Origin of the sequence: Pedobacter sp. Leaf216 (genome assembly GCF_001421515.1) — a bacterium.
GTDB lineage: Bacteria > Bacteroidota > Bacteroidia > Sphingobacteriales > Sphingobacteriaceae > Pedobacter.
The window spans coordinates 1-57671 of the sequence record NZ_LMKM01000016.1 but is presented as its reverse complement, the minus strand read 5'-3'; the positions used below and the strand labels follow the sequence as shown (position 1 = coordinate 57671).

General features: G+C 37.9%; 44 protein-coding genes (1 of these 44 running past the window's edge). 19 read left to right on the top strand and 25 right to left on the bottom strand.

Annotation, left to right across the window (positions count from 1 at the left end; all coding sequences use genetic code 11):
• Both ASE74_RS14205 and ASE74_RS14200 read right to left on the bottom strand, forming a co-directional pair.
• Positions 1-487: the 5' portion of an ABC transporter ATP-binding protein gene (locus tag ASE74_RS14205; RefSeq protein WP_055910344.1), read on the bottom strand. It extends 473 nt beyond the left edge of the window; 487 of the gene's 960 nt are visible here — the first part of the coding sequence; the start codon lies at positions 485-487; its stop codon lies off the left edge, out of view.
• Between the two features lie 2 nt (positions 488-489).
• Entirely contained in the window at positions 490-1872 is a 1383-nt protein-coding gene (locus ASE74_RS14200) for a mercuric reductase (RefSeq protein ID WP_055910341.1), read from the bottom strand.
• Between the two features lie 205 nt (positions 1873-2077).
• On the opposite strand from ASE74_RS14200, the gene ASE74_RS24745 reads away from it, so the two are divergent.
• Positions 2078-2218 carry a hypothetical protein gene (locus ASE74_RS24745; protein ID WP_157255431.1) on the top strand — a complete coding sequence of 47 codons (141 nt, stop codon included), beginning with the start codon at positions 2078-2080 and terminating at the stop codon, positions 2216-2218.
• 242 nt (positions 2219-2460) lie between these two features.
• Here the strand turns inward: ASE74_RS24745 and ASE74_RS14195 are convergent, their stop codons facing one another.
• The 12 genes from ASE74_RS14195 to ASE74_RS14140 all read right to left on the bottom strand — a co-directional run bounded on the left by ASE74_RS14195 (position 2461) and on the right by ASE74_RS14140 (position 22578).
• A complete protein-coding gene (locus ASE74_RS14195; protein WP_055910339.1) occupies positions 2461-5022 on the bottom strand; it encodes a M1 family aminopeptidase in 2562 nt (853 codons plus the stop codon).
• A gap of 11 nt (positions 5023-5033) precedes the next feature.
• Positions 5034-6218, bottom strand: coding sequence for an NRAMP family divalent metal transporter (locus ASE74_RS14190; RefSeq protein ID WP_055910336.1), 1185 nt, complete (start codon positions 6216-6218; stop codon positions 5034-5036).
• On the bottom strand, positions 6215-6976 hold the full coding sequence (locus ASE74_RS14185; RefSeq protein ID WP_055910333.1) for a 5-oxoprolinase subunit PxpA: 762 nt from the start codon (positions 6974-6976) through the stop codon (positions 6215-6217). The genes ASE74_RS14190 and ASE74_RS14185 overlap by 4 nt, the downstream gene beginning before the upstream one ends.
• Positions 6973-7971, bottom strand: coding sequence for a biotin-dependent carboxyltransferase family protein (locus ASE74_RS14180; RefSeq protein ID WP_055910331.1), 999 nt, complete (start codon positions 7969-7971; stop codon positions 6973-6975). The genes ASE74_RS14185 and ASE74_RS14180 overlap by 4 nt, the downstream gene beginning before the upstream one ends.
• Positions 7972-7973: 2 nt before the next feature.
• Positions 7974-8714 carry a 5-oxoprolinase subunit PxpB gene (gene pxpB / locus ASE74_RS14175; protein ID WP_055910329.1) on the bottom strand — a complete coding sequence of 247 codons (741 nt, stop codon included), beginning with the start codon at positions 8712-8714 and terminating at the stop codon, positions 7974-7976.
• A 331-nt stretch (positions 8715-9045) separates the two neighbouring features.
• Positions 9046-9582, bottom strand: coding sequence for a DUF3347 domain-containing protein (locus tag ASE74_RS14170; RefSeq protein WP_055910324.1), 537 nt, complete (start codon positions 9580-9582; stop codon positions 9046-9048).
• Between the two features lies 1 nt (position 9583).
• Entirely contained in the window at positions 9584-12034 is a 2451-nt protein-coding gene (locus tag ASE74_RS14165) for a zinc-dependent metalloprotease (RefSeq protein WP_055910321.1), read from the bottom strand.
• Position 12035: 1 nt separating this feature from the next.
• Positions 12036-13463 carry a RagB/SusD family nutrient uptake outer membrane protein gene (locus ASE74_RS14160; RefSeq protein ID WP_055910318.1) on the bottom strand — a complete coding sequence of 476 codons (1428 nt, stop codon included), beginning with the start codon at positions 13461-13463 and terminating at the stop codon, positions 12036-12038.
• A gap of 4 nt (positions 13464-13467) precedes the next feature.
• Entirely contained in the window at positions 13468-17085 is a 3618-nt protein-coding gene (locus ASE74_RS14155) for a SusC/RagA family TonB-linked outer membrane protein (protein ID WP_082458785.1), read from the bottom strand.
• A 44-nt stretch (positions 17086-17129) separates the two neighbouring features.
• Positions 17130-18275, bottom strand: coding sequence for a FecR family protein (locus ASE74_RS14150; protein ID WP_055910312.1), 1146 nt, complete (start codon positions 18273-18275; stop codon positions 17130-17132).
• Between the two features lie 76 nt (positions 18276-18351).
• Positions 18352-18954 carry an RNA polymerase sigma factor gene (locus ASE74_RS14145; protein WP_055910309.1) on the bottom strand — a complete coding sequence of 201 codons (603 nt, stop codon included), beginning with the start codon at positions 18952-18954 and terminating at the stop codon, positions 18352-18354.
• A gap of 1470 nt (positions 18955-20424) precedes the next feature.
• Complete coding sequence (locus ASE74_RS14140) at positions 20425-22578, bottom strand: GH92 family glycosyl hydrolase (RefSeq protein WP_055910306.1); 2154 nt, start codon at positions 22576-22578, stop codon at positions 20425-20427.
• 219 nt (positions 22579-22797) lie between these two features.
• On the opposite strand from ASE74_RS14140, the gene ASE74_RS14135 reads away from it, so the two are divergent.
• Positions 22798-25056, top strand: a complete 2259-nt coding sequence (locus ASE74_RS14135; protein WP_055910303.1) for a glycoside hydrolase N-terminal domain-containing protein — start codon at positions 22798-22800, stop codon at positions 25054-25056.
• 238 nt (positions 25057-25294) lie between these two features.
• Here ASE74_RS14135 and ASE74_RS14125 read toward each other — a convergent pair whose 3' ends face one another.
• On the bottom strand, positions 25295-26482 hold the full coding sequence (locus ASE74_RS14125; protein ID WP_082458788.1) for a GAF domain-containing sensor histidine kinase: 1188 nt from the start codon (positions 26480-26482) through the stop codon (positions 25295-25297).
• A 400-nt stretch (positions 26483-26882) separates the two neighbouring features.
• On the opposite strand from ASE74_RS14125, the gene ASE74_RS14120 reads away from it, so the two are divergent.
• Positions 26883-27479 carry a GIN domain-containing protein gene (locus ASE74_RS14120; RefSeq protein WP_055910293.1) on the top strand — a complete coding sequence of 199 codons (597 nt, stop codon included), beginning with the start codon at positions 26883-26885 and terminating at the stop codon, positions 27477-27479.
• Between the two features lie 77 nt (positions 27480-27556).
• On the opposite strand, the gene ASE74_RS14115 is transcribed toward ASE74_RS14120, so the two are convergent.
• Positions 27557-28444 (bottom strand): LysR substrate-binding domain-containing protein, encoded by an 888-nt coding sequence (locus ASE74_RS14115; RefSeq protein WP_055910289.1) that lies wholly within the window; start codon positions 28442-28444, stop codon positions 27557-27559.
• Positions 28445-28516: 72 nt separating this feature from the next.
• On the opposite strand from ASE74_RS14115, the gene ASE74_RS14110 reads away from it, so the two are divergent.
• Positions 28517-29059, top strand: a complete 543-nt coding sequence (locus ASE74_RS14110; RefSeq protein ID WP_055910286.1) for a GNAT family N-acetyltransferase — start codon at positions 28517-28519, stop codon at positions 29057-29059.
• Complete coding sequence (locus tag ASE74_RS14105) at positions 29059-29934, top strand: DMT family transporter (protein WP_055910283.1); 876 nt, start codon at positions 29059-29061, stop codon at positions 29932-29934. Before ASE74_RS14110 ends, ASE74_RS14105 begins: the two co-directional genes overlap by 1 nt.
• A gap of 222 nt (positions 29935-30156) precedes the next feature.
• Here ASE74_RS14105 and ASE74_RS14100 read toward each other — a convergent pair whose 3' ends face one another.
• From ASE74_RS14100 to ASE74_RS14085, 4 genes are read right to left on the bottom strand one after another with little or no spacing between them, the layout of a single operon-like run.
• On the bottom strand, positions 30157-30786 hold the full coding sequence (locus tag ASE74_RS14100; protein ID WP_055910280.1) for a sulfate/molybdate ABC transporter ATP-binding protein: 630 nt from the start codon (positions 30784-30786) through the stop codon (positions 30157-30159).
• On the bottom strand, positions 30783-31448 hold the full coding sequence (modB, locus tag ASE74_RS14095) for a molybdate ABC transporter permease subunit (protein ID WP_235526096.1): 666 nt from the start codon (positions 31446-31448) through the stop codon (positions 30783-30785). The genes ASE74_RS14100 and modB overlap by 4 nt, the downstream gene beginning before the upstream one ends.
• 12 nt (positions 31449-31460) lie before the next feature.
• Positions 31461-32231 (bottom strand): molybdate ABC transporter substrate-binding protein, encoded by a 771-nt coding sequence (gene modA / locus ASE74_RS14090; RefSeq protein ID WP_055910274.1) that lies wholly within the window; start codon positions 32229-32231, stop codon positions 31461-31463.
• 29 nt (positions 32232-32260) lie between these two features.
• Positions 32261-32767 (bottom strand): molybdopterin-dependent oxidoreductase, encoded by a 507-nt coding sequence (locus ASE74_RS14085; protein ID WP_055910272.1) that lies wholly within the window; start codon positions 32765-32767, stop codon positions 32261-32263.
• 297 nt (positions 32768-33064) lie between these two features.
• Between ASE74_RS14085 and ASE74_RS14080 the strand changes: the two genes are divergently transcribed.
• The gene (locus tag ASE74_RS14080) at positions 33065-34270 is read left to right on the top strand and encodes a hypothetical protein (RefSeq protein WP_055910433.1); all 1206 of its coding nucleotides are present in this window, start codon (positions 33065-33067) and stop codon (positions 34268-34270) included.
• A gap of 83 nt (positions 34271-34353) precedes the next feature.
• Here the strand turns inward: ASE74_RS14080 and mnmE are convergent, their stop codons facing one another.
• Positions 34354-35712, bottom strand: coding sequence for a tRNA uridine-5-carboxymethylaminomethyl(34) synthesis GTPase MnmE (gene mnmE / locus ASE74_RS14075; protein ID WP_055910269.1), 1359 nt, complete (start codon positions 35710-35712; stop codon positions 34354-34356).
• Between the two features lie 289 nt (positions 35713-36001).
• On the opposite strand from mnmE, the gene ASE74_RS14070 reads away from it, so the two are divergent.
• Complete coding sequence (locus ASE74_RS14070; RefSeq protein WP_055910267.1) at positions 36002-37129, top strand: AI-2E family transporter; 1128 nt, start codon at positions 36002-36004, stop codon at positions 37127-37129.
• A gap of 228 nt (positions 37130-37357) precedes the next feature.
• Here the strand turns inward: ASE74_RS14070 and ASE74_RS14065 are convergent, their stop codons facing one another.
• Together ASE74_RS14065 and argS are read right to left on the bottom strand one after the other, a co-directional pair.
• Positions 37358-38128, bottom strand: coding sequence for a TSUP family transporter (locus ASE74_RS14065; protein ID WP_055910265.1), 771 nt, complete (start codon positions 38126-38128; stop codon positions 37358-37360).
• Between the two features lie 83 nt (positions 38129-38211).
• Positions 38212-39984: an arginine--tRNA ligase gene (gene argS, locus ASE74_RS14060; protein ID WP_055910263.1), complete on the bottom strand. Its 1773-nt coding sequence runs from the start codon at positions 39982-39984 to the stop codon at positions 38212-38214.
• Between the two features lie 284 nt (positions 39985-40268).
• Here argS and ASE74_RS14055 point away from each other — a divergent pair, with 284 nt between their 5' ends.
• The 7 genes from ASE74_RS14055 to ASE74_RS14025 all read left to right on the top strand — a co-directional run bounded on the left by ASE74_RS14055 (position 40269) and on the right by ASE74_RS14025 (position 47096).
• Positions 40269-41714: an arginine deiminase family protein gene (locus ASE74_RS14055; RefSeq protein ID WP_055910260.1), complete on the top strand. Its 1446-nt coding sequence runs from the start codon at positions 40269-40271 to the stop codon at positions 41712-41714.
• An 88-nt stretch (positions 41715-41802) separates the two neighbouring features.
• A complete protein-coding gene (ctlX, locus tag ASE74_RS14050; RefSeq protein ID WP_055910258.1) occupies positions 41803-42717 on the top strand; it encodes a citrulline utilization hydrolase CtlX in 915 nt (304 codons plus the stop codon).
• Between the two features lie 463 nt (positions 42718-43180).
• Positions 43181-43759, top strand: a complete 579-nt coding sequence (locus tag ASE74_RS14045; protein ID WP_055910256.1) for a PhnA domain-containing protein — start codon at positions 43181-43183, stop codon at positions 43757-43759.
• Between the two features lie 353 nt (positions 43760-44112).
• Complete coding sequence (locus ASE74_RS14040) at positions 44113-45501, top strand: arginine decarboxylase (RefSeq protein WP_025146786.1); 1389 nt, start codon at positions 44113-44115, stop codon at positions 45499-45501.
• Positions 45502-45605: 104 nt separating this feature from the next.
• Positions 45606-45842 (top strand): DUF433 domain-containing protein, encoded by a 237-nt coding sequence (locus tag ASE74_RS14035; RefSeq protein ID WP_082458783.1) that lies wholly within the window; start codon positions 45606-45608, stop codon positions 45840-45842.
• Complete coding sequence (locus tag ASE74_RS14030) at positions 45835-46188, top strand: DUF5615 family PIN-like protein (protein WP_055910253.1); 354 nt, start codon at positions 45835-45837, stop codon at positions 46186-46188. Before ASE74_RS14035 ends, ASE74_RS14030 begins: the two co-directional genes overlap by 8 nt.
• Positions 46189-46199: 11 nt before the next feature.
• The gene (locus ASE74_RS14025; protein WP_055910249.1) at positions 46200-47096 is read left to right on the top strand and encodes a DUF72 domain-containing protein; all 897 of its coding nucleotides are present in this window, start codon (positions 46200-46202) and stop codon (positions 47094-47096) included.
• Positions 47097-47213: 117 nt separating this feature from the next.
• Here the strand turns inward: ASE74_RS14025 and ASE74_RS14020 are convergent, their stop codons facing one another.
• Complete coding sequence (locus ASE74_RS14020; RefSeq protein ID WP_055910246.1) at positions 47214-47711, bottom strand: DUF1579 domain-containing protein; 498 nt, start codon at positions 47709-47711, stop codon at positions 47214-47216.
• Between the two features lie 98 nt (positions 47712-47809).
• On the opposite strand from ASE74_RS14020, the gene ASE74_RS14015 reads away from it, so the two are divergent.
• The 5 genes from ASE74_RS14015 (at position 47810) to ASE74_RS13995 (ending at position 54713) form a co-directional block, all read left to right on the top strand.
• Complete coding sequence (locus ASE74_RS14015; protein WP_055910244.1) at positions 47810-48523, top strand: 3'-5' exonuclease; 714 nt, start codon at positions 47810-47812, stop codon at positions 48521-48523.
• On the top strand, positions 48523-50226 hold the full coding sequence (locus ASE74_RS14010; RefSeq protein WP_055910234.1) for an ABC transporter ATP-binding protein: 1704 nt from the start codon (positions 48523-48525) through the stop codon (positions 50224-50226). The genes ASE74_RS14015 and ASE74_RS14010 overlap by 1 nt, the downstream gene beginning before the upstream one ends.
• 80 nt (positions 50227-50306) lie before the next feature.
• Entirely contained in the window at positions 50307-51284 is a 978-nt protein-coding gene (locus tag ASE74_RS14005; protein WP_235526095.1) for an exo-alpha-sialidase, read from the top strand.
• Positions 51285-51557: 273 nt separating this feature from the next.
• A complete protein-coding gene (gene rnr, locus ASE74_RS14000; RefSeq protein ID WP_055910228.1) occupies positions 51558-53690 on the top strand; it encodes a ribonuclease R in 2133 nt (710 codons plus the stop codon).
• 48 nt (positions 53691-53738) lie between these two features.
• Entirely contained in the window at positions 53739-54713 is a 975-nt protein-coding gene (locus ASE74_RS13995) for a polyprenyl synthetase family protein (RefSeq protein ID WP_055910224.1), read from the top strand.
• 171 nt (positions 54714-54884) lie between these two features.
• Here ASE74_RS13995 and ASE74_RS13990 read toward each other — a convergent pair whose 3' ends face one another.
• Positions 54885-55715, bottom strand: coding sequence for a hypothetical protein (locus ASE74_RS13990; RefSeq protein ID WP_055910222.1), 831 nt, complete (start codon positions 55713-55715; stop codon positions 54885-54887).
• Positions 55716-57671: the final 1956 nt, after the last annotated feature.

The window sequence follows — 57671 nt, the reverse complement described above, 5'->3', positions numbered from 1 at the left end:
CAAAGGGTTCATCCATTAACAATACAGCCGGGTTGGTAACCAAAGCACGTGCCAGGCCAACCCGTTGCTGCTGCCCGCCACTGAGTTGATGGGGAAACATTTTTAGTACATTTTCAGGAAGATGAAGTTTACCAATAAGTTCTTGTGTACGGCTCTTGATTTTCTCCTTTTCCCACCGCAACAGTTTCGGTACTACAGCAATATTTTCGGCAATGGTATAATGCGGAAAAAGCCCGATGTTTTGCATCACATAACCAATGCCTTTCCGCAATTCATCAGGGTTTTGATTGGTAATGTCGGCTCCATTGATGATAATCTGCCCGGTATCTGGCTCAATCAAACGGTTAATCATTTTTAAGGTAGTTGTTTTACCGCAACCACTTGTACCCAATAGTACGAGCGTTTCTTTTTCTTCTACTTTAAATGAAATGGTATTTACAGCCTGAGTATGGCCAAATTTCTTGCTTATCTCCTTGAGTTCGATCATATTTAATTGTCGAGTTTCATAAATAAGTTGTTCAACGATTCTGAATAGGTAGGATGCGCAAAAACACAATACCTGATCCTATCGTAAGTGATTCCGCCTTCCATGGCCATCTGCAAAACCGACATAATTTCTCCACCCTCTGAAGCTAATATGGCAGCACCCAATATCTCTTTTGTATCGGCATTTACCACGGCTTTCATCAGGCCAAGTGTTTCACCTGTTTCTATGCCCCTGGCCACGCTCGTCATCGGAAGGACTGCTACTTTATAATTCAGTTTCTTTTCTTTTGCTTCTTTTTCCGAGATGCCAATTCGTCCAAGTTGTGGATCAGTAAACATACAATAAGGCACCGGGCGATCGTGAATAGAATAATCGGTGCCCTCAATCAGGTTGCGGTAAACTATGGTATAATCGTTATAGGCAATATGGGTAAACGCCGGACCTCCCTTTACATCACCAAGCGCATAAATTCCTTCTATGTTGGTTTCCAGTTTTTCATTAACCAGAATATGTCCATGGTCATCGAGCTTTACGCCACAGTTTTCAAGTCCTAAATCTGCTGTTTGAGGCGTTCGGCCTACGGCAACCAACAAATGCGTTGCACTGATTTTTTTCTTGCGCTTACCGGAAAGGAGCTCAATGTGAATCTGATTTTTGTCTTTTTCAATTTTATCGATTTCAACCCCGGTAATGAGTTCAATCTTTTCATCAGTTAAGATTTCGGTTAACGCTGATGAGATATCCTGATCTTCTTTAGCCAATATTCCGGTTGATTTTTCGAGAATGGTTACTTTACTTCCAAAACGGTTAAACATTTGTCCAAATTCGAGGCCGATGTAATTTCCACCAATAACCACCAAATGCGCTGGAACGGATTCGAGATCTAAAATTGTTGTTGAGGTGAGGAAATCAATTTCATTTAATCCTTCAATATCCGGTATGGAGGTTTTTGCTCCTGTATTGATAAAAATTAAATCGGCAGTCAGTTTTTCTTCACCGCCGTTGTTGAGTGATATGGTAAGTTCTTTCTTTCCGCTAAACCTGGCTGTACCGAAGATAAGGTCAAGTCCTTTAGTGCCTTTAATGCCTTTTTCTGATGAAGACCTAAATTGTGTTACTATATCATCTTTACGCTGTTTAATTTTTTTAAAATCAATTTTTACAGTACCTACCTCAACACCTAGATCAATAGCTTTTTTTGCCTGGTATACGGCTCTTGCAGAGGCTACCATAGCTTTGGTTGGTGTACAACCATCGTTTATACAGGTACCGCCAACAAGCCTTTTTTCGATAATGGCTGTTTTTTTACCCGCTTCGGCCAGTTTTTTAGCCAATGGAGTGCCAGCCTGCCCTGCTCCAATAATTATTGCATCATAATGTTTCATTGATTCTTAGGTTAAAAGGATTTGTTTTGTTCTGACACTTATAACCTCAATAGCCAGCTCAATGTTTGATCATGGCTAGTTATTATCTGATTAATCGAAAGAAAGTGCTCACCCTAAGTTCGAATAAAAAAGTTACAAACTATATTTAAAAAGCTACGTTAAATAAATGTAGACAATTAATTGACAAACATAAATTACCGAAGCCATGTATACTCAATCGACAGAAAACACGAACCTAACCGTTTATATCCAGGATGATCATTCGATCGAAGACAAAAGAGAAATTTTATTAAATGGTTTATTAGATAACCTGAACAGCGAAACTGAATCATTAATTAGAGAGTAATTGATAGGTTTTATTTTGTGAAATTTAGGGCGCAACAAGCTTTTAGGTTTAACAAATACTTGAATCATTATTTTGATTTTAGCAAGTCGATTTTTCATTAGGTAGCTGAACGGAGAAATCTAATTTAAAAGATTTCTCGGTTTCATTGCACTCCGCTCGAAATGACTTGCAGCAATTGAATAAATTTAACTTATCAACCTGAATTTATTTCAGAACGTTTGAATAATTTAATTACAGCATACTTAGTTTACGATAAACTGTGCTCGCCTTAAATTATCCGTAGCCTGCAAAATTTTATCCTTTAATTTGGGGTTGTAATTTGGGTGCGCGTTTAAAAAATCTTTCACTATTCTATTTGCCTGCTTGGTATTGTAATTCGAAAATATGGAAGCCAGCCATGATTGAGGGAAAAATATATCCCCGGTTTTTTGTATCTCTTCCAATAAATTTAAACTTTCGGCAAGGTAATTCACTGAACTAGCCTGCCTGATTGGATGGTGAAGGTAAAATAACGCCGTTGTAACCCATGCTTCTTTGTTACGGTTTTTCCGCTCCTTCAAACTATTAAAAAAACCATCTCTTACTTTAATATCGGTTGATAGTGCTGGCATTAAATAAAGTAGGCGGTTTTTACGGTCATCATTTTTAGTCCTTGCCAACTGTTCTTTTAAAATGCTGTTCGCTGTATCCGTTTTGAGGGCTAAAGTTAAAGCCAAGGCACTATAATCATCTTCCAAAAGTTTAATTCCTTCAGGTGCAGATTGTTTTAGCCAGAAATTATACATTTTTTTACCTGCTTCGGCACTCAAGTAAACATTTTGGTAAGCATTAAATAAAATCTTTTTATTGTTTTGCATTTGCTGCTTCTCCATGGCGGTCCATATTGTTTTCTCCACACCAACATGTAAGGCATTTCTTTTAGCTGGGGTGAGAAATGTCCAGTAAATATTTGTTAAATACCCTGAAAGCAACCTCAGGTTCATTTCATTTTGTTCTACATTGAGTCCTTTAAGCAAAACATTTAAAAGTGCATCAGGTTTATTGCCGCGGCCCGAAAGCATATTCTCATATGCATTGATATAGGCTGATGCTCTTTCTAAAGGATCTACCAAACTATAAAGATTAGCGGTTAAGGGCTGGTCGATTGGGAAAAGACCATAACCGGCACCATTCGCATTAAACAAAATGTATTGAGGCTTCGAAAGTCCCTTTGCCTCATTTATAAACGTTTTTGCATTCATCGAATTAACCATTAATACCCTACTGCTATCGGCATATACCAGTTTCACTGTGAAAGATTGAGGCCATATTCTTTGCGCGCCCACTTCGCTTTTCTGACTGATGGTTAAATCGTTTATTTTGTCGCCATCAAACTTAATATCATAACTAAAAATTGGTCTGCCAGGTTCATTTACCCAAACCTTATTCCAACTGTACAGGTCGCTTTTACTATATTTACTTAAAATCGCTATCAGATCGTTCCAGGTAGCGTTGCCATAACTGTATTTTTTTAAGTATTCCCGTATTCCTTTCTGAAAACTCTCCTTTCCCATTAATAACTCCAACTGGCGCATCATAATCGGGGCTTTATGGTAAATGATATTTCCGTACATTGAACCTGCTTCCTGCAGATTATCCAATTGCTGGCGGATGGGATTTGCACCCAATGTTCGATCTACGCCATATGCTGCGGGGTAATGGTCTTGCAAAAACTTTAAGTCAAAAGTACTTTTACCCATCAGTTTTTCTGTCACCTTATCAGCCATAAAATTTGCAAAAACCTCTTTCATCCAAACATCGTTAAACCATTTCATGGTAACCAGATCGCCAAACCACATGTGTGCCGTTTCGTGCGAGATGAGGTTGGAACGCGAAATAAACTGATCTTTGGTTGCTCCCTGATCCAGAAACAGGGCCGATGCTTTATACTGTACTTCTCCGGGATGTTCCATACCGCCAAACTGGAAATCAGGAATTGCTACAAAACCCACTTTCTGAAAAGGATATTTAATGCCCGTCCATTCCTCCAAAAAGTCAATTGCATCACGGTGTGCCACAAAAACAGAATCTACACTGAGTTTAATTTTAGCAGAATCGGTTTCGCGGTGCAGAAATTCCATGTCGCGGTTATTCATCTTATTTTTAATAAAAGCATATTTTCCTGCTGTAAAAGAAAACAGGTAAGTAGGCAGTTTATCTGAATTTTTAAAATGATACGTAACGGCATTTCCATTTACCAGTGAATCCTTTTTAATTGCATTGGCCATTACTTTCCAATCAATTGGTACCGTTAATGAAAGTAAAAAATTAGCTTTCAAGTCAGGTTGATCAAAACAGGGAAACACGGTTCGGGCATGATCGGGAACAAAGAGTGCATAAAGAAAATCCTTATTTCTGTTTAATGATTCATTGCCTGCAACAAATTCGATTTTAATAGTATTATTTCCGGCTTTTAGGTATTGCTGATCGATCAGAATATGTTCTTCCTTAAAATTAAGCGTTATCTCTTTGCCATTAACTAAAACCTGCTTTAAATGATCGGCATTTTGCTTAAAGTCTATTTGCAGTTGAGCCAGCTTATTTAACTTAAAAACAATACTTTCTGTAGCGTTTATTATTGCTGTTTGTTCTGCAGGAATGTTAAAATGAAGTTTATACTGAATATTGCTGATGGAAGCACTTCTTGATGTTGCCAGCGCAAGTGAAACCCCTGGTGTTACAGGGATAGCTGGTGTGTTATTTTGCGCAAAGCAGGAAGCACTCAATAATAAAAAAAGGCAGGTATATTTTGTAATCGTATTCATCGTATAAATTTTTATTCTCCGTTAACCATTTGTAAAATGGTGCCATAACTCATCCAAACCATGGTAAGTACCACAGCCAAACCAGTAAGCGTAAGCCAGAGCGGTTGTTTATAATTGGCAATAATTTTGGTTTTATAAGCAGCGATAAGCATAATGCCCAAGGCAATTGGCAGTATAAAACCGTTTATGGCCCCTACTGTAAGTAATATTTTAACAGGTTTGCCAATAAGGATAAAAATAACACAGGAGATGGATATAAAAGCAATAATAATTTCCCTGTTGTATTTTAAGATTATGGGATGGAAACTTTTGATAAAAGATATGGAGGTATAGGCCGAACCGACAACAGATGAAATACCTGCCGCCCAGATGACCACACCAAAAATTTTATAACCAATTTCACCACTGGCCAGTTTAAAAACCGAAGCAGCCGGATTGGCAGGATCTAAGGCTAAACCTTTACTCACCACCCCCAAAGCGGCAATAAACAACAATAAACGCATAATTGACGCAAGGCCGATTGCACTTAATGCGCCTTTATTTACCGCAGCCAGGTTTTGTATACCTGTTTGCCTGGCATCCAATAAACGGTGTGCGCCTGAAAAGGTGATGTAGCCACCAACCGTACCCCCAACAATGGTTAATACCGCGGTAAAACTAAATTGCGTTGGGTTTATCGCCCTTAATGCAGCTTCGGCCAAAGGCGGAGAGCTGGTATAGGCGATAACTAAAGCCAGTACGATTTTGATTAAGCCCATGGTTTTGGCGAAAACATCCATGGCTTTACCGGCTTCTTTGTAAATAAAGATACCAATAGCCATTATAGCACTGATTACTGCACCTTTACCTACACTAATGCCAAAAAGCACATTTAAACCCAAACCTGCCCCGGCTATGTTGCCGATATTAAATGCCATGCCACCTAAAAAAACGAGGAATGATATAAAATAGCCCAAGCCAGGAAATACCTTATTTGCAATATCTTGTGCGGGTTTATCTGCAACAGCAATAATCCGCCAGATGTTTAGTTGTGCAATGGCATCCAGTATGATGGATAACAAAATTACAAAAGCGAAACTGGCACCCAATTGTTGGGTAAATACGGCCGTTTGCGTTAAAAACCCCGGACCAATAGCCGATGAAGCCATTAAAAAAGCAGCTCCTAAAAGTACACTCCAATTGTATTTTGGTTTCATGCCGTGGGTGCTTTAATAGATATGCCCTCTTTTGTTAAGCGTTCAGAAATTAATTTAGCAAAAGCAACCGCATGTTCACCATCTCCATGCAAACAAAGTGTTTCTGCACTCACAGTAATCTTATTTCCATTTACACTTTTCACCTCTTGTTTAATGGCGAAACCTAGTGCTTGCGCAACAGCCTCTTCATCACTCGTAATTAGCGCATTGGTAGCTGTACGCGGGGTTAACAAACCATCATCCCGGTAGGTACGGTCGGCAAAAACTTCTGATGAAGTAACAATACCTTTCTTATGTGCTTCGCTGATCATTTTACTACCGGCAAGTGCATATAGAATTAAACCAGGATCAAAATCGTAAACTGCCTGAACAATTGCCTTGGCCAAAACCTCATCCTTTGCTGCCATATTATACAATGCACCATGTGTTTTTACATGATGGAGTTTGCCTCCTGCAGCTTTAACAAAACCACTTAATGCGCCAATTTGATATAAGGTAAGCTGGTAAGCCTCATTTGCAGATATCTTCATTTCTCTTCTGCCAAAGCCCTGTAAATCTGCCAAACCCGGGTGTGCGCCTATTGCAACTCCTTTTTTTACCGCCAAAGCAACAGTATGCTGCATTACTGATGCATCTCCTGCATGGAAACCACATGCAATATTGGCTGAAGAGATATAATCCATCAGTTTTTCATCATTGGGCATGGCATAATTTCCAAATGCTTCCCCCATGTCGCAATTGAGGTCTATTGTTTTCATAAATTTAAATATTTAAGGCCTATCGCTGTGGTAATCAACGATAAATCATGTTCGCGTTCCAGATATAGCTCTTCTGCTTCATCTCTGGATATTTCAGAAAAGCGAATTTCATCGCCAGGCTTTAACTGTGCACACAAAGGTAGATCAACAGCAGCAACATGGGCTATGCGCGGGTAACCGCCAGTTGTTTGGCAATCGGCCATGAGGATTACCAAATCGCCACTTCCTGTAACCTGGATTATTCCGGGAGTTACAGCGGTACTGAGCAATTCTTTTTTAACTTTTCTAACCAGGGCTTTGCCGTTTAAATGGTATCCCATCCGGTTACTTCTTTTATCTATTTGATATGTTTTGGTTAGGAAAGAGATAATGGATGTGGCATCAAACCAATTGATTTCGTTAGCCAATACCACCCTAATGGTGTGCCTGTTTTCGGGTATTAAACTTTCGCGGGAGATACGCCAGTTCGGATAGCTTAACTGATTATTTTTAAGCTGTTTAAATATCGCTTCCGAAACCTTTGCTAAACAAAGATTATTGCTCAATACATCGCCCTTTTTTAGTGCCCTTCCATTAAAACCGCCGAAACCAGCAGCAAGAAATGTACTTTTACTTCCCATTACTTCGGGCACCTCCCACCCACCGGCAATTGCAAGGTAAATTCTAATCCCTACAGGGTTATTGATTAATTTTATTACCGAACCTGCGCGGATAAATAACGGCTTTTCTGCAGGCATCACCTGATCATGATCAACCAGAAATGCCCCATCGCCAAAGTATGCAAGCAAAAGATCGGTTTCTGCTTTAAAAGAAGCATCAGCATAAGTAAACTCAATGGTTGCCAAATCATCATCATTACCAACCGCTTTATTGGCCAGCCGATGAGCGAGTTGATCCATCGCACCAGAAATGGGTACAGCTTGTGAAAGGTAGCCATATCGGCCCATATCCTGTACTGTGGTTAACAAACCTGCTTTTAGGATACTGATTTTCATACTCATTGTTTGCCATAAGTATTAAATTCATCAATATTGATGGCTCTGAAGCGAACCAAATTGCCCCCTTTTAATAATGAAGGTTCGGCCCTGTTTACATCGAACATTTTTAAGGGTGTTCTCCCTATAATCTGCCATCCGCCGGGTGTTTCAATCGGGTAAATACCCGTTTGCATCCCCGCTATACCAACTGATCCTGCTGGTATTGTTGCATCTGGCACCTGCTTGCGTGGGGTTTGTAAACTTGCATCCATGCCACCCATATAGGCGAAACCAGGTACAAAACCTATCATGTACACAATGTATTGCATGGAGGAATGCCTTTCGATAACTTCTGCTATACTAAGTTGATTTATTTTTGCAACTGTTTCAATATCAGCCCCAAAACTCCCTCCATAACATACCGGAATAATGATTTCAACGGGTTTATTTATAGCTTGTCTGCTTTCTGACTGTTTAATGTGATTCAGGAAGTACGATACTTTATCAAAACAAGTTTCGCCCGGAAGATTGGATGTGTGTACTAAAAGCGGATCAAAAAATACGGTAAGTGTACAATATGCAGGCACCGTAGTGATTAAACCTGGAAAAGGATTTTGCATTAAAACACGGTTGTAGCTTGTAATAAGCTGCAATATTTCTTCACTAATTACTGTTCCGAACTCAACGGTAACCGATTGCTCATTCAATCCATAAATATTAACCGAATAATCAGGCGTAAAATATGGGCTTTCTTCCGTCATATTAACAATCTGATAAAAATTTTAGCATATAACCTCATTATATATCGAACAGCATAAAAGCATAGCCATAAAAATGATTATATAATATTGAAAACGCAAAGGTTTTGAAAATTTCATCATCATTTGCTCAGAAATAGGGAAAAATTAGCTGCATTTAATCTCAAAACGTTATAATATATATTCGATGATGTTTATAAGACTAATTTTTAAGAATTAGCTTATTTTAATAAAAGTGTAATTAACAACCAAATAACATCATTATGATAAACAAAAAAAACGGTTCCTATCCGGGAAACCGCTTTTAATCATTAACTATTATTTTGATGTCGTATTAAATACTTGCTTTTACTTCGCCACAGGTAAGCATGTTTTTTGGGTAATAAGGGTTTTGTATCGCCTTTTCATCGCTAATCCATGTAGTACCCATCATAGGGCAAACCTGTTTGTAAAGTGTGGTTTTCTCTGGTTTAAACCTTTCAATAATCGACCACATTTTAACAGAAAGTTTATCCATTTCGCTGCGTTGTTTATTGATTGATTTTGTAGCAGCAATAGCCAAAGCAAGTGTTTTAATCTCTTCACGTGTTGTTGTGGCCGCATTCATTTCAGCTAACGAGAGTTTTTTAAACTTAAACTGGTTTAATACAGCAACAAACTCTGTGGCAGATTTAGCCGCTTGTACCGAATCGGATTTTACCAGACTGTTTTTCATACCCAGGTAATTGGAGATGATCGCTTCTTTTAAAGCTTCTCTTTTCTGCGCCAGTTCTGGCGTGGCCACTTCTTGAGCCGATGTTTTAACCTGTGCTTTTAATCCTGAGTTTAAAAGTAATGCTGCACCCAGCAAAGCAATTAAATAACTTTTCATATTATGAGATTGTGTTTGATTTCTTGTTAATTTTTTCTATTTCTAAAAGCATATCTTTCAAATGCAACAGGTTAATGCCTGTAGTTTGCGGCATTAACAACTTAATTGTTTCCTTTACATCATTAAGGTGTACAATAGCTTCCAACCTTACATCGCTCCTTTGGGCTGTAGTCATCGCTTTGCCATCAGCTATATCTTTCGGATTAATCAGCGTGTTTAACTTTTCAATGTATGAGCGTTCCAGACTGCGGCGGTAAACATCACTGCTTTCCACTCCGGTAAACTTAACCCAGGTGGCATGCTTTAAATCCACTAAAAATTCTTTTACCGGATAAGGATTTGCTGAGGCAAGTGCTTTTTGGCTTAAATTGTACAATAGCCCCTGACTTAAAAACATATTCAGCATTTGGTTCTGCTGATCTACCATTTCATCCATCGGTTTAATATTAATCCGGCTGGTAATATCTTTAGGGTACAACCACAACGGTGCTTCAAATACCTGTCGGCCTACATAATCTACAACAGCCTTAACACGTTTTTTTGGCACTTCGGTAATTACAACTCCAGCCTCATCAGCACTTCTTTTGGTTACATAACTATTGCCGATATTTTTCATTACATGATAAAGGTACCTGCTGTATTGGCGAACAACCGCTTTATGCATGTCACTTAAATTATCGTAAAGGTCGCCAGGTTCATAAGTCCATTTAACCAGGTTGGGCACCACGCGCTTTAAGTTTTTTATCCCGTAATCACTTGCGGCAATGGCATCATCACCGATATCTTCTGTTTGGCTGCGCGGATCTTCTTCTTTCCCTTCGCCACCAAACCAAAGTTTAGGGTTGGCAGAAAGCGAATCAAGAATCATCTTCTTAGTGATTTTTTCTTCCGAATATTCATCTTTAATTCCAGCATAATAACGGTAGCCCCAATTAATTGCCCATTTATCATAAGCACCAATACGCGGGTAAATGCCAGCAGGCGAAATATGATCTTCGGGCTGCGCCACATAATTAAACCGTGCGTAATCCATTATAGAAACCGTGTGTCCGTTTGCCTCTACCCATTTCTTATCCCTAAGTTTTTCAACGGGAGTTTGGCTGCTAGCTCCCATGTTATGTTTTAAGCCAAGTGTATGTCCAATTTCGTGTGAAGAAACAAACCTGATCAGCTGGCCCATCAGCTCATCGTCGAAGTTCATCTTTCTTGCCCGCTCATCAAGCGCACCCGCCTGGATCATGTACCAGCTTTGCACCAGCTTCATTACATTGTGGTACCAGCCTACATGACTTTCTATAATTTCCCCACTTCTGGGGTCGCTAATTCTTGGTCCGTAAGCGTTTGGCGTTTCAGAAGCATAATACCTGATTACCGAGAAACGTGCATCTTCAAGGCTCATGGTGGTATCTGCCTCTGGCCATTCCTTGCCAATTATGGCATTCTTGAAACCCGCCTTTTCGAAAGCTTTTTGCCAATCGTTAATGCCTGCAATTAAATAAGGTCGCCATTTTTTTGGTGTTGCCGGGTCGATGTAATAAATAATCTGCTTTTTTGGTTCAACAAGTTTGCCTTTTTTATACTTATCCAAATCCTCAGCTTTAGGCTCCAAGCGGTAACGTTCAATAAAATATTTAACATCAGCGTGTTGCCTTTCCTCATCAAAAAGAATGTACTTGTTGTTAAAAAAACCTACTCGGTCATCTGCAAAACGTTTGCGCATGGGTATTTTAGGCAAAAGCACAAAAGAGGTGTTCAACCTTAGTGTTACAACCCCCGTAAGTGCACCTGATGGGATGATGCCTGCAGAGGTAGAATAGGTTTTAGTACTCTTAATCTCAATATTAATGGGATAAGTGCTTATTTTCTCGATAAAAGAACGGTCATCAGCCACGCTTCCCAGTTTCTTGTTCGATTTTTCATCAGCAGCGATTGAAATAACAGGATTGTCTTTTTTAATAAAATCGGTAACCTCAATTACATAATTTCCTGTTAAGGGATTTTTTGCCTTGATATCGAAAGCAGCAACGATTGGGTTTTCCTGCGATTGCAGCACCGCTTTGTAAATGGCTTCATCATTGCTTTTAACATCCTGCCTGTAAAGCACCGATCTTAGCAATAAATTATTGTTGTTCCCTTTTTCAAAATAAATGGTTTGCTCATTGGCCGCTTCACCACCAAAACTCCCCATGCCCTGTGGCGTGCTTACATAACGTGTAACAGCTAAAATGTAGCGGTTAAGCATACTATCTGGTATTTCGAAATACCATTTCTGCTCTACACGCTTAACATCAAAAAGCCCTGTTTCGCTAAAAGAATTTGCAGGAATCAGCTTGCTGTAATCAACCGGTGCTTTACGGCTGGTGCTATCAGCCTTAACAACAGGTGTTTTTTGTGCGTAAGCAGTTATAGAGAGTAAGAGTGCGATTGGAAATATAATGTGTTTAATATTCATGTTAAAACGGGAGCTTTTCGTCTGTATTTAAAGTAAGATTGGGATTTTTCTTGAGTACGTTAAGCGGAAAAGGAATAATATACAACCTTGATGTAGGCAATAGCGTATAAGTTTGTTGTGGAACCGTTTTATTTACTATCGGGTACTTCCGCACTACCGTTTTAGCATATTCAGGCTCGGTATTTAAGCGTTTTAAATCCATAAACCTGTTAAAACCTAAAAACAGCTCTTTTCTACGTTCATTTATAATAATATCCATGGTTTCTTTCATGGTTGCCGGTACCGGGAGTAAAATTGTACCCGAAAGGATGCGCTTTTCGCGGAGTTTGTTTACCACTGCCATTGCACCAGCAAAATCACCTTCTCTGGCCAAACATTCGGCCTGCATTAAATATACTTCTGTTGTTTTTAAACCAACAGTTGGATAAAAAAACCTGGTATACGCTATACTATAATATGCTGCATTAGCACCAATATCTAAAAAGCTTGCACTGGTGGTGTTAAAAAACATATTGAAACGTGCATCATTGGTACCGAACAATGCTCTTAATTCGGGACTGATTAGCCAGGTATAACCAAAATTGGTTTCATTATAGCCCTGGATGTACATGTAACTTAATACTTCAGGGTTATTGGGCGCAACAATTGGAGTTACCGAAGGGCCTCCTTGTTTGGTAGTATAATTAACGAGATCAAAAATCTGGTTGTTATAAAAAAGTGATTTCTCGCACGCTGCTTTAGCCTGTGCAATTTCCTTTTTAAACAAATGCACTTTAGCCTTTAGTGCCCAGGCAAAAGCCAATGAGGGGTGGTAAGGATCTGCTGGTTTTTCTTGCAATAATGGAAGTGCTTCATCTAAATCTTTTTGGATAAAATCATACACCTGGGCTACAGTCGATTTTACCGGCTGTGCCTCTAAATCGTATTTATCCATAATGCAGATGCCGCCATCAGTAGCTGCTGTTGCCGCATTATAAGCTTTGGCATATACGTTTACCAATAAAAAGTGATCGAAAGCCCTTAAAACTTTAGCTTCTGCCTTGGCCAAGGCTTTAACCCGGTCGTCGCCTTTGCTGCCATCAACTAGGGATATAATGGTATTCCAACGGTTGATGTATACGTATGCCCGTTCATAAAAATTAGAACTCTGTATCAACGAAACACGATCGATGTTTTCGTTAAAACTAAAATGTACCGTGTTTAAATTAGGTGTTACGCCAATAAAATTCGATTCCTTAATCCACATGTCATCAACCAGGTATTGGAAATTGCTGATGATGTAAGCCCTGTTTGGATAAGAAACCAGGTCGTAATAATCCTGTGCATTTTCTACAAGCAATGAGCCTGTTGGTGTTAAATCGGTATATTTTTTACATCCGCCCATTGCAAAAAGGAAGATAAATGCTATAAATATGATATTTCTTTTCATTTTGTTAAAAGGTTAAGTTTAGGCCAAATACAAATGATTTAGGATTTTCAAGGGCTCTGGTACCTGTAATGCCCGAATAAGATTCCGGATCGATATCATCACCCGCGGCACTTGCATACCACAGATTGTTTACTTGCGCAGTAAACCTGGCAGATGGAAGTTTGAACCTGCCGGTTAGGCTTTTAGGCAAATTGTACGATAGCGAAATATTTCTGAGTTTAATGTAATCGCCCTTCACCACATTTACATCTGCAGCTTGCCACATGGTATTAATGGTACTGGCACTGTTAATTAAAGCTTCAGGATAATCGACCAATAAGCGAGGTACATCAGGTACATTTCCATTTTTAAAACGTTGGGTAATGTTTTCATCATTAACATCGTAAACACTGATATTGGTTACATCTCTTCTGATTACATTGCCACCAGAAAATACCAGTAAAGCGGCTAGTTCGAAACTTTTATACGAAACCCGTTGAGAAAACGATCCTGTATACGTTGGCGTTAAGCTGCCCATGTTTACCAAACTGCCAAAATTGTTAAAGCTTTTAATGCTTGATACAATGGGGTTGCCGTTTGCATCAAAATCGATACTCGCTTTACCGTTTTCATCCAAAAAATACGGATAGCCATTTACCATCCCTCCATAGCGGTAAGCATATAAAGTGTTATAGGCAGAACCTTCTATGTAATAAATTGCCGGAGATGACACGTAATTGCCTGCGCTGGAAAGTGAGCTGTTAACTTTACCAATTCTACTTCTGTTAAAACCCAGGATAAAGGTAGAACTCAAAGTTAAATCGCCTGATTTTAACCAGTCGCCATTTAGGGTGAATTCGATACCACGGTTAATCAATGTACCATTATTAATCATCCGTGTGGCTACACCCACAGTAGGATCTAACTCTGCATTTACAATTAAATCGGTACTCTTTTTATAGTAAACATCAACACTTCCCCTTAAACGGTTCGATAAAAAGGCATAATCTACGCCACCATTATATGTCTCTGTTTTTTCCCAACGCAATTTGGGATTTGGTAATGCAGTAATATCAATATATTGCAATGATGTAAAAAGGTTATCGCTTCTTCTTCTTGCAGTTAAATATTTAGAGCTTTCGGAGTTCTGATTTCCGTTTACGCCATAAGTGGCGCGCAGTTTTAGCAAATTGATCCATTTCTGCTCTTGTATAAAAGCTTCATTGCTGGCATTCCAGCTTCCACCAACTGACCACAACGGACGGTTTTTAAATTCAGGATCTACACCAAAAAAATCAGCCTGATCTACCCGCACACTACCCGTAATATTATATTTATTTAAATAAGTATAACCTGCATTTGCATAAGTAGAAAGGTTACGGTGTTTACTTTCTAACTGTGTACGGCCTACAGTAGATAATGTTTTGGTACCACCATAAATGTAGCTCGGAAAACCTGTTTGGCTTGCCGTTTGCGTATTAATCAGTGTAGAGGTAAGCGTTATCGGATCATAACCATACCTTAAATCTTCAATGCCTCTGGGCGAAAAGGTTTGGCGCATCTCAAAGCCTGCAATGGCAGATATGGCATGCTTTCCTTTATCAAAAGAACGGTCGAAACTCAACTGGTTTCTAAAAGTATAACTGTTACTTCCTCTATCCGATTGACTATACCTGCCCCCTGTAGGAAGTCCGAAAGCATATACATTTGTGGCAGGCGTGTAACCAACCAATGCATTGTAGGCAGATCTCATTTTATAAGAATTAACATCATAGTACTGATCCGTTTTTGCACTTTCATTTTCGATCTGTAACTGACTTGAAAGACTTAGACCTTCCATAAGCCTGGCCTGTACATTGGCAAAACCCCTTAATGAGATATTGGTAGAATTGACCAGTCCTTCGTTTAACGACTCCAGAATATTGAATCTATATGAACGGAACTGCGCATTATTTTTCAACGCATCAACCATAGCACCGTTAATATTTCCGCCAGCAATTCCATCTGGCAGGTTTACATAATCTGCATAAACAAGGCTGCCATCTGCATTTACAATAGAAGCATAACGTGGGCTAATCGTGGTGTAAGCATCATAAGAACCATCAGTAGTTACCGATTTGGTGTATGTGCCATTAAAGCCCAAAGTTGTGGTTAGCCACTTGCTTACGTTATAAGTGTTCTTAAAATAGATGTTCAGCTTCTGATCATTGTTATGAATTATTTTTTGTGCCGAATTATCGAAGTTTATCGATGTGAAAGTATTTGATTTTGCACTAGAAGAACTGAAAGACAGGTTAAAACGCTGACGGAAAGCTTTCTGCCAAACATTATCTCTGTACTGCTCGTAATAATCTGCATTGCGCCAGGAGGCCAATTGTTGATTTACCTGATCGGCTGTAACCTTACCTGCGTCACGATCGCGGTACAGTTGGTAAAGCGGACTGTAATATTTAATCGAACCATTTGCAGCGGTTCCATATGCGGCAAACATCGATTCTGTTGTAGTGTACCTGGCACGTTCCTTATTGTATACATCGGTTTCTAAATCGAGTATATCACTTGTTGAAGCATAATGCATTGAATTAAAACTCGGCTTAGCATCAACAAAAAAATCGGTGTTTAAGGAAATTTTAGCAGGGGTATTTCCTTTTTTAGTGGTTAGGATAATAACCCCGTTGGCCGATCTTGAACCATAAATTGAGGCTGCTGCAGCATCCTTTAAAACCGTTACCGATTCGATGTCGTAAGGATTAACATCTTCCAAAGCGGTTTCAGATGGCAAGCCGTCAATAACAATCAAAGGATCAGTTCTAACCCCAGTTTGGGATATCGAAAATGTACCTCTCCCCCTAATCACCTGCTGATCGGCACCTATACCATAAGGATTTTTATTATAAGCCAAACCCGCCACACGACCTTCTAAAGCACCTACAAGATCAGGGTTAATTTGCTCATTCAGCTTCTTTTGGTCAACAATCGCAAATGCGCCTGCATTTCTTTCAAGCGGAAGCGACTGAAAACCATTTACCATAACCTCTGCCAATAAAGATGCGTTGGCACCCAACTTAACAGTTACCACCTTTAAAGCGGCATTTTTATCAAACCGCCGGGTGCTCGAAAGATAACCGATATAACTGATTTCGAGCGTATTGTATTGGTTGGATAAAGTTAAATTGAAGTGTCCGTTACCGTCTGTAAGTACATATTTGTTGGTATTTTTGATTTTTACTGAGGCACCAGGCAATGGAGAACCTAAACTATCGGTAACCATACCATGCAGCACATATTCATCTTCAGTATCCGCTTTGGGTACTTTTAAGATGATGGTACGGTTGTTATTAATTTCATAATCGAAATCCTGGCCTTTAACAACCGCTTCCATTATGGTTTTAATATCGGCAGTATTCAAGTTAAAGCTGATGGGTTTGGCTTGTTTAACCAAAGCTGCATCATAAACAAATTCATAGTTTGTTTTAGCCGAAATTTGCGATATAACGGTATTTAGAGAGGCTTGTTTAAAAGTGTACTGGATATTTTGTGCTTTTGCCTGCATTGATAACATTGCAAACAGACAAAAAACAATTGGCCAGTTCAGTAAATACCTGCATCCAGATCGGACGAGGCGAAAGTAATGGTTTGTCATAAAAATTTAGTTTGGTTGGTTAATTGATCAACGTTGGAGCAACCTTATTCCTTAAGCACAATTTTATTCTCTCTGATTTTAAACCTGTAAGCTGTTGCTGTAGAAATGGCATCCAATACCGCATCAATATCCGCCTTACGGGATATTTTCAGGTACAGGTTTTTCTGTGGGATAGATTTCACATCTACAGCTACATTGTACCACCTTGCCAGTTTTTGCATCACAATTGATAAAGGCACATCATTAAACAGAAACTCCTCATTCGTCCAGGCATTAAAGTCTTTTGCCGAAACATTGTAAAGCGCGAGTTTGCCATGTTGAGAAATAACCTGTTGATTTGGTTTTAAAACCACCTCATCCCTGTTTGGATTTGTAAAACGGATGCTTCCTTCCAGCAGTGTGGTTTGCGTACCTTCATCTTCAGGATAACTGCTTACATTAAACTGCGTACCCAGCACTCGGATTTCATTGCCTGCCACACTAACAACAAAAGGTTTGAGCGGATTTTTGGCCACATTAAAGAAAGCCTCGCCCTCTACGTAAACTCTCCTTTCTGATCCGCGGAAATCAGTTGGAAAACTAAGTTTCGAGCCAGCGTTCAGCATCACAATTGAGCCGTCGCTCAAAGTAACACGGTACTCGCCACCGTTTGGAGTAGTTAAGGTGTTCAGCTTCGATGCTTCGGTAGAATCTGCACCATTGGCCATAAAAACCATTGTTCCATCTGCTTTTGTGCTCACTGTAATCCCTACGCCGTGGTACAATACCGTGTCTTTTTTACCAGCTTGCAACACTGCTTTTCCGCTAAGGTTTAACATGGCCTTAGCCGAACCCGGAACAACCATTTGGTTTGAATTCCAAAACTTAACAATGAGCAAAGTAACAGAAACCACTAGCAGAATTGCTGCTGCCACCCTGATAAAGCGGTTAGGTTTAAACACTTTTAAGCTGTTTTTTTCAGGCTTTGGAAAAAGTTTATCAGATAATCCGGCATGGATGGTAGCAAGGCGTTCATCTTCAGCACCATCAAACAAGGTGTCGTTTTGTTCAAAACTAGCACCAATCAGTTTTTGCAGTTCCCTTTCTTCTGCAATTCCAAAATAATCAAACAGTTGCTCAAGTTCTGCAGCATTGCTTTTGTTGGCAATAAATCTTTCAAATAATTCTGGGCTTAAAGGTTTTTTTTCCATCGTTGTCAATATATAATATGCACGAGCTGGACAAACACACTATCGCACCTTGATTTTTTTTTTAAAAATATTTTCTTTAACCCTTTAAATAGGCTGCAATACAGAAAATAATAAATTCTTGAGCGTGAAAAAAGACGTAACGTTTAATGTATTTTGTAGCACTAACCAATTGGTTGCTTACGGTAGATGGGCTTAATGATAGGATTTCGGCAGCTTCCTGGTAGCTTTTACCTTCTATTTTGCAAAGTTTAAATATCTCTTTACGTTGCGCAGGGAGTTTTTCTATGGCTTGATTAAGTAATTCAATTCTTTCTTTGTTGAAAATGTAATCTTCCGTTTGGTTATAAAATTCAGCAAAAGTTTTAATCAAGTGCCTTTGCATTTTTACATCAAGTGCTAACCTTCGGTAATAGCCGTAAATAACATTTTGTGCAATGGTAAAAATCCAACCTTTGAAAGATTTATCAAGGTCTATTTCTTCCCTGCTCGTCCAAACTTTTAAAAAAACATCCTGCATAAGCTCATCAACGACTTCATTGAGCTTAATCATGCGCTGCATTTTTGGCAACAACATTTTACTATACCTGGCGTAAATAAAGTCAAAAGCATGGCGATGGCCATTTTTAAGGTCTTCTAGATACTTTAATTCTTCCTTATCGCGCAGTTTGTCGGGTGACATTTCGTCAAATCTACAAATTAAGCAGAATTATTAGTCAAAACGAGCTCATATTTAACAGAATAAAGCAAATTTGTCAGAATTATAATACGAAAGAACACTATTTTGCTATTTATGGCTTTTTTTGAAAGTATATGGAACGTTGCGATTGCATTAAGATTGCTTCTTGCCTCACAGTGGCGGATGTATTAAAGGGAAAAAATAAAGATTGCATTAAGATTCCCGCATGAGCGAGAATGACGACCGTGTTAAAAACCAACCAAAATAACTGCTGAGATTGTTTCTTGCCTCACAGTGGCGGATGTGATAAAGCAAAATAACAATCGCATTAAGATTCCCGGATGCGCGAGAATGACGACCGTGTTATAAACCAACCAAAATAACTAATGAGATTACATTTTGCCTCACAGTGGCGGATGTGATAAAGCAAAATAACAATCGCATTAAGATTCCCGCATACGCGAGAATGACGACCGTGTTAAAAACCAACCAAAATAACTAATGAGATTGATTCTTGCCTCACAGTGGCGGATGTGATAAAGCAAAATAACAATCGCATTAAGATTCCCGCATACGCGAGAATGACGACCGCAAGTTAAAACTGAAAAGATTGCTTCAGCTCGCTCTCCCCCAGCTTCGCAATGACGGATTTAACGCATTCCCTGCATCATGCTATTTAAACCCCCGCTATCTGCACCCTGCTATTTGCTCCCTGTTATCCGGCCTAGGAAATGATGGAAGGAGAAAACGTTAAAGCTTTATCAATACCTTTTCCTTCATCACTGCATTGAGGCAGCACACACTTTCCGCCTCCTCCGGCGGAACTTGTGCTGACGACCAAAAAGCTTTAACGAATTTATCCGACATCAGTTCCAAGCCTTGGGTTTTTGTTACTTTTGGGCCAAGCCAAAAGTAAGAACTTGTGCTGACGACCAAAAAGCTTTAACGAATTTATCCGACATCAGTTCCAAGCCTTGGGTTTTTGTTACTTTTGGGCCAAGCCAAAAGTAAGAGCCCCTCGGTGGCTAACCGAGGCAAGCCCGAGCGGAGCGAAAACATTAAGATTACCGCATGCGCGAGAATGACGACCGTGTTAAAAACCAACCAAAATAACTAATGAGATTGCTTTGTGCCTCATAATGATGGACGTATTGAAGGGCAAAAAATAACGACTGCATTAAGATTCCCGCATGCGCGAGAATCACGACCGTGTTATAAACCAACCAAAATAACTAATGAGATTGATTCTTGCCTCAAAGTGATGGATGGGATAAAGCATAAATAACAATCGCATTAAGATTCCCGCATGCGCGAGAATGATGACCGTGTTAAAAGCCAACCAAAATAACTAATGAGATTGCTTTGTGCCTTCACAGTGGCGGATGTGATAAAGCAAAAATAACGATCGCAGTAAGATTCCCGCATGCGCGAGAATGACGACCGTGTTAAAAACCAAAAAAATAATTGATAACATTACTTCGTATCAACCTCAACCTTCCCTCCATTCTTAAACAAATCATGAGAAATAAAATACCCCTGATTTACCTTTCCATCTACTTTAATGGTAGTTATTGCCCTTCCTTTTCCAGGTTTACTAATGGTTAATACTTTACCGCTACTCGTTTTCCATTTCACCTCATCAAAAAGAGGTGCTGTAACAATATAATTTGGGTCGGTAGCCGAGAAAGGATATAAACCCAATGAAGTGAATACATACCAGGCCGACATTTCGCCGGCATCATCCATACCAGATAATGCTAAACCGTCACTTCCTATTCCATACAGTTCATTCAATATTCTATCGATTATTTTTTGCGATTTCTCAGGTTTTCCGATAAATGTATAGGCAAAAGGCGCTTCATGATCTGGCTGGTTGCCCTGGCAGTATTGTCCAATCATGGTTTCTACGTTGCGGGCAATATATTTTGGGTTCCATGGCAAAGTAAACAACGAATCCAACTTAGATTCGAAACCTTTCGCACCACCATAAAGTTCAATTAAACCTTGCATATCATGTGGGGCATAAAAAGAAACTTGCCAGGCATTTGCCTCCCTGTACATATACTCATAATAAGGGTACTGTGGATTAAAAGGTTTAATCCAATCGCCATTTTCCAACCTGCCCCGCATAAAACGGGTACCAGGATCGAACATGTTTTTATAGTTTTTAGATCGGGCCATCAGGATACGGTAATTGCTGCTATCGCCCAATTTCTTTGCAAGCTGTGCCAGCGAGTAATCATCATACGCATATTCTAATGTTTTAGAAACCCCGGCTTTTGCTTTGGTTTCTACATGTGGATTTTTAACATCAGGGTCAGAAATGTAACCCTTCTCTATGTATTCCTTTATAAACGGACGCGCACCACCTTCTACATTCGCATTGCGCAATAAAATCTGGTAAGTGCCCTTAATATCAAAGTCGGTTATTCCCCTTAAATAAGCTCCGGCAATAGATGATGCACCATGATCACCATGAAAAAAAGTTGGAATAAATCCTGTTTTGTCACCAACATCTTTCATCGATTTAATTACATCTAACGTAACTTTAGGAGTAATTAAGCCTAAAAGCACATCTTTATTTCGGTAAGTATCCCAAAGTGAAGGTTCTGTATAATAATTAAAGTTACCATTCACTACATTATGCCTGGCATCTTTAAATTCGCCATTTACATCGCTCCTCAACGCAGGCCATAAAAAAGAACGGTACAAGCAAGAATACAACATTTGTTTTTGTTTCTCAGAGCCACCTTTAACCTCGATGTTACTTAACAGACTCTCCCATTTAGCTGTTGCTTCATTTCGGATTTGCGTAAAAGTCTTATCACCAATTTCCTTTTCAAGGTTTTCTTTGGCATTAGCGGTACTTACAAACGACAAGCCTATTTTAAGTTCAACAGGTCCTTTGCTGCCATCGGCAAGGTGTAATATGGCAAATCCCGAACGTTTTCCCTTATCCGTTTGATCGAGCTTTTCGATTTTTCCGTTAACCGTAGCATAAAAATAAATGTTTTCACCTCCCTGGAAACCTTGTACCGCAGCATTACCCACCTGTTCAATATTCCATGTAGAAACGCCACTGTTTGCTTTGCCCAAAAGGAATAAAATTTGCCTGTCGCTGTTATTTTTATAGTCGTATTGATGAAATCCAGCCCTTAAAGTAGAAGTAAGTTTGACATTCACTTTATAATCATCAAGGTAAACCTGATAAAAACCAGGTGCCGAACTTTCATTTTTATGCGAAAATTTAGATCCATATTTATCTCCTGGATTAGATAACGGTAAAATCGGAATGTTGCACAGGTTCCAATGCCCCTTATTGGTATGCGCAAAACCATAAATCGTATCATCTTCATATTCGTAGCCTGCACCAGATCCAAATTCGGTAATCGGACTCAGTTGCACCATTGCATTTGGAAGGGAACTCCCAGGAAAGGTTAAACCCGCCCATGATCGCCAGCCCTGTGGCAATTCGTAACCCAAAATTTTAGGGTCGGTTAAAGGTGCTGTACCAATGAATGTATTTACATATTTGGTAAATGATGTTTTCGTTTGGCTCTGAGCATAATATATGCCCGCTACGTTTAAAAATAAGCACAGGAAGATAAATTTGGTTAGCGATTTCATTTACATAAAACGTTTTAGTATGTACTATCAAATATATAAAATCTATTAAAATCCAACTTAAAATATCACAATAGTTACCAAATAAAGTTTTGATGTCATTAATACCGATGCTTAAATAACTGAATATAATGCCAATTATCAATATGCTTTCCCATATGCAAATAACAGTACAATCACTTGATTATCTATATATTTGGATACACACTAATCAAATGTTCTATGCTTTTTAAATCCAGGCAAATTATTCATTGCACTTTACTTTTGTTGTTGGCCATTGGCTTTTCAAATGGTGTTTCCGCACAAAAGAAAACTATATCACCACTTTTACTTTGGGACGATAAGCCTGCAACAAAATGGATGACAGAAGCATATCCCATCGGAAACGGCCGCATCGGCGGGATGATTTTTGGAGGTGTAAACCAGGAGCATGTTCAGTTTAACGACAATACACTTTGGACAGGTGACGAAAACGACCGGGGGATGTATCAGGCCTTCGGTGATTTATTTATAGATTTTGATCAAAAAGATAAAAACTTTACAGCCTATAAACGTCAACTCAACCTTGCTGATGCCATATATTCCATCAGTTACACGCAAAATGGAACAAATTATAACCGTAAATATTTTTGCAGCTTCCCGGATAAAGTAATGGTTTTAAGGCTAACGGCTGGTAAAAAAGCTGCCTACTCGGCTGTAATCAGGCTTAAAAATGCACATCAGGGCGATATTACAGTAAAAGGGAATACCATTGAGTTTACGGGTAAATTACCTAACGGAATGTCTTACCAGGCCACTGCCTTAGTAAAAATTGAAAATGGAAGCAGTCATTCGGTTAAAGATAATGACGGTGACAAACTAAAGGTAGATGGTGCCGATGCCATTACGATTATTTTAACCGGAGCGACAAATTACAGCAACAAACGCGAGCAAAATTGGAAAGGTGAAGAACCAGGAACAAAAATAGAAACGATTCTTAAACAAACGGCAACTAAATCTTATTCATCATTATTAAAAAACCATGTTCAGGATTATCAATCTTTATTTAACCGTGTTGCTATCACATTAGGCCAGGCCGATTTAATGCAAAATAAACTTCCAACCTACCAAAGGTTAATTGATTATAAAAAGAAGGCTGATTTGGGATTAGAATCTTTAATTTTTCAATATGGAAGGTACTTACTGATCAGTTCATCGCGAAAAGGAGGTTTACCGGCAAACCTTCAGGGCTTGTGGAATGAAAGCAACACGCCACCATGGGGAAGCGATTACCATTCGAACATCAATATCCAGATGAATTACTGGCTTGCCGAACCTACAAACCTTTCAGAGTGTCAAATCCCCTATCTTGATTACATTAACAGTATGCGGGAGGTAAGTGCTATCGCCACACGCAAACAATACCCTAATACAAGGGGCTGGACAGTTAAAACCGAGAACAATATTTTTGGCGGAATGAGCTTTTTATGGAATACACCTGGAAGCGCATGGTATGCACAGGCCCTTTGGGAACATTATGCTTTTACGAAAGACAAAAATTATTTAAAGAATTTTGCTTACCCGATTATTAAAGAAATCGCTGAGTTTTGGGATGATCATTTAAAAAGAAGATTAGATGGTACTTTGGTTTCGCCAATGGGCTGGTCGCCTGAGCATGGCCCTACTGAAGATGGGGTTACGCACGATCAGCAGATTGTATATGATTTATTTACCAACTACATTGAATCAGCCGAAATTTTAGGAATAGATAAAGAATATAAACTACACATCGCCGATCTTAAAGCGCATTTACTGAAACCTAAAATTGGAAAATGGGGACAATTACAGGAGTGGGAAACCGATCGCGATGATCCGAAAGATCAGCACAGACACATCTCTCATCTTTTTGGCCTTCACCCTGGCAGGGAGATCAGCACCATTAAAACACCAGAACTGGCCAAAGCGGCACGCGTTACTTTAACTGCCCGTGGCGACGAATCAACAGGCTGGTCTATGGCCTGGAAAATGAACTTCTGGGCAAGGTTACAGGATGGCAATCACGCCTACAAAATTTTACAGAATTTTATTACCCCGGTGGGCGGATCGGGTACTGATTACAATAAAGGTGGAGGTATTTATGCAAACCTTTTCTGTGCACATCCACCCTTCCAGATCGATGGAAATTTTGGATATACGGCGGGCATTTCGGAGATGTTATTACAAAGCCAGGCCGGAGAATTGCAGTTCTTACCTGCACTACCCGATAAATGGGATGAAGGAAGTATTCAGGGCTTAAGAGCAAGAGGCAATTTCGAAATCGCTAACCTGCAATGGAAAAGTGGTAAAATTGTGAAGTTATCCATCAAATCATTATCTGGTGAAGATTGCATAGTTAGAAGTCCGAATGCACTTAAAAGTAAAGGTATAGAAGAAAAGAAATCAGGAAAAGACTTTGTTTATAGTTTTAAAACGCAGGCAGGAAAAACATACAGTTTTGAATGAGATTATAATTTACCTTAATTACTATTGAGGTATCTTCCGGCTAATGTAAACTAGCAGATTTGTTTAAGCTTTTTTACGATGATGTTTTTATGCTCCAGTTGAAATAGAAACATTAAAAATTCATCCGTTTCACTAATTTTAATACTTTTAATAATACCAGAATGCTGATTATCTGAAATTTCATTTCCAACCTTCAAATCTAAGAGGGTTGATGTTGGGAGGCTATCGCTAACAATGGTCATTTTTCTGAAGGTATACTTAAAGTGAAACAGGTTTTTTCGGGCGTGGATGAAACATCAAGGGTTCCTTTATGCGCACTTGCAATTTCTGAAGCAATATATAAACCAAGGCCTAACCCCTTTTGATTAGGTTCTACTTCGCCCCTCGAAAAAGGCTGAAATAAACGCTCCATAGCAGCAGCAGGAATTTGCTTGCCTTTATTTGCTACACACAGGTTAAATTCTTCTGCATTACTATATGCGGTAATTTCTACCGTAGAATCTGCCGGAGAATAATTTAAGGCATTGGCCAGCAGGTTAGAAAAAAGTTGTGCCAAACGCTTGCCATCGGCATTAACAGGATGATCTAGCGTAAAATTCAGTTTAACGTTTCTTGACGGCCAAATGGCTTGCAATTCATCTACCACCTGAACCAGCAATTTTTCCAAATCTTCATCCGGTGTTTTGTTAAGCGTAATGCCTTCACCTAAGCGGCCAGTAGCAAAATCGAGCATGTTCTCAATCAGCCCGTTCATTCTAAAAGATGAATCTTTAATAATTTTTGTAATCCGGCCACCTCGCTCATCTAAATTTAAACGGGATAGAAGCTGTGCACTGCTTGATATTGCATTTAATGGGTTTCGTAAATCGTGACCTAAAATAGCAATAAACTGTTCTCTTAAAATTGCTACTTCCTGCTCTTTCTTCAATTTTTTTTCTGCCTGGGCAAGTTCTTCAAGCGCATCTAAATGAAATGCAATTAAATCGGCAAACATGGCAAACATGCCCGTAATTGTTGGATTTTTTAATTTAGCAGGTTTAGGGTCAATCGCGCAAAGCGTTCCGAAAAAATCACCATTTTTTAACTTTATAGGTGTCGAAATATAACTTTGAAAGCCATATAATAAAGGCGTATGGTGGTGGTTAAATTCAGGGTCCTGATCTACATGATCGATCACAACAGATTGATGATGCTGCCTGATTTCGTTGCAAATCGTTGTTTCAAGATTCAGTTCGCCACCAACCTCAAGGCCAAAATTAATTTCATCAAGTACGGCACAGGCAATCCACTTATCAGAAGTTACCCTGGCAATAGCGGCAAAGCCCATACCAGTTGTTCGGCAAACAATTTCCAAAATATTGGCAACAGCGGGTATTTTGCCTATTGCCTCCATATCAGAGAGGATTAATTTATTAGAATTTTGCAATGTAGGGATGTATAATTTCGCCAATCTACGAATATTTCTTTTTTTAAAAAACTGTTGTTTAATCTTCTAACACTTGTTTTACACAAATTAATCCGTTTATTCCTAAATCGATTAAGTATTATATCAAAGTGAATAGAAGTTGATATAAAGTTACCAAATGATTACTGCATTCGCTAATTAAAATTACAGCGTTTACCGTCTAATTGATCAGCTGGTTGTATCCATAAATTCCTATCTGAAGATAAAATGAACTGATTTTGGCCGATTTATAAAACCTGTACGTCGACAATTAAGCTGCGTTGGTATAAAGCACCAATAATCACTGAAACGTCTTGTAACTAACAGCGTCTCATTATCAAACAATCACAAAATATTAATTAAAAATATAAACAACAATATTATGAAAACCGCTATCAAAACCCTCGCAAAAACTTTATTCGCAGCAATCGTTTTAACTTCATCAATCTTTGTTACCAATGTAACAGCAAACGAAAAACAACCTGTTAAAATCTCTGCACCAAAAAACTTTAATAAAATTATGGTAAGTGGCAATGTAGAAGTTACACTTATTCAAAACGGAACTGAAGGCATAACTTATAGTGATGACAATACCGGAAAAGTAAAAGTTATACAGGATGGTTATAACCTTAAAATATCTTCGGCAGATAAAGGCCTGGCAAAAGTTACCGTTTTTGTAAATGATATTTACCGCGTACAGGCATCAGATAATGTTGTGGTAAAAACAGCAGGTAAACTTGATGTAAAATATCTTCAGGTATTTTTAAAAGGAAATGCTGTAGCTAAAATAAACTCCAATACAGAAAGCTTATATACCGTTATCGAAGATCATTCTGACCTTAAATTAAGCGGAGCAACACAAAACCATAACCTGGTAATGGGTAGAACACAAAAATTGGATTTAGATCGTTTTTCTGCTTCAAAAACAGAAATGAATACTCCTGAAACAATCTTACAAACTGCTTCTTTAAGTAAATAAAATCATATTATCCATAAAAAAAATAGGTGGTATCGTTAAGGTAGCACCTTTTTTTTGTTACATTAAAAAAGCATCAATTAGCGTTCTTCATGCCCGCCATAATGTTCAATCAGTAGATTTAAAATGTTGGCAAGCACCGGATTATGATCATCAGCACGCCAATTAATGAATATATCAGTTTTAAAAGGCAAAGGAATAAACCGCAAACCCGGACTTTGATGAAAAAGATAAGAATCTGGTAAAATTGCGATTCCAAGCCCTCTCCTTACCAATGCTATAATTGTTGAACCAAATTCTGAGTGCAGAAATGCATCCGGCACGAAACCGTAAGACCTAAACAGGGAATGAATAATTTCGCTATAACTACTCCCCTCATCCCTGGTTGGCAGAATAAATTTTTCGTTGCGGAGGCTTTCGGCCGATAAATCACCAAATGATTTTAATGCGTGTTCTTCCGGAACCACCAAAGCCAAATGATCAGAATGCAATTTTCTCGAATTTATCCCCGCCTCACTATTAATGTCTCTGGTAATGGCCAGGTCAATTTTATAGTTCTTTAAAAAATCCAGCTGATTCTCATATAAAACCTGCACCAGTTTAATTTGAAGTTGAGGAAATACCTGACTGATTTTCACCAGAATATCGGGCATTATAGACGCTGATATCGAATCAGGATGTGCGATGGTAATGGCACCACGTTCGCCTAAATGGATCTGTTTTGCAAACTGATGTATATAATCGAGCTCACTCAGCTCTACTTCCCATTTCTCTTTTAAAAACTGACCGGCAGGTGTGAGTTTAACATTTCTCTTATTCCGGTCAAAAAGCTGTAAACCAAGTTCATTTTCGAGCGACTGGATCTGTCGGCTAAGCGCAGATTGTGTAATGTTAACTTTCTCTGCGGTTTTCCAGTAATGAAGCTGCTCTGAAAGCACCAAAAAATATTTAATCCGCTGTAAATCCATTAATGCAATTTATGCATTAATAAATGAATAAATAGCATTTTAACACATTTAATAAGTAATTACATTCGTGCCATGGAAAATATCGAAATTGTTAGGGCAACACTTCAGGATGTAATAAAACTTCAGCAAATAGGTAAAACTACGTTTGGCCAAACCTTTGCCGAACTCAACAGTGAGGAAAATATGCAAAAATACCTTCAGGAAAGTTTTTCGATAGAAAAGTTAAATCTGGAGCTCAGCAATAAAGACTCTGAAATTTACTTTGCCATACTCGACAACAATATAATCGGTTATTTAAAGATTAATCTTAAAGAAGCTCAAACAGAAAAACTAGATCTGGATGCGCTTGAAATTGAGCGCATTTACGTCATTAAAGAATTCCACGGGCAGAAGGTTGGACAGTTTCTTTATCAAAAAGCCATTGATCGTGCGCATCAAATATGTGCATCATATGTATGGCTTGGTGTGTGGGAACAAAACGAAAGAGCGATAGGATTCTACACTAAAAACGGTTTTGAAACTTTTAGCAAGCATACCTTTTGGCTGGGTGATGATGAGCAGACGGACCTGATGATGAAAAAAGCTTTGGTATTAACTAGTGAATCGAAATCATAATGGAAAAGAAAAACACTTTTCTTATATTGTTAATATTTGGAACTGCCTTTTGGGGAATTTCCTTTTCTGTAACTAAACTCGCTATCGGACAAAATCCTTCCGCGCTCTTCTTATTTTACCGCTTCCTGCTGGCAACATTCGTTTTATCAATTATTTTCTGGAAACATGTAAAAAATCTGAATTTAACTGCCTTTAAAACCGGTGCTGGCTTGGCTATTCCATTAATGCTCGGTATTTACTTACAAACGCTTGGTATAACGCATACCTCTGCATCACAATGTTCGTTCGTAGCTGGAATTACCGTAGTGATGATCCCCGTATTTAAGTTGATCATTTACAAAAAAGCAGCTCCATTAAAAATATGGCTTGCTACGGTTGTAGCGCTTATTGGCTTGTCGATTATTTCGATTAAAGAGAACTTTAACATCGGTTCAGGCGATCTTTATACCATTGCTGGTGCGTTTTTCTTTGCAATATATTTAATTCAGATCGAACGTGAATCGAAAACCAGGGATATTATCCCAACCATTGTTCCCATGTTTGCAAGCTGCGCAATATTGACATTTTTATTAAGTCTGAACCAACAGAACATGATCTGGATTCCTCAGGAAAATACCTTTTGGATGGGCATTGTTTTCTGTGCAATATTTTCAACTGCTTATATGTATACGATTTCGAATATCTCGCAAAAATACATTAGTGCCGAACGCGTTTCCATCATCTATCTTTTTGAACCTGTTTTTGGAGCGTTTGCAGCACATTTTATATTGGGTGAGCACATTACAACCCGGCTTATCATTGGAGGAGGCTTAATTTTTATGGCCACAATTATTTCAGAGATCAAGCTAAAATGGCGGGTTGCAGATGCAACCTAACTAAGTTGGAGCCATCCATTCCAAATAGGAACACCTGAAGGGTACCAGGGCAAAAATAATCCGGTTAACATGCAGTGGTGAGCTTATTAACAAAAAACAATTTTTGCAGTAGCAAATGATGATTTTAAGATTTTTAATTAAAACACAAAAAACTGCCTTCATTCAATAAAAATTTGGTCCATCTAAGTGAAAAACAGCAATATATTAAGGGTTTTTACACTTTTAATCTCCAATACCCTTAAGTTCAAACGAGTAACTATTGTAATCGATAAACTGATCATCTTGGTGGGTAACCAGAATAACGGTAGTTTGCTGTTCATCAAAAAAATGGCTAAGTTTAGTAATCAACCTGCTTTTTAGTTCCTGATCAAGCGCGGCAAAGGGCTCATCCATTAAAAGCAATTTTGGCTTGGTTGATAATGCCCTCAGTATCGCAAGTCGTTGTTGTTGACCGCCAGACAGTTGTTTTGGCAGCCTGTTTTTCAGCTGAGTCATTTCTCCAAGCTCCAGCAAATGAGTAATGAAGCTCTCATCATCCGTTCCAAACTTAAGGTGCTTTTCTACCGTCATATTTGGAAAAAGCGCATAATCCTGAAAAACAAAACCAATTTGCCTATCTTGAACTTTTTTTGAAAAACCACTTATTTGATCAAACCATAACACATTTTCTACACTAACGGTTCCACTGTCTGGTAAAACCAATCCGGCAATAATTTTCAATAGTGTTGTTTTTCCTATTCCGGAAGGGCCTGCTATTCGGGTGATGGCGTTTAAATTAAAGGCTGTGTTTACTTTAAGTTCAAAATTGCCGTATCGCCCGTCGATTTTTTTTCCAATAGCAATCTTTATCATTCGAAAGGGCTTTTAATTGCATTTCTGTTAATCAAAAATACTGTAATTACGATGATAAAAGTTATAGCGAAGAGCACCAGTGCATATGAATTTGCTGAATGATAATCCATCGTTTCTACGGCGTCGTAAATGGCAATAGAGGCTACTTTGGTTTCTCCTGGTATGTTACCGCCTATCATTAATACCACACCAAATTCGCCAAGGGTATGTGCAAATGTAAGCACCGCAGCAGTAAAAATAGATGGCTTAACATTTGGTAAAAGGACATAAAAAAACGTTTTTAGTTTTGATTTGCCCATTACATAAGATGCTTCTGCAAGCGACCTCGGTAGATGCGAAAATGCAGCCTTAATCGGACTTACCATAAATGGCAAACTGTAAATAATAGAGGCAAATACCAGTCCTTTAAAAGAAAATACAAGCTGTAAATCGAAATACTGATGTAACCACTTGCCCAAACCATTGTTTGGACTAAAAGCCAATAACAGGTAAAAGCCGAGTACAGAAGGTGGAAGCACGAGAGGCATGGTAATAAAAGCCTCAATAATGATCTTAAAAATAGTTTGTTTACGGGATAACCAATAGGCGATTGGAATACCGATGATGAGCAGAAAGATTGTTGTAATTATGGCTAGCCTGATGCTTAACCAAATCGGTTCCATATCCATTTTTTTCTATTTTGGCAGATGATAACCATTGCTTGCTATTATTTTTCTGGCTGATGCCGATGAAAGATAATCATAAAATTTATTCGCTTTTGCCAAACCTGTCTTATTTGCATTAGCCAATAAGATAACAGCCTGTTCAATCCTGGCATAACTTTCCGGGTTAATTCTTGTCCATTTAAGTTTGGTTTTATCGCTGTTTTCATATAAAAAAGCCTCAGTTGTAAAACCCATGCTTACTACAGCTGTTTGGAGATAGGTGTTTACCTGAGAAATACTTTCTGCAAATACCAATTTAGGTGCAATTTGGCCCTCCAATTGGTAAAACTTTAGAGATTCTTGAGCAGCCCTTCCATATGGGGCAGTTTTTGGGTTCGCTATAGCCACCTTTTTAACCTGCTCACTTTTAATCATGGCCTGCCAGTTGCTGATATCACCATCAAAAGTACTGCAAACAATCAGGCTGCCGAGGGCATAAATTTTTGGTTTTTTGATTCCGTAACCTGCTTTAAAAAGTTTCTCCGGAAATTCGGTATCAGCTGAAAGAAAAAGATCATATGGTGCACCATTCATAATCTGCGCCGTTAATTTACCAGATGCTCCGATAATGGCTTCGGTTTCGATCCCTGTTTGTTTTTTAAAATCGAGCTGAAGTTTTTTGATCAGTCCTTGTGCATTGGCCGCTACGGCAATCCGCAATTTCTGAGCAGATGCACAGAAATGTACAGCAAGAAAAATCAACAATAAAAACCCAATGCGGACAATTTTAAATGGATTCATGTTATTAAATTAACAATTTACAGTGAATGTTACTTTGCAAAGCCGATTTTAATGCTGGTTACCTGTTTTATACATCTTGCCGGCTTTGTCTCATTTTGCACAATAATTCTGAAAGGTCCATCAGCAACAGGAAGTGGTTTTTTATCCATTGTATTTGTTAAAATAATCTTATCATCAGAAAATTGCGGGTCTAATTCGGCCAGTGAAAAAATAATCCGATATCCATCGCTGGCCTCTACCATTACATATTTAGTTAAATTATTCCCCCTAAGCTCCTTCCCCATTGTTGCGCCCGCCTTTATGAGTAAATCGGTCAATAGTACACCAGAATATTGATGGTCTTTATCATCACGATCTTTCCGAATTATTTCTACCCTTGGCATTTTGGCAAAATCTGATAAAGTTAGCACGTATGGTTTTGTAATTTCGCCGGTAATGTTTACACTGGCTTCTTTTTTTACCTGCGCATTGGCCAGGGATAAAAAGGAAACCGTAAATATCAGTTGCAGTAAAACTTTATTGAAATATTTTTTCATATTTAGGTTGTAAAAAGGATTGGAGAATTTGTGGTTGATCACAAAGGTAAAATCTGTGAGGTTATTTAAAAGATAAATGAACTTTCTTTTTTAATCTTATGATTATTTAATCTGCCGTTTTTAGCTTTAAATGATGTGAAAGAAATCTTTTGCCAGTTGTTAAGAAAATAAAAAAACTACTTTAGCATAAAAAGCACAAATCATAACGATAAGATGTGTGTTTTTAGCATTAATTTTCTAACGTTTCATTATATCCCGAACCTAAAAATTTTAGCCGAAAAATCAGCTTTAAACCATATGAGCCATAATCTAAAAAAGTTTCTCTTAAAATCTGCCATTGTACTTGCTGTTATACACTTTGCCTATTTTATTTATGGATATTTTAAATTTGCGGGCATAAAAGAAATCAATATTTATACTGAATTTTATCGTTTTAAGTTTTATGATGACGTATCCATTTCCCACTTCTTTATAACGGGTTTATTTTTACTAACGATACTTATTTTATTAATTAGAAATCACACTAAACAAAAGTACTCTGCTAAAAATCTGCTTACTATCGGGGCTGCTTTACTTGCTATAGTCTTACTATCCTTAACTTTCTTTATCAGTTATAGTTTCGGCTTAAATGCCAAGCTTAGGCAAGAATTACCTGAGAAAAAATTCAACGCTGATAAAACTTTATTGAATGTTCTAAATCCTTTTTTATACCCTGGTTCTGCCTACAATTCAGAAACATTATTTAATGTAACCAATATTCTTTATCCAAAGCCCTACCCCGTGGTTGAGGTGAGAGACACTGTGTTTTACGATTTAACCAATAAAGATTATTTTAGTCTGCAAACTGCCTACTACAGCATCGATACCTTAAAAATGCTTACTTCTGATTATGAAAAGTTAAAGGGCGCGACCAGTTCTGCGTCTGATTTTTTTGGCTTTGATCAGAAAGAAATACTGAAAAGAATTATTACAAAAACAGTTAGAAAAGACAGCACAGAAATTATATACAGAGGATCTGAAGTTAATCCGCAATACGATGACAACATTTGCATTTTTCTCGAAAACAAGATGTTGATCAGTCCCATTGAAGATCAAAATGTACCTAAACAGCAGCGTCAAAATGCCATACAACGGTATAGGTTACTTTATAAATTAAACAAGGATTCTTTATTGCAGTCTTTTAAAAAGCTTGATACACTATTTAAAAGATATAAGATTGAATCGTCTATTAATCCAACAGCTCTTACCCAGGATGTATTTCGTTTTCGGGATAAAGATCAGCAAGAGTTAAATCAGATCCGAAACAACTTTGACAGAAATGCCTTAATTGAAAAAATCAAAATCCTGAACCGGCTTTTTTACCAGCCAAGTTATTTTCATTCGTCCATCAGAATGATTTTCTTCATCGTACTATTCTCAACATGGTTATTCGGATTTATAATTTTTGTATCTGTGAATTTATTACGAAAACCGAAACAATTGGAAGTTAATGAATTGAAATAGTGAGTTTTATATCCTAATATTATCTTTAGAATAAAGAAACTAATTTATTAGTGATTATAATTTAATAGCAGAAATTGAGGTATTTATTTGCCGATACAAAACTTGGTAAAAATATTTTCTAATAAATCATCTGTTGTAACGGTACCGGTAATTTCACCAAGATAATGTAAAGCCTGCTTAATATCCATCGCTAAAAAGTCCGACGTAACAGGATTATCCACATTGGCCAGTACATTTTGTAAGGCATGTTCGGTTTGTTTAAGGGCTTCTACATGGCGGATGTTTGTTACCAAAGTTTCGCTGGTATTGATGTGGTGCAAATTCACCTGCTCCAGTAAAGTAATTTTCAATTCATCTATACCTTGTTTCTCTTTTGCAGAGATAAAAACCACATTTAACGCTTCGAAGGCTTTACGCTGGGCATCAGCAATCAAATCTGCTTTATTTACTAAAATTAAATATGGAATGGCCAGCTGTTCTAAACCGCGTACTTGCTCTTCAATTTCTTCGATGCTTTGAGCGGCATCGGCCATATAAATAATTAGCTTGGCCTGCTTCATTTTTTCCAAAGTACGCTCAACGCCCAATGCCTCAATAATATCAGCAGTATCGCGGATTCCGGCTGTGTCGATAAAGCGAAAAACTATGCCTCCTATCGTTAATTCATCTTCAATGGTATCGCGTGTTGTACCTGCAATATCAGAAACAATTGCACGCTCTTCATTCAACAAAGCATTCAATAATGTCGATTTGCCAACATTCGGTTTACCGGCAATAACAATCGGAACGCCATTTTTTATTACGTTGCCCATTTCAAAAGAGGAAATTAAGCGCTGTAATACATAGTTGATTTTATTAACCAGGTTTTTTAATTGCTCACGGTTGGCAAATTCTACATCCTCTTCGGCAAAGTCCAATTCAAGCTCAATCATCGAAGCGAAATGGATCAGTTGCTCACGTAATCCTTTTAATTCATTTGCAAAACCGCCGCGCATCTGTTGCATGGCTACATCATGCGAAGCTTTAGAGTTTGAAGCAATTAAATCTGCTACAGCTTCTGCCTGACTTAAATCGAAAGCACCATTTAAAAAAGCGCGTAAAGTAAATTCGCCAGGCTTGGCGGCACGTGCACCTTTACTAATCAACAAGTTAATTATCTGTTGAATAATATAATTAGAACCATGGCATGAAATCTCAACCACATTTTCTTTTGTATAGGATTTTGGCGCAACAAATAATCCTGCAACTACTTCATCAACAATATGATCACCATCTTTAACTAAACCAAAATGTAAAGTATGTGAAGCTTGCTTTTCTAAATCTTTTCCGGCAAAAACGGTATTGGTTAAAGAAATAGCCTCCGGACCAGATAAACGGATAACGCCAATGGCCCCAGAACCTGAAGGAGTTGATAAAGCAATAATGGTATCTTGATTGTACATGCGGTATTTTTAAAGCTGCAAAAATAAGCCTAATCAAGGGTATTATGGTGTGAGAGAAGTAATTTTTTTTATTGTAGACTCATTAGTTAATGGTATAACTGGTTTATTGCTCCTCATTGCTTCACCTATGGGTAAAGTAAGTGGTAATCAATTAAATTATAAATATACACACCTAGCATTAGGCTTAGCCTGTCAACTGTCGCCAAACCCATAAACTCTGGTGCTAAACCAACTAATTAAAACTTTTTCACAACAATGGTGTTTAAAACTGAAATCAGACTAAGCTTTTATGACTAACAATTTACCACTAACCGTTAAACGATCTATTGAGTTAATGGGCCTAATGGCTATTGTAGCGGTTATGGTAATCGGACGGGATATTATCATGCCAATGTTAATGGCCTTTTTCATTAGCATTATGCTCTTACCTGTTTACCGTTTTTTAAAAAGGAAGAAAATCCCCGAATCGTTTTCCATTATTATATCAATTTTGTTGGTTGCGCTTTTTGTTGGACTAATTGTTTGGTTTTTTTCCAACCAGATTGGCATTTTAGTTAAAGATTTCCCTCAAATAAAAGCCAATGTTACCCAGCATATCAATTCGTTAAGTGATTGGATCAGTAGAATTACGCACTATAACGACAAACAGCAAAAAGCATTTATACAAGACAAAAGCGACGATTTAATGAATATGGGCACCTCGCTTGCTGGTGGTGCAGCTGTAACGCTAAGTGGCATTTTTGTATTTATAGGTTTGTTGCCCATCTATATTTACCTGATGCTTTTTTATAAAGACATTTTATTGCGCTTCATTTTTATGTGGTTTAAAACCGACGATCACCCTAAAGTTAAAGAAGCGATTTACGAAACAGAATCCATTATCAAAAGCTATTTAATCGGACTCCTGATTCAAATCACCTATATGACGATTTTATTGGGTGGTATATTGATGCTGATCGGCATTAAACATGCGCTTTTAATAGGTGTTATTTTTGCCATCTTAAACCTGATCCCTTATGTGGGTGCCTTAATTGGTAACGTAATTGGTGTATTGCTTACCCTAACCTCCTCACAAGAATTGTGGCCGGTGGTTACAGTTTTAGGTGTAATTGCTTTTGTTCAGTTTCTGGATAACAATATATTGATGCCTAGGATTGTAGGCTCAAAAGTAAAAATCAATGCACTCTTTGCCATTCTTGGTGTATTTATCGGTGGAAGTATAGCTGGCATCTCCGGGATGTTCCTTGCCCTTCCAATTGTGGCGGTATTAAAAATTATCTTCGACCGTACTGAATCATTTAAACAGTGGGGTGTACTCCTTGGTGATGAACGGCCCGCTAGAAGCCCAATGACTTTTCCAATCTTTCGAAAAAGGAAACCTGTGGCAACTAAAACTGGGATTGAGAAGGATAGCTGATGGTTTATAGTTGATAGTTAATGGTCAATAGTCAATGGTTGATAGTTGATAGTTAATGGTTGATAGTTGAGAGTAAATGGCTAATAGTTAATAGTCAATTGTTGATTGTTCATAAAATGAAAAAGCATCGCTGGTTTAATCTGGCGATGCTTTTTTGGATATGCTATTTTCTATAAAAGAATGTTTTGTGAAAAATCTGATCTTTAATTATTTATCCATGTACTTCCATTATAATATCCAAACTTTCACAATATCATAGGCAAATCTTAAAATCGTTCCGAAAACTACAATCAGGAAAAATACCCTGATAAACTTATTCCCTTTTAACAAAGCTAATTTCGTCCCAAAAAAAGCACCTGTTAAGTTAAAAATAGCCATAGGAATTGCGTATTGAAACAGAATATGTCCGGAAGAACTGAAATAGATAATTGCTGCTAAATTTGTGGCCATATTTACAATTTTTGCATGTGCACTGGCTCCGATAAAGTCAAATCCCAATACCGCTATAAAAACTAAAATAAGAAAAGAGCCCGTTCCCGGCCCGATTAATCCATCGTAAAAACCAATCACTATCCCAAACAAACCCGCCATTAATACCTGTTTTTTAACGGAATGATCTTTTACCTGATGTATACCAAACTGTTTATTAAAGTAGGTATAAAGTGCAACCAAAATCAGCACAACCAGAATTACGGGTTTGATGACAGAATTATCGATCCTGCTCACCAGAAAAGCACCCAAAAGCGCAGCACAAAATGCAGTAAGCACACAAGCGGTAAGTACCTTATAATTAAAACGGACCTGTTTAGAATATTTAAATGCTGCAAGCGTGGTACCTGCTAAAGATGGAATTTTTGTAGTTCCTAAAAGGGTTGCTACAGGATAATGGGGTAAAATAAGCAAAATGGCGGGAGTTTGTAATAAACCGCCGCCACCTACAATAGCATCTATAAACCCGGCAGCAAACGCCACCAGACAGAGTAATATCAATTCGTACATCACAGAACTAGATTTTTAAGATAGTAAGATTCTATGCGCACATCCATAATCTCATCTCCATTTTCAATCCTACCTCTTCCACCTTACATCCGCTCTGGCGAAGTAATACCTAAAATCAACATTCCGGCGTGAATAATATCAGCCGTTTTTTTGCTCAGGTTTAAACGGAACTGTTTCGTTTCACCTTCTTCAGTTTTTACGATTGGTGGTACCTCATGGTAAAATTTATTGAATAGTTTCGCCAGTTCGTATAGATAATTGGCCAAACTTGCCGGACTATAAGCATTAGCCGCAATAGCAATTTCTGCAGGGTATTTGGCCAGTTGCAGAATCATTTCCAATTCTACTGCTGATATTCCTGAAAAATGCTCACTGCCCACTGCGAACTTATAATCGGTTTTACTTAGTAAAGATTTTATCCTTGCATGTGTATACTGAATAAAAGGACCTGTATTACCTTGAAAATCAATACTTTCAGCAGGATTAAATAACAAACGCTTCTTAGGCTCCACCTTTAAAAGAAAATACTTTAAAGCCCCTAAACCAATATTTTTATACAGTTCTTCTTTATCTTCTTCACTAAAATCGTTGGTTTTACCCAATTCTTCCGTTTTTTCGCGGGCGGTAGTAACCATGCTTTCAATTAACTCGTCGGCATCTACAACAGTTCCCTCACGGCTTTTCATTTTACCGTTTGGCAAATCTACCATGCCATATGAAAGGTGATATAAACCTTTCGCCCAGCTTTTGCCTAGTTTTTCTAAAATCAGAAACAATACTTTAAAGTGGTAATCCTGCTCATTTCCCACAACGTAAATCGACTCATCCATATCGAAATCGTCGTGTTTCATCTCAGCAGTTCCTAAATCCTGTGTAATGTAAACGGAAGTTCCATCAGCACGCAAAACTAATTTTTGGTCTAAACCATCGGCAGTTAAATCAATCCATACCGAACCATCTTCCTTTTTAAAGAAAACGCCTTTTGCTAAACCTTCATCAACTGTTCCTTTCCCTAACAGGTAGGTATTGCTTTCGTAATAAAATTTATCAAAATCAACTCCCAGGTTTTTATATGTAACATTAAAGCCAGCATATACCCATTCGTTCATGGTTTTCCAAAGCGAAACCACTTCTTTATCCCCTTGCTCCCATTTCAAAAGCATGTGTTGCGCTTCCTTAATTAATGGGGCATTTTTCTTAGCTTCCTCTTCTGTTTGTCCTTCAGCTTTTAAAGCATCAATTTCTTTTTTGTATTCTTTATCAAAAATTACATAGTATTTGCCAACCAGGTGATCACCTTTTAAACCGGTACTTTCTGGCGTTTCGCCATTGCCCCATTTTTGCCAGGCCAACATCGATTTACAAATGTGGATGCCACGATCGTTCACCAAATTTACTTTCACTACATCGTAACCGTAAGCTTTTAGCAATTCTGAAACCGAATAGCCCAACAAGTTATTACGTACATGCCCAAGGTGAAGCGGCTTATTGGTATTTGGCGAAGAATATTCTACCATTACCTTTTTACCGTTCGGTGCAAAAACGCCAAAATTGTGGGATAAGATTTCTTCGTTAAACTGTTTTAAGAAATAACTTTCGGCAATGCTTAAGTTTAAAAAGCCTTTAACCACATTAAATTTAGTAATATCGGCTACGTTAGCAACCAAATATTCGCCAATTTCTGTAGCGGTTTGCTCTGGCGATTTCTTCGAAATTTTAGTAATCGGAAAAACAACTATAGTTGCTTGTCCTTCAAATTCTTTACGGGTTTCTTGTATGTTGATTACACTTTCGGCTATCTCTTCCTTATAAAGTTCAGAAATGGCTTTTTGCGTTTCGGCAATAATAAAATTCATGCGCCAAAAATATGTAAAAAAGGTGGAAGGTGAAAGGCTTAAGGTGGAAGGTTTTCGAGCTTTTAAAGGGTTTGGAAAGCTAATATAGTGCGAATCGGTTCCGATAGTCCTTCTTTCCGCTATAGTCCCGATTGAAGGAATCGGGAGCTGTCGCTTCAATAAGGTTTAAGGAGGTTAGTTTTGTGCAATAAATAAACCTATCTCCATATTGGTCTATCTCAAATCTATCAACTCAATTCTCTTATCTGAATTTTTCTAATAGATTTGCAATAACTAACTTTTTTATGAGCGAGCAGAACCAAAATTTTAAAGTGAGCGTAAATACCGAAATCGGTCGCTTGCGTAAATTATTGATACACAGTCCGGATAGTGGATTAGGCAAAGTGGTACCTTCTAAAGCGCAGGATTGGCTTTTCGAAGATATTGTACATTTAGATACCATCCGTAAAGGAGAATACGATTATTATATCAAGTTGCTGATGTATTTTCTTGATCCTGATAAGATTAAAGGAAAATTGGCCGAAATAGATTCAGAAGCCTCAGCACGTAATTTTTATAAACCCAATCATCCTGATTTTCATAATTCTACATCTGTAATTGAGATTCAGAATTTGTTAAGTGAAATGCTGGAGAATGAATCTATCCGCAAAAAACTGGTTGCTGCTGTTTGTGCGATTGAAGGCTGTACTTACAAAGTGCAGTTAGCATTAACCAATACCGATCCAAAGCAATTGGCAGAGATTTTCATCTCAGGTACTTTGGCCAACGATACCATGATTTTTGCGCCGATTCCCAATTTAATTTTTACCAGGGATGTGGGTACAACAATCAATAACCACATCTTGTTAAATAAACCTGCAAAAAAAGCTCGCGTTAGAGAAACGCTTTTAATGCGCTATATTTTCTTCAATCATCCACTGTTTGAGGGCTATCGCAATAACATTCTTGAAATTCCGGATGTTACCATGCACTTTTTACGCCCCGGTGATGAGCCTGCTTTCAGCACCACTTTAGAAGGTGGCGACGTGATGATGGTGAGTCCTAACCATGTGCTGATTGGTTGTAGTGAAAGAACCTCAGAACATGGCGCCAACGAAGCGATAAAATTGTTGTTCGATCAGGATGTGGTAGAAAAAGTTACGGTGGTTAAAATACCAAGCAAACGTGATTATATGCACCTAGACACCGTTTTTACACAGGTTAAACGCAATACCTGGGTAATTTTAAATTCGATTGCCCATTCGCCTAAATATAATCCTTACGAGCCCATTAATTTTTTAAAAGAGCCCGAAAAATTAGAAGCTACCACCGCAATTCAATTTACGAAAGCAAACCCACAAGAGCCAAAACACTTCGAACATGTAGAAGCTTTATTGAATGATATTAGTCAGAACGATTTAAAAAGTACCGAACCAACACAAATCATCTATAGCGGAAACAATCAGTTCCCCTACGATTCTCGTGAGCAATGGACAGATTCTTGCAACCTTTTAGCCATTAAAGAAGGTGTTGTTTTAGGTTACGATAGAAATGATAAAACCGTTGAAGCCTTTAAAGCTGCTGGCTTTGATGTAGTGGATGTGAAAGATTTGATTGAGGATTTAGAAAGTGGCAAAGTAAATGCGGAAACCATAACCGATACATTGATTTTAATGCCTTCGGCAGAACTATCGCGTGCCCGTGGTGGTTTTCATTGTATGAGCCTGCCAATTTTAAGAGACAATTTATAAATTTACCCATCGTCATACCGAATTTATTTTGGCATCTTAATAAAAAGAGTTCCTCAAATGAATTCAGAATGACGCATAAAGAAAAGGAATGCAAACAACAAACCATATCCTCATGATCCGTCCTGTTGATTTTAAATTCAACACACAAACGGCCGGAAATAATAAGTTTCAAATTGCATCTACAGAAACTGATGTGCAAAAAGCGGCTTTACAAGAGTTTGATGCCTTTGTGGATTTATTAAGAAAAAATAATGTTGATGTAACGGTTATAGATGATACTTTACAACCCGAAACACCAGATTCCATTTTTCCAAACAACTGGGTTTCTTTTCATGATGATGGCTCAGTATATCTTTACCCGATGTTTTCTGAAAACCGCCGCTTAGAGCGAAGGAAAGAAATTCTGGATGGATTAAAAGAGAATTTCGAAGTTAACCACATCAGCGATTTAAGCTTTTATGAACAGCAACACGCTTTTTTAGAAGGTACAGGAAGTATGGTATTGGATCGTACCAATAAAATTGCTTATGCCTGTTTAAGTGTGCGCACTGATGAAGAAGTGTTGAACAATTTCTGTATGCTAACCGGATTTGAGCCAGTGGCTTTTCAAGCCGTTGATGGATCAAATTTCCCGATTTACCACACCAATGTGATGATGTGTATTGGCGATCGCTTTGCGGTTATCTGCCTGGACTCCATTAAAGATCCGGAAGAAAAATTAAATGTAACCATCAGTTTAAAAGGAAGTGGAAAAGAAATCATTGAAATCAGCCTTGAGCAAATGAACAAATTTGCAGGTAATATGCTACAGGTTACCAATGTGGATGATGAAAGTTTATTGGTGATGTCTGAGCAAGCTTATCTATCTTTAAACACCGAACAGATAACTGCACTTGAACAATACAGCAGAATCATTTACGCACCACTTTACACGATCGAAAAAAATGGCGGCGGCAGTGCAAGATGCATGCTGGCTGAGATACATTTGCCGAGTAAATTGTAGCTATAAAAGATTAGCTCGTTAGCCAACAATCATGTGAATGAGTTAATAATGAAATGTTGTAAAAATCAGTCGTTATTTCGACTGGAGCGCAGCGAAATGGAGAAATCTTTGAACTGTATTTATCCCTCGCCATGGTTCGTGTCTCCACGAACCATTTTTAGTTTTGCCATGGAGACTCGGAGCACACGGAAAATTCTATCGCGTTAGCACACTCGCTATTCAACCTTCAAATAGCAGCACCGGGCTGATTTAATAAACCTGATCGGAATGAACACGAGTGCAACGAAGTAAAATGAAGAGCAGGACTAACCCCAACCTATAAAACAGGAACCTGCTTTCCAAATGATCAGAAAACAGTCTCTCTCTAATGCCGGCGAAATGACAATCTATATTTACTTCTCCCCTTTTTACAATCATCTATTCCGATTAGTTTTATTACTTTCGCCAAAAATCCAGTATCAATATGTCTTTAGCACAAGAATTACAATCCCGTTCGGGCAATAAATGCGAATTATGCACTGCTGAAACCAATTTAACGGTGTACGAAGTACCGCCAACCAGCAATGCCAATAGCGATAACAGCATTTTAGTATGTAAAACCTGCTTAAACCAGATTGAAAAAACCGAACAGCTTAATCCTGAACATTGGAAAATACTAACCGAAACCATGTGGTCGGAATTTGCCCCGGTACAGGTTGTTGCCTGGAGAATGTTGAGCAGATTGAGAAATGAAGGTTGGGCAGCAGATAGTCTGGATATTTTATACCTTGAAGAGGAAACTTTGGATTGGGCTAAAAAAACCGGCGATCACGAGCAAGATGGAACAGTAGAATTTCATCAAGACAGTAACGGAACGCGCTTATTTGAAGGCGATACCGTGGTATTGGTTAAAACCCTTGATGTTAAAGGATCAACTTTGAGCGCTAAATTGGGTACCGTAGTTAAAAATATCCGTTTGGTTCATGATAATACTGAGCAAATTGAAGGTAAGGTTGAAGGACAAACCATTGTAATTTTAACCAAATACCTTCGCAAAGGATAATGTATTATTTTAGGATTGATAAGACTGCTCGCTATTAAACCAAAATAAAAGCACAGTTTTTGCAAAATAAATCTGGATCAGAACGATCATCCCATTCTTATAAGGATACAGTTTAGCGCAGGGCCAACCTAAACCCATAAAATAGTGCCTTGCTTTGAAAACGCTTAACACTATTCTATACAAAGCACTGATTTACAGGTGATTATTTAAACATAACCACACATTTTCTTACTAAAACAATTTACCAATATTTTTTGTAGTTAGGCTAAGCGTTTCCTTACAGTAAAAATATTTTTATTAAAGATTAATTCTCGATTTAAAATTACATTTTTGCAAAAATTATTTAAAAGTAAATGCAGAGTTACTCAGAATTTCTTGATCTAAGTGTTGGTTTCCCTCAAGAGGGTTTCGATGTTATAGATGATGAGTTATATTTTCAGGATTTAAACCTGATGGAAATGATCGAAACTTACGGTACTCCCCTACGTTTCACGTACTTACCAATGGTGAGTAAGAAGATTCAGCAGGCGAAGATTCTTTTCCAGACCGCTATTTTAAAGAACAATTATCGTGGCGATTATAAATATTGCTACTGTACAAAAAGCTCGCATTTTAAGCATATTGTAGAAGAAGCTTTAAAAAACAACATCCACTTAGAAACATCTTCGGCTTTTGATATGCCAATGGTTGATGCCTTGGAGAAAAAAGGTGTGTTAACGAAAGATACCACCATTATTTGTAACGGCTTTAAAACCTATCAGTACAAACAATATATCATTGATATGTTGCATGATGGTTATACCAATATTATCCCGGTTTTAGACAATAAAGAAGAGTTTAATCTTTTTGATGATGAGGTTGATATTGATACCCCTTGTAACCTAGGTATCCGCATTGCTGCTGAAGAGCAACCTGATTCGCAGTTTTATACTTCGCGTTTAGGTGTGCGTATGGAAGATATTATTGATTTTTACAATAACAAAATCGTTCATAATCCTAATTTCAGGGTTAAATTATTACACTTTTTCATCAACTCAGGAATTACCGATTCGCCATACTATTGGAATGAGTTAGAGAAATACGTAACACTTTATTGCAAGTTCAAAAAAATCAATCCTGATTTAGATACCCTGGATATCGGTGGTGGAATGCCATTTAAAGATTCGCTGGTATTCGATTTCGATTACGAATATATGGTAAACGAAATTGTAAAAAGGATTAAAGAAATCTGCGCCATCCACGAAGTAATGGAGCCAGATATTATTACTGAATTTGGTAAATACACGGTTGCTGAGGCTTCTGGTATCCTTTACAAAGTATTGGGCCGTAAACAGCAGAATGACCGTGAGCGCTGGTTAATGTTGGATGGTTCTTTCATCACAAATTTACCTGATGTTTGGGCACTAAACCAAAAATACATTTTATTGCCAATCAATAACTGGGATGCTGAATATGAGCGGGTTAACTTAGGTGGAATAACCTGTGATGGACAGGATTATTACAACCAGGAAGCACATATGAACAGCGTATTTATGCCTAAAACACGTAAAGTTCAGTATTTAGGCTTCTTCCATACCGGGGCTTACCAGGAGGTACTAAGCGGTTATGGTGGTATTCACCACTGTTTATTGCCAAGTCCAAAACATGTTTTGATCCGCAGAAACCGCGATGAAAGTTTCAATTTTGAGGTTTTTGGAGAAGAACAAAACAGCAAGCAAGTATTGAAGATTCTGGGTTACTAAATCAGTCGCAGTTCAATCTGAGATATACAAAAAACAAAGTCAAACATTACAAAACATACAAATACCCCGGTTTTTTTACTGGGGTATTTTTTTTATATTTGAGTATGGCACATGAACAAATTAAGTTATTCGATCGGATCATTGCAACAGATGGTTTGATGGGAGGAAGACCTACAGTGCGTGGGTTAAGATTCCCAGTTTCTGATGTACTGGAATTATTGGCAAGCGGCATGAGTGAAGATCAAATATTAGAGGAACATCCCATCCTCGAGAAAGAAGATATTAGAGCGGTTCTCTTGTATAGCGCACAAAAAGTAAATGAGGACTTAATGTATGAATAATTGGGAAATTTGGACCGACACCAATATATCCCCTATTATTGCCAAATGGCTTTCAGAATACACAAATTTTAAAACAAAATCTTCTTTTAGTCTAAACTTACATTCGGTAGATGACTTTACCATTTTTAGAATGGCTCAAATTAAAAAGAATGTTATAATTATATCCAAGGATTCAGATTTTAAAGAATTAATCGATTGGTTTGGTGCTCCTCCCAAGCTTATTCTTATTAAATTCGGCAATTGTTCAAATAAACTTTTTTGGCAAAAATTAGAACCAAAGATTAATTCAGCATTAGAAGTTCTTTTAAATAAAAAAGAGGAAGTAAATGTAATAAGTATCACTTAATAAATTTTTAAATGCAATTCGGTAAAGTAGACGACCCTTCGATTATAGATTATACCCTCCCTGCGGATGCTCCTGAAACGGAAGCAGTTTTGGCAGCAAATAAACCAAAACAATCCTTTAAAGCTTATGTAGGCTGTGCAAAATGGAATAAGGCCGACTTGAAAGGTTTTTATCCAAAAGGAACAAAAGATGAATTAACTTATTATTCTACACAATTTAATTCGATTGAGCTCAATGCTACATTTTATGGAATGCCAACGAGCGAGCAAGTAATTACCTGGACGCAAAAAACACCGGCAGATTTTAAGTTTTTCCCAAAACTGACCAATACCATCAGTCACTTTAAAAGATTAATCAACGTTAAAGAACCTGTAGAACAATATTGCGATGCCATCAGTAATTTTGAAGATAAATTAGGAATGGCTTTTCTTCAATTGCATGATAATTTTAAACCCAAAGATTTCGAAAGGTTAAAAATTGTAATTAATGAGTTTCCGAAAGTAATTCCTTTAGGGGTTGAAGTCAGAAATACCGAATGGTTTTCAAACCCTGCTATTGCCAATGAATTTGCACAGTTATTTCAGGAAAATGGCATTTCAAATATTATTGTTGATACTGCTGGCCGAAGAGATATGCTCCATATGCGTTTAACTACCCCAACAGCTTTTGTGCGCTTTGTAGGTGCAAATGATGATGAAATTGATAAAAAACGTTTAAACGACTGGATTGAAAGAATTGTAATTTGGAAAGAACAAGGTTTACAAAACCTATATTTCTTTGTACACCAGAATGTTGAACTATCCTCACCCTTGTTTTCAGCTTATTTTACTGAAAAGCTGAATAAAGCTGTTGGAACAGATTTAAAAATTCCGGTAATGGCAAATCAGGCTTCACCAAGCTTATTTTAGTTTTATTTACGGTACGTCATTCTCGCGTATGCGGGAATCTTAATACACCTTACACGAGCTATTAAGATTCCCAATCAACCCGATAGCTATCGGGTTGGGAATGACGACTTTTCTAAATTATTTTCTCTTGTAAACCGTTTCTGTAGCTTTTGCTTCTTCACCTTCCGGAGAAACATTAAAGGCGGTTAATATAAACTCATTATCTGCAATAATTTCCAAAGTTGTTTGCCAGCCCCAAAGCTGCTCACCATATTCCGGATTGCCGTATTCGCCAAAAACAGAAAAACCTTTTGTTGTAGCCTCACCTCTCGAAAGCATAATCTGCGTACCCATGTGGAAACTATCTATCCAACTTGTTGTAAATCTTTGGTAAGGAATATCGAAACCGATAATCATTTTGCCTTCAACAGCTTTTCCTTCTAAACTTCCCTGGTAATCAAGAGAAATAAAACGGTTACCCAAAATTGAAGTAATTTTTGCTTCAACTGGAGATTCATCTGCGAGCAAATCCTTTTCGAACCAGGTTTTGGTTGTCCCATTCCAGGTGCCTATCAAACTTTGAAGCTGTTGGTGAACGCCGTCTGCTAAAGATTGCTCAAATTTACTCTTCGCCATAATCCAAACTTATAAAATTTAAGTTGTAATGTTTAATTGTTTGCATAGGAGATTTTGAAATCAAAATTGTAAATTGTTGACAGAAACCTATTTATATTATGCTAAAGGCGTTAGATCTCAATCAGGTTATGGTTATCGATATCGAAACTGTACCACAATACCCATCTTATCAAGATGTACCTCCACAATTTCAAGAACTTTGGGATCAAAAAACGCATTATCAGCGAAATTCTGAACAAACGGCAGAAGAGTTTTACGAAAAAGCCGGAATAATGGCTGAATTTGGAAAAATCATCTGTATCAGCATGGGAATTTACAATGAAAACGAAAAATCAAGTACTTTGAGAATCAAATCCTTATTTGGTGACGATGAAAAGGAAATATTGCAACAATTTTCATCTTTATTAAGTAAACAGATACCAACCTTAATGTTTTGTGCACACAATGGAAAGGAATTCGATTTCCCCTATATTTGCCGCAGGTTACTCGTAAATGGAATTGAAATACCTGTTCAGCTACAACTTTCGGGTAAAAAACCTTGGGAAGTAAATCATATTGATACGATGGAACTCTGGAAATTTGGCGATTACAAACATTTTACCTCTTTAAATTTATTGGCAGCAATTTTAGACATCCCCACGCCTAAAGATGACATTAATGGCGCTCAGGTAAGGCAGGTTTATTATGAAGAAAAAAATCTCGATCGGATTGTTACCTATTGCCAGAAAGATGTAATTACTACCGCCCAGGTACTGTTAAAATTTAAAGGTATGGATGTTATTCCAGCAGAAAACATTACAATTGTAGCCTAATGTTAAACGTTGCGCATTTAAATATCGATTTTTATAACCAAGATGAGAAAACTTGGTTTAAGGCTGTAAAACAGATTAGTTTTAATGTAAAAAAAGGAACTGTTTTGGGTATTGTTGGCGAATCAGGCTCCGGGAAGTCGGTAACCTCTTTCTCCATTATGCGCTTACATGATGAAAAATCGGCAAAAATCACCGGAGATATCGATTTTGAAGACATTAGTTTGCTCAATCTCAGCTCAAACGAAATCCGTCAGATCAGGGGAAATCAGATTTCAATGATTTTCCAGGAACCTATGACTTCTCTAAATCCAGTTTTTACTTGTGGTGAACAGGTGGCTGAAGCCATTATGCTGCATCAAAAAGTGGGTAAAACTGAAGCAAAAAAACATACCATCGCACTTTTTAACGAAGTGCAGTTACCACGACCAGAAAAAATTTTCGACAGTTACCCTCACCAAATATCAGGCGGACAAAAGCAAAGGGTAATGATTGCCATGGCATTAAGTTGCGATCCAAAATTATTAATCGCCGACGAACCTACGACAGCTTTAGACGTTACTGTTCAGAAAACAATTTTACAGCTCCTGTTAAAACTGAAACAGGAACGGAATATGGCAATGATTTTTATTTCTCACGATTTGGGGGTAGTAAATGAAATTGCCGACGAAGTTGCCGTAATGTACAAAGGTGAAATTGTAGAACAAGGACCGGCAAAATCAATTTTTGAAAATCCTCAACACCCATATACCAAAGGTTTACTCGCCTGCAGGCCCTCCCCTAACTTACAATTAAAGAAATTGCCTATCGTAGCTGATTTCCTCACCGGAAAGATTGAAGATGCTTCAGCACATTTACAAGCAGCAAATCAATTAACTGCGACTGAGATTGAAGCGCGAAGGGAGAAATTGTATGCACAACAACCTTTGCTCCAGATTAAGAATTTATGTACCTGGTATCCCATAAACCAGGGTATATTTGGCAAAACAACTGATTATGTTAAAGCTGTTGATAATTTAAATTTCGAAGTATTTCCTGGCGAGACTTTAGGTTTGGTTGGTGAATCTGGCTGTGGTAAAACTACGCTGGGGCGTACCATTTTAAGATTGATCCAGCCAACATCTGGCGAAATCATATTCGATGGAGATGATATTACACACATTTCAAAAAGTGATCTGCGAAAATTAAGGAAAGACATTCAAATCATTTTTCAGGATCCCTACGCCTCGCTAAATCCTAAATTAAGTATTGGTCAGTCGATATTAGAACCCTTACAAGTTCATAAACTACACCACAATGATGCCGAACGTAAACAAAAGGTGTTGGAATTGTTGGATAAAGTAGGTTTAAAAGCTGAACATTATAACCGGTATCCACATGAGTTTAGTGGCGGGCAACGACAGCGCGTAGTAATTGCCAGGGCTTTGGCCTTAAAACCTAAATTCATCATCTGTGATGAATCCGTATCCGCCCTGGATGTTTCAGTACAGGCACAGGTTTTAAACCTAATTAAGGATCTTCAGCGCGAATTTGGGCTTACCTATATTTTCATTTCTCATGATTTAGCCGTTGTAAAACATATTTCAGATCGGATATTGGTTATGAATAAAGGAAAAATTGAAGAAGAAGGTTTTCCTGAACAAATATTCTATAGCCCAAAAGCAGAATATACCAAAAAATTAATCGCCGCCATTCCTGGAAATTAATTGCTATGCCTAAGCAAAAAATATTTTTGTTAATCATACTCTTTTTACTTTCTTTTAACTGCATTGCTCAACGAAATACGTTGGTTACAGTTATAAAAAGAGAGAGTATTTTTGAGCATGCACCATTTGAAGCCTGCCATGCCTCTACACTTTGCGAGCTGAAAAAAGGCACAATAATGGCCGCCTGGTTTGGCGGAAAACATGAAGGAAGTAACGATGTTGCAATTTGGATAGCAACACAAGAACATGGCAAGTGGAGTACACCCATTAAAATTGCCACAGGCATAACAAGTAATAACCTTCCGATAGCCTGTTGGAACCCTGTATTGTTTAAAACCAGAAACGGAACTTTATTTTTACATTATAAAGTTGGTGCAAACCCCAGGGCATGGTGGGCAGAATATAAAATATCAAATAATGACGGCAAAACCTGGTCGGCTGCTAAAAAGCTTCCTCAGGGGTTTTTAGGTCCGATAAAAAATAAACCTGTTCAGCTTAAAAACGGAACAATTCTATATCCATCAAGCACCGAGAGTTTAGATGAAAAAACATGGAAAATTCACATTGAAAAATCTGATAGTGATGTAAAAAACTGGAAGAAAATTGAAATCAATTGTGATACTTTCGGAGTAATACAACCCTCTATTTTATCTTATCCTAACGGAAAATTACAGTTGTTATGTAGAAGCAGGCAAAATGTAATTGTAGAAAGCTGGTCGGAAGATAATGGCGAAAACTGGTCTAAACTAAGTGCCACAACTATGCCAAATCCAAATTCAGGAAGCGATGCAGTTACTTTAGCGGATGGAAGGCAATTGTTGATTTACAATCCTTTAATATCAGGAAAAAATTGGTGGGAAGGAAGATCAATTTTGAAATTAGCTATTTCTGCAGATGGAAAAAACTGGCAGGACATTTACACTTTGGAAAAGCACGACAAAGGTGAATACAGCTACCCAGCAATTATTCAGGACAAAAAAGGAAACATACATTTAACCTACACAGCAGAAAGAAAAAAGATTAACTATGCTGAGATTAAGTTAAGCACGGGCTTGTAGCTTATAAGATGCTACGATTAACGGAAATAGGGTTAAAAATGAAATTTTATTTATTTTTTAATGGATGTTGGTCAATAGTTAATAGTCAGATCGCTAGCTTCACTGTTATTGAAAATGAATCATGAAACATAAAACCGTAGGAAATTTCAAATATCAATCCACAAATAGACGATAAACAGATGAACTAAAAACCATCATTCATTTTACATATTGTCTGCTATATTTTCCATCCTGAGCATCTTTTCTGTATCTTCGGTAAATTCAGTTTAGCATATGGCAAAGAAAAAATCGGCAAATATAAAATTGGTTCTGAATCAATTGGTTAGTGATGTTTTTGAAAAAAACAATAATCAGCTGCTTAATTACAAGCAGGTTTCGGCGAAATTAAATTTGAACGATCAGGAATCTAGAGAAACGATTCTGGAAATCTTAAAAGAGGGAAAAGGTGCAGGAATTTTCTTAGAGCCTGAAAAAGGTAAATTTAAACTTAAAGAACTTCAAAACTTCATAATCGGAACGGTTGATATGACTGCCGATGGTTCCGCATACATTGTACCCGAAGATGAATTTGAGAAAGATATATTCGTTGCCCCACGTAAGCTTAAAAATGCTTTACACGGCGACACTGTAAAGGCTTATGTTTTCGCGAAAAAAAGCGGCCGTAAAAATGACGGTGAAGTTGTTGAAATTATAAAAAGAGCCAAATCAGATTTCACTGGTGTAATTAAAATATCCGATCGTTTTGCTTTTGTAATTGCAGACGATAAAAAAATGATGCACGATATTTTTGTCCCTCTGGCCGATACCCATGATGCAAAAAACGGTCAGCGCGTATTGGTAACCTTATCAGATTGGCCCGAAAGTGCTAAAAATCCAATAGGAATTGTTAAACACGTGTTGGGCAACCAGGGTGAGAATAATACCGAAATGAATGCAATTTTAGCACAATACGGTTTCCCACTCGAATTTCCTCCACAAGTGGAACGTGAAGCAAACGCCATTCCTGAAGAAATTCCTTCATCAGAAATTGCCAAAAGAAAAGATTTTAGAAATGTTTTAACCTTTACCATAGATCCGGCTGATGCGAAAGATTTCGATGACGCCATCTCTTATCAAAAACTTCCTAACGGAAATCATGAAATCGGGGTACATATTGCTGATGTTTCACACTATGTAATTCAGGGAACTGAACTGGATAAAGAAGCGTACAGCCGTGCCACTTCTGTTTACCTGGTAGATCGTGTAATTCCGATGTTGCCCGAACGCTTAAGTAATGGTGTATGTTCATTACGTCCTCACGAAGACAAATTGTGCTTTGCAGCAGTTTTCGAACTGGATGAGCAAGCCAATATTCAATCCGAATGGTATGGAAGAACGGTTATCCATTCAGACAGGAGGTTCAGTTATGAAGAAGCACAGGAAGTAATCGAGAACAAGGCTGGAGACTACGCTCAGGAGATTTTAAAACTGAATGAGTTGGCTTATATTCTGCGCGATCGTAAATTTAAAAATGGTGCCATCAGTTTCGAAAGTACCGAAGTAAAATTCAAATTAGACGAATCTGGAAAACCAATAGGTGTATATGTTAAAGAACGTAAAGATGCGCATAAACTCATCGAAGATTATATGCTTTTGGCCAATCGGAAAGTAGCCGAATTTATTGCCAAGAAAACAAAGGGAAAAGACAAATTAACTTTTGTTTATCGGGTACACGATTCGCCAAACATGGAAACCTTAAATACCTTTGCAACTTTTGCTTCCCGTTTCGGTTACAAAATCAATACAAAATCAGACAAAGAAATTGCCAAATCTTTAAATAATTTAATGGCTGATGTTGAAGGAAAAAAAGAACAAAATATTCTTACATCGCTTGCGATCCGCTCAATGGCAAAAGCCATATATTCAACTAAAAAAACCAGTCATTATGGCCTGGCATTCGAATATTATACCCACTTTACTTCCCCTATCCGTCGTTATCCCGATGTAATGGCACACAGGCTTTTACAAACTTATTTGGATGGCGGCAAATCGGCTGATATGGAATTTTACGAAGTGGCCTGTGTACATTCATCAGCGATGGAGAAAAGAGCTGCAGATGCAGAACGCGCTTCCATTAAATACAAACAAGCCGAATACTTAGAAAACAATATCGGTACCGAATATAAAGGCATTATTTCAGGTGTTACTGAATGGGGCATGTACGTAGAAATCGAAGAGAACAAATGCGAAGGAATGATCCGTTTAAGGGATATATCAGACGATTTTTATGTACTCGATGAGAAAAATTACTGTATTGTTGGTCAGCGTAAAAAGAAAAAGTACCAGTTGGGAGATGAAGTGATGATTAGGGTGAAAAAAGTAGATCTTTCTAAACGACAAATCGATTTCACCTTAATTCCAGATTAAAAAATATAAAATTGTGTCTTAAACACAGTGTTTTCGCAATAATTACAAATGCATACTACAGAGCAATTACAACAAATTTTAGATACTGCAATACAAAATTTAAAGTTTCCGGATCACCCAAAACAGCTTTACGATCCGATTACTTACATTATCAACCTTGGTGGCAAACGTGTTAGGCCACTCCTGGTTTTGATGGCAACAGAATTGTTTGGAGAAGATGCAAATGAATCAATCCACGCCGCAATGGCCATTGAGGTTTTTCATAACTTCACACTGGTTCACGACGACATTATGGACAATGCACCACTGCGCAGAGGCAAAGCTACTGTACACGAAAAATGGAGCACAAATATTGCCATTTTAAGTGGTGATGTAATGATGGTTGAAGCGAACAAAAACCTCGCAAAAGTTAATTCTGCATTCTTAGGTCCTGTATTAAACACATTTAATGCAACTGCACAAGGTGTTTGCGAAGGCCAGCAACTGGATATGGAATTTGAAGGCCGCGATGACGTAAGTATTGAAGAATACATCAACATGATCAGGTTAAAAACGGCTGTTCTCTTAGGTGGCGCATTAAAGCTTGGAGCAATCATCGCTGGTGCATCAGAAAAAGATGCAGATTTAATTTATCAGTTTGGCGAAAACATTGGTATTGCTTTTCAATTACAGGATGATATTTTAGATGTTTACGCTGATCCTGAAAAATTCGGGAAACAGGTTGGTGGCGATATTATTGCCAATAAAAAAACCTTTCTCTTATTAAAAGCCTTTGAACTTGCCGATGGAGAAACCAGGGCTTCATTAGATACCTGGACGGCATATAAAGAATTTAACTCACAAGAAAAAATAGATACTGTACGCCAGGTATACGATACTTTGGACATTCAGGATATTGCCAAAGAAAGCATGAACAATTACCTTAACAAAGCTTTAGCAGTATTCGCACAGATTAATGTGAGTGATGAAAAGAAATCAAATCTATTAACGCTTACAGAGCAATTAATGGCCAGGGAGTATTAATTAAGGAGAGTTGTCAACTTCTATAGCCAAACGGCCAGAAAGTTGACAACTCTGTATTTCCTTTTACACTTCAGTCTGAATTTGTTGATTACTTTTTACGTTAAAATTTAAAGATTTTTTCCTCAACTATCTCACAATGAAGTATTTATGCGTAATGGTAAAATCAGTAGGTTAAGCCTTTACCAACTTATACTTTATCCAAAAATCAGAAGTTTTTGCTGTCGATTCACCACCATCCGATGGTCGCTGACCTCCACCTCCCATTCTTCCACCGCCGCCCATGCCGCCACGGCCCATACCTCCGCTACCCATTCCGCCTCTACCGCCTGATCTCCCTCTGCTATTGCCATCACCTCCAGGTTTACCTTCTCTCTTAAAGCCAGATTTATTTGGTTCATTAATTTTTATATTATAAACCAAAGCTTTTTTAAGATCTAAACCTACCTGTAATTGTGCTAATGGAATGCTCAACTCGTAAATTAGGTCTCTATTGGGATGAATGCTCATTCCAGTTTCTAATCCAACTTGGTTTGTAGCTGGCAACTCACCATCGGGTATATTTTTAAATCCCGAAACTCGAATGCTTTTATTCATCGCTACAGGATCGTGTGTTGCTCCGTCAGGCGATAGAGGCGCATGGTGTTCTTCTCCTTCTGTTGGCATTGGAGGCCTATCCATTAAAGGAAAAGTCAACTTCATTCCATCCTTTTTCTTGCCTTCAGTATTGATGTTAAGCGTAATTCCGCCCCTTAATACACTAAAAGTGGTTTGTGGGTCTAGCGATTCTATAATGATGTATAGATTTTTATCATCGTTTGCAAGGGCAAAAGCAAGTTTAGTGGCATCATTGTATTGGTTAAGCGGCTCGTTCCATTCATTTGATACGCCATCGGCCTTGAAAGGTTTAACCATCCGGATATTTTCTTCTACATCTTGTGCTCGAACAGAAAGACCACCCAGTATAATAGAAAAAACAGCTAAATTGAGTATTTTAAAATTCATTGTAATTTAATTTATATGCGAATGTATCGCGATGAATTGTTAAATTTTGTTATTTAACAGGCTTTAACAATTATGTAGAAATGGAGCGGGAGATTAGTAAGGGAAATCACTTGCAAACCAGTTTTGATTTTAGCATTCAAAAATCGTCTTCCTGAATCCTAAGAGCAATCGTATTCCTAAACTTGTTTTAGGATCTTTAAATTGATTTGTTCTGTTTCAATAGATGCTGAAATAAATTCAGCAGGACGCGTATCTGGCAATATCGTATTCTTGAATACTAAGAGCAAACGTCTTCCTAAATCCTAAGAGCAATCGTCTTCCTGAACTTGTTTCAGGATCTTTAACTTGAGTTGTTTTTGCAAATAGATGCTGAAATGAATTCAGCAGGACGCGTATCTGGCAATACCGTATTCCTGAATCCTAAGAGCAATCGTCTTCCTGAATCCTATGAGCAATCGTCTTCCTGAACTTGTTTCAGGATCTTTAATTTGAGTTGTTCTGCTACAATAGTTGCTGAAATAAATTCAGTAAGACGCGTATCTGGCAATATCGTCTTCCTGAATCCAAAGCGCAATCGAATTCCTGAATCCTAAAAGCAATCGTTTTCCTGAATCCAAAGCGCAATCGTCTTCCTGAACTTGTTTCAGGATCTTAACTTGAGTTGTTTTGTAAATAGATGCTGAAATGAATTCAGCAGGACGAGTATCTGGCAATATCGTATTCCTGAATCCTAGGAGCAATCGTATTCGTGAATCCTAAGCGCAATCGTCTTCCTGAACTTGTTTCAGGACCTCTAATTTGAGTAGTTTCTGTAAATAGATGCTGAAATAAATTCAGCAGGACGCATATCTGGCAATATCGTCTTTCTGAATCCTAAGCGCAATCGTATTCCTGAATCCTTGGAGCAATCGTCTTCCTGAACTTTTTTCAGGATCTATAATTTGAGTAGTTTTTGTAAATAGATGCTGAAATGAATTCAGCAGGACGCAAACCCGGCAATATCGTATTCCTGAATCCTAAGAGCAATCGTCTTCCTGAACTTGTTTCAGGATCTCTAATTTGAGTAGTTTTTGTAAATAGATGCTGAAATAAATTCAGCAAGACGCATGCATGGCAATATCGTATTCCTGAATCCTAAGAGCAATCGTATTCCTGAATCCTAAGAGCAATCGTTTTCCTGAATCCAAAGCGCAATCGTCTTCCTGAACTTGTTTCAGGATCTTAACTTGAGTTGTTTTGTAAATAGATGCTGAAATAAATTCAGCAGAACGCGTATCTGGCAATATCGTATTCCTGAATCCTAAGCGCAATCGTCTTTCTGAATCCTAAGCGCAATCGTATTCCTGAATCCTAGGAGCAATCGTCTTCCTGAACTTGTTTCAGGATCTTTAAATTGAGTTATTCTGTTACAATAAATGCTGAAATAAATTAAGCAGGACACGTATCTGGCAATATCGTCTTTCTGAATCCTAAGAGCAATCGTATTCCTGAATCCTTAGAGCAATCGTATTCCTGAATCCTTAGAGCAATCGTCTTTCTGAATCCTAAGAGCAATCGTCTTCCTGAACTTGTTTCAGGATCTTTAAATTGATTTGTTCTGCTACAATAGATGCTGAAATAAATTCAGCAGGACGCGTATCTGGCAATACCGTATTCCTGAATCCTAAGCGCAATCATCTTCCTGAACTTGTTTCAGGATCTCTAATTTGAGTTGTTCTGTTTCAATAGATGCTGAAATAAATTCAGCAGGACGCGTATCTGGCAATCTAAGTACGGAATTCGTTATAACCCAATTGTGCCACCCTTAACCTAATCGAAAAGAATTTGAAAATCGACCAAACAACAAAAAACTATAATCGAGTAAGAAGCAGGGAATTAGTTTCCCTGCTGTCTCCTCACACCACCGTACGTACCGTTCGGTATACGGCGGTTTGTTAGAATAACTTCGTTTGGTGT

Bases quoted from the DNA above. Each gene is read 5' to 3' on its own strand.
- ASE74_RS14195 (WP_055910339.1), bottom strand. From the start codon at position 5,022: ATGAATACGATTACAAAATATACCTGCCTTTTTTTATTATTGAGTGCT.
- ASE74_RS14065 (WP_055910265.1), bottom strand. From the start codon at position 38,128: ATGTACGAATTGATATTACTCTGTCTGGTGGCGTTTGCTGCCGGGTTT.
- ASE74_RS14025 (WP_055910249.1), top strand. From the start codon at position 46,200: ATGCAATTCGGTAAAGTAGACGACCCTTCGATTATAGATTATACCCTC.
- ASE74_RS14010 (WP_055910234.1), top strand. From the start codon at position 48,523: ATGTTAAACGTTGCGCATTTAAATATCGATTTTTATAACCAAGATGAG.
- ASE74_RS13990 (WP_055910222.1), bottom strand. From the start codon at position 55,715: ATGAATTTTAAAATACTCAATTTAGCTGTTTTTTCTATTATACTGGGT.
- modA (WP_055910274.1), bottom strand. From the start codon at position 32,231: ATGAATCCATTTAAAATTGTCCGCATTGGGTTTTTATTGTTGATTTTT.
- ASE74_RS14145 (WP_055910309.1), bottom strand. From the start codon at position 18,954: ATGTCACCCGACAAACTGCGCGATAAGGAAGAATTAAAGTATCTAGAA.
- ASE74_RS14040 (WP_025146786.1), top strand. From the start codon at position 44,113: ATGCAGAGTTACTCAGAATTTCTTGATCTAAGTGTTGGTTTCCCTCAA.
- ASE74_RS14035 (WP_082458783.1), top strand. From the start codon at position 45,606: ATGGCACATGAACAAATTAAGTTATTCGATCGGATCATTGCAACAGAT.
- ASE74_RS14170 (WP_055910324.1), bottom strand. From the start codon at position 9,582: ATGAAAAGTTATTTAATTGCTTTGCTGGGTGCAGCATTACTTTTAAAC.
- ASE74_RS14150 (WP_055910312.1), bottom strand. From the start codon at position 18,275: ATGGAAAAAAAACCTTTAAGCCCAGAATTATTTGAAAGATTTATTGCC.
- ASE74_RS14030 (WP_055910253.1), top strand. From the start codon at position 45,835: ATGAATAATTGGGAAATTTGGACCGACACCAATATATCCCCTATTATT.
- ASE74_RS14110 (WP_055910286.1), top strand. From the start codon at position 28,517: ATGGAAAATATCGAAATTGTTAGGGCAACACTTCAGGATGTAATAAAA.
- modB (WP_235526096.1), bottom strand. From the start codon at position 31,448: ATGGAACCGATTTGGTTAAGCATCAGGCTAGCCATAATTACAACAATC.
- ASE74_RS14200 (WP_055910341.1), bottom strand. From the start codon at position 1,872: ATGAAACATTATGATGCAATAATTATTGGAGCAGGGCAGGCTGGCACT.
- ASE74_RS14055 (WP_055910260.1), top strand. From the start codon at position 40,269: ATGAGCGAGCAGAACCAAAATTTTAAAGTGAGCGTAAATACCGAAATC.
- ASE74_RS14070 (WP_055910267.1), top strand. From the start codon at position 36,002: ATGACTAACAATTTACCACTAACCGTTAAACGATCTATTGAGTTAATG.
- rnr (WP_055910228.1), top strand. From the start codon at position 51,558: ATGGCAAAGAAAAAATCGGCAAATATAAAATTGGTTCTGAATCAATTG.
- ASE74_RS14180 (WP_055910331.1), bottom strand. From the start codon at position 7,971: ATGAAAATCAGTATCCTAAAAGCAGGTTTGTTAACCACAGTACAGGAT.
- ASE74_RS14185 (WP_055910333.1), bottom strand. From the start codon at position 6,976: ATGAAAACAATAGACCTCAATTGCGACATGGGGGAAGCATTTGGAAAT.
- ASE74_RS14045 (WP_055910256.1), top strand. From the start codon at position 43,181: ATGTCTTTAGCACAAGAATTACAATCCCGTTCGGGCAATAAATGCGAA.
- ASE74_RS13995 (WP_055910224.1), top strand. From the start codon at position 53,739: ATGCATACTACAGAGCAATTACAACAAATTTTAGATACTGCAATACAA.
- ASE74_RS14160 (WP_055910318.1), bottom strand. From the start codon at position 13,463: ATGAAAAGAAATATCATATTTATAGCATTTATCTTCCTTTTTGCAATG.
- ASE74_RS14190 (WP_055910336.1), bottom strand. From the start codon at position 6,218: ATGAAACCAAAATACAATTGGAGTGTACTTTTAGGAGCTGCTTTTTTA.
- ASE74_RS14080 (WP_055910433.1), top strand. From the start codon at position 33,065: ATGAGCCATAATCTAAAAAAGTTTCTCTTAAAATCTGCCATTGTACTT.
- ctlX (WP_055910258.1), top strand. From the start codon at position 41,803: ATGCAAACAACAAACCATATCCTCATGATCCGTCCTGTTGATTTTAAA.
- ASE74_RS14020 (WP_055910246.1), bottom strand. From the start codon at position 47,711: ATGGCGAAGAGTAAATTTGAGCAATCTTTAGCAGACGGCGTTCACCAA.
- ASE74_RS14015 (WP_055910244.1), top strand. From the start codon at position 47,810: ATGCTAAAGGCGTTAGATCTCAATCAGGTTATGGTTATCGATATCGAA.
- ASE74_RS14135 (WP_055910303.1), top strand. From the start codon at position 22,798: ATGCTTTTTAAATCCAGGCAAATTATTCATTGCACTTTACTTTTGTTG.
- ASE74_RS14155 (WP_082458785.1), bottom strand. From the start codon at position 17,085: ATGACAAACCATTACTTTCGCCTCGTCCGATCTGGATGCAGGTATTTA.
- ASE74_RS14105 (WP_055910283.1), top strand. From the start codon at position 29,059: ATGGAAAAGAAAAACACTTTTCTTATATTGTTAATATTTGGAACTGCC.
- mnmE (WP_055910269.1), bottom strand. From the start codon at position 35,712: ATGTACAATCAAGATACCATTATTGCTTTATCAACTCCTTCAGGTTCT.
- ASE74_RS14120 (WP_055910293.1), top strand. From the start codon at position 26,883: ATGAAAACCGCTATCAAAACCCTCGCAAAAACTTTATTCGCAGCAATC.
- ASE74_RS24745 (WP_157255431.1), top strand. From the start codon at position 2,078: ATGTATACTCAATCGACAGAAAACACGAACCTAACCGTTTATATCCAG.
- ASE74_RS14085 (WP_055910272.1), bottom strand. From the start codon at position 32,767: ATGAAAAAATATTTCAATAAAGTTTTACTGCAACTGATATTTACGGTT.
- ASE74_RS14165 (WP_055910321.1), bottom strand. From the start codon at position 12,034: ATGAATATTAAACACATTATATTTCCAATCGCACTCTTACTCTCTATA.
- argS (WP_055910263.1), bottom strand. From the start codon at position 39,984: ATGAATTTTATTATTGCCGAAACGCAAAAAGCCATTTCTGAACTTTAT.
- ASE74_RS14100 (WP_055910280.1), bottom strand. From the start codon at position 30,786: ATGATAAAGATTGCTATTGGAAAAAAAATCGACGGGCGATACGGCAAT.
- ASE74_RS14115 (WP_055910289.1), bottom strand. From the start codon at position 28,444: ATGGATTTACAGCGGATTAAATATTTTTTGGTGCTTTCAGAGCAGCTT.
- ASE74_RS14140 (WP_055910306.1), bottom strand. From the start codon at position 22,578: ATGAAATCGCTAACCAAATTTATCTTCCTGTGCTTATTTTTAAACGTA.
- pxpB (WP_055910329.1), bottom strand. From the start codon at position 8,714: ATGACGGAAGAAAGCCCATATTTTACGCCTGATTATTCGGTTAATATT.